Here is a 55,779-nt window from a genome sequence, read left to right as displayed (position 1 = left end):
TTGAGCCAGGGCTGGCTGAAAGGAATCTGCGACATGTTTTGCGGATTGATTACCTCGGCGACCGTGGCACTGGGCACCAGCAGCGACGCGCCTTCCAGCGAGATTTCCAGCAAATGCAGCCGAGGGCGTGATCGTGGCTTCTTCATACGTTCCCCAAACTCTGCAGATAACTGACGAAGGCCTTTGGCTCGAATACCAGCATAACCTGATTACCGGTCACCCAGGCACCGGAAAACAGATGTCCCAAATGCGTGGGAGGAAGACCGAGGGGAATGAACGGTGTTATCGTGGTCTCCGCGCTTGGCAGCAGTTGCACTTCGTCGACAACTATACCCACGGCATGTGGCAGTGCTTCCAGAAACACCGCGCGATACCAGTGATGATGACGCGTCACGCGCAGCGTCGCGTCCAGACAGTAGGCCGGGTACCGAGCGGTGCGCACTGTGCGCCAGGCGGCAACATTTCCTTCAGGAGACTTGTTGATCACAAGGTTGTCACGCTGCTCGATGTTGTAGCCGGAGGTGCCCGGGAGCAGATAACTTATGCTCCCCAGTTGCAACCGTAAGTACTGGTTATGCTCACCGACGGCCATTTTTTCCCTGAATACCGGGTCTGGCTGCACAATCAATCAAATCCACGAAGCGGTTCATCGTTCCTGGAGCCGTTCCAGGAGATTATCGATATTTTTGAACAATTCCTCTTCTTGATAGGGCTTGCTCATGTATATGTCTACACCGAGGTCGATCGCTTTTTGCCGGTGTTTGGAACCCGCTCGCGACGTAATGATGATGATGGGGATTTGCTTCAGGTTCTCGTCGGATCGCACGCGGGTCGTCAGTTCATACCCATCCATCCGCGGCATTTCAATATCGACGAGCATAAGATCAGGAATGCGGTCACGCAGTTGTTCAACGGCGTCGATGCCGTCCTTCGCCACCATCACGTCCATCCCCCGCTTTTGCAAATGCTTGCTCATAACCTTGCGCACGGTAAGCGAATCATCCACCACCATGATAACGGGTCGTTCCCGGATTTCCGCTGCCGGCTTGGCAACCGGATGGTGTTCGAAATGTATGATGTCTTCACGAAACCACAGCGCGGGTATATCCAGGATGAGCACGACGCGTCCGTCACCGAGGATGGTCGCGCCGGCGAGTCCCTTGATTTCAGAGAGCTGCGGCCCGATCGATTTGATCACCACTTCGCGGGTGCCGCCCAGACCATCGACCTGGATGGCGACTTCGCGTGTCCCAGCCCGTGCAATCATTACCGGTACTTTCTTTATGTTACGCGGCGTAGAAGTCAGGCCCAGCCGCTGCCCCAGGCTCATGTACGGATACACTTTCCCGTCGTGAGAAAGCAGCGGATTCTTGCCCACCGCAAGATTGGCGACTTTCTCAAATGGAAATTCAATGATATTCACCACGGACCCCAACGGGAGCGCGAACAGCTGGTCCCCTACATACACCATCAAGGCCTGCATGATGGACAATGTCAATGGCAGGCGAATGATAAAAGTCGTTCCCATGTCCGCTTCTCTGTCCACGGACATGCTCCCCCCCAACTGCTTGACTTCGCTGTGCACCACATCCATTCCCACGCCGCGTCCCGACAAATGGGTAATTTTCTCCGCGGTGGAAAACCCGGACATGAGAATGAACTGGATCAGTTCTTCTTCGGTCAAGTCGGCTTCGGGTGACATGAGACCGCGCTCAATCGCTTTGGCGCGAATCGCCTGAATATTGAGGCCGGCGCCGTCGTCGGACAAGCGGATAATCACTTCGGGTCCTTCCTGCGAGCAGGCTATCGTGATGCGCCCGACCGCCGGTTTATTTTTCTGCCGGCGGACGGATTCTTCTTCAATGCCATGGTCAATGCTGTTGCGGATCATGTGCTCAAACGGCCCGATCATGCGGTCGAGCACATTGCGGTCTATTTCCACCTCGGCGCCATCCAGATTGAGTTCCGCGCGCTTGCCCAATTCACGTGCCGTCTGGCGAACAATATGCCGCAAGCGCGCCGCCTGCGTCATGAAGCTCACCATGCGGGTGCGCATCAGGCCTTCCTGCAGATCGGTATTGATACGCGCCTGCTGCTGCAACACCGCTTCGGCTTCTCCGGCGAAATTTCCCAGACTGTTCTGGATGGTGCCAAGATCGTGCAGACTTTCAGCCAAGGAACGCGACAACTGCTGCAAGCGGCTGTAACGGTCAAATTCAAGCGGGTCGAAATCTTCCTCGTGATTCTCGACGCCCGCCTCCTGCTCCATGCGGTAAAGAATCTGCGACTCGGATTGAATTTCCAGCTCGCGAATCTGCTCTCGAAAACGGGTGATATTGCGTGACAGTTCCGAGAGGTTGTCGCGGAAACTGAAAATCTGCTGCTCCATGCGCGAACGCGAAATACTCACTTCGCCGGCGTAGTTGACCAAGTCGTTCAACAGGCTAGTATTGACGCGCACCTGGCCGCGGCGTTCCATCATTTCCGGCCACTGCTGCCGATCGTCGTCTTCCGGCGGCTGACGGTGTTCCTGAAAATCCGTGCCGGTGTTAAACGCTGCGGGTATTGCCGCACTCTGCTTGTTTTCGTCTGACGCCGCGGTTTCAACGACGGGTTCATCGAGCGAAACCCTATCAGCGGTATCGTCCGGAATCGCGGCGACCGGCTTTGGCTCCCTGGCCGTCACAGAAACGTCCGTGACCGGTCGGCCGGATGACAACGCCAGCACCCTGGCATTCAGGTCCGTGATGTCGGGCGCGGGCCGGTTACGGCGGGCATGGCCGAGCATAATCATCAGCAAGTCGTGGACCTCATCGAGCAGGTCGAACAGCCCAGCTCCCACATCAACCTTGCCCTCTTCGGTATTTCTAAGCAGTGTTTCAGCATTATGACTGAGCTCTCCCATGGTCATGGCGCCAGCCATGCGGGCCCCGCCTTTCAGCGTGTGCAACGAGCGTTTGAGTTCCGGCACCAAAGCCCGGTCGTCCGGACGGGTACGCCAGCGGGTCAACGCCTCTTCAATGGTGTTCAGGATGTCCGTGGCCTCTTCCTGGAAGATATCGAGCAACTCGGGATCGATCTGCTCGGGTATCGTCTCCGGTGAGGTGCTGGAAAACTGGGGGGCACGCTCGGGCGCGATTCCGGTATCGGGAGGCAGTGACGGAGGCGGAGTGATTTTCGCTGGCGCGGGTGGCGGCGTTGCGACTTCCCTTGCCGGGATGCGAACTGACGGCATAGGATTTCTGTCGAGTGAGGGATCCGGTTCATCGATATATTCAATCACCGCGTGGGTATCGCGCGAAAGCTCGGCAAACCGCTGGCGCAGTATCCCGCTTGAGGTTTCCCCGCGGTTCATCAGCTCAACGAGCTCCGTAACGGCCGATTCAAATCGTGTTACGAGCTCCTGATGAACCTCATTCAATGGAACATTTTCGGTTTTAAGCGTATGCAGGAGCTTTTCTATTACCGAGCAGGGTTCGGACATCGTCTCAAGCGTCAGTGAACGGGCGTTACCCTGAAGCGTGTGTACCGCGCGATAGAGAGTTTCCGATACAAAACAGGCGCCGCCAGTCTCACGGCAAGAAGAAATCTGCTGGCGGATGTTGGCGAGGTTATTTTGCGCTTCCGAAGTGAAAATTTCGAGCAAGGCTCCATCCAGTTTCGGGAGATCAGCGGTTTTTTTTTGAGGAGCTCTGGATTTCACATCCGGACCCGGTCCGGGCGTTGCTCTCCGTTCCGTTTCCGTCGCGGATGCTGCTGCCTTTTTTCGCGGAATCTTCGGCGGCACCGCCCCAGGCTCCGCCAGGGCGAAGGCAAATTGGCGCAATGATTCCAATTCGACACCGTGCGGCGACCGATCCGCGAGGGCATCGACCATTTTCGGAAACGTCTCCTCAGCCTGGTCCAGCAGATCGATAATCGCCGGCGAGGGTGCGATTTTGCCCTCGCGCACCTTGTTCAGAACATTTTCCACCGACCAGGCCAGCTCGGCAATTTCGGTGGCCCCCACCATCCGGCCACTGCCTTTGATGGTATGGAATCCGCGGCGGAGGTCGGCCAAGGCATTCTGGTTAGCGGTATCTTCCCGCCAAACCTCGAGCTTGTTCTTGATATTCTCAATCACATCGCGCGCGTCTTCGATGAAGATATCCATGATCTCATCATCGAATTCCTCGTCCGCGGCGGTCTGTTTTTCCGGCGCAGCAGGACGCGTGGCGGGCTTGAAGGGGGCGGATCTTGTCTTTTCCGCAGTTTCGGCATACTTCGGCGCGGGTACTTCGTCATCGAAGTCCGCCGCGGGACGATTCGGCGTGGCGCGCGAATCGCGGCGCACGATCAGCCGACGGCCGGCCAGCGCGGATACGGCGGTGAACGACTGTTTAAGGGTATCTGTGATTTCCTCCGTCACACGCGTGGGATCATCGGCCACGAGCGCAAGCAGTTTATTCATTTCGGCGCTGAACAGTTCGATCTTTCTCTGACCTTGCTCCCGGGCCAATTGCGAAAGATCTGAAAGCTGCTGGGCTAGCGTCTCCCGCGCCGGGTCGTTCTCAAGGTCATCGAGCCAGGATTCGAGGCTCATACGAATACCGTCAATCAGCAAACCCGGGTCACGTTTTAGCGTTTGCCTGGTGGCGAGTGCGTTGTCCATATCCTTGAACGCCGCATCGATCAGCATTTCCAGGTTCGGCCGGTCAGCACGCAGACCCTCGATAAATGCACCGATCGTGCCAACGCACACGGCCAACCCATCCATGACGGTGCTGTCGGCGATGAGCGTGCCACGTCGGATGTCTTCGACATATTGTCTGGTTACTTCCACCAGTTCACCGGCGCGCGATTGGCCGAGGATCTGCATCGCGCCCAGGATCTGCGATAGCAGGGCCGGAACCTGGTCCAGCGATTGCACTTGGGCAGGGTCAGCGGCGAAACCTTCGAGGGTTTCCTCGATGCGAACCAGATTATTGCTCACTTCACCGGCCACGACTCCGAGCAAATGCTTGTAATCCGATTCCGTCAGCTCTCCATCCGATACCTCGATTCCATCCGTCGCGGGCAACGATTCGCCGTCATCCGGCGAATGCAGCGTGCGCAACCGCTGGATGGCATCGGCAATCTGGTTTTTCCACTCGGCCGGGGAACGGCTCATGTCGCGCGTGCTGTTTTCGACCATGAGCAGGGCCTCCGCCATGGGCATGGAGGCCGAATTCGGATTCGCAATCTTGTTGTCGAGCAGGGCGCGGCAGGTCTGCGATAACTCATCCACCAGCGACTTGAGTATCGGTACATTCAGCATATCCAGCGTACCGGACATCTTGCGGAATGACTCCAGTAATGGCTCGAGCGAAACGCTGGCGTGATTTTCCGGGTCAAAATAGGTGGACATCAGATCCTGTGCCGATTCTATTTCCTTGCCGAGCGCCGAAGACACCGACTGCAGCGCCTCGGGCGCCGGCAGGTCAGTCACGGTCTCGGTCTCCTGGACTCCGCCAGTCAGCAGGAACGCCAGGTCGAACGCATGCTTGAGTTGCGTGATACGGGACCCTTGTGAACTCGCGTGGGCAATTTCCCACAGGATCGCACGCGTCAACGATTCGGAAGAATTACGCAGAACCGATTTTTCCGCGCCATCGATGATTTTTTTGAGCTGCTGATCCAGGCTTGCAAACAACTTCTTGCGCTCGGGCGTTACCTCAAGCCCGCCGTCGATCAATGCCTCGAATAGGCCTCCGGCTACCCAGAATAATTGTTCGAGCGCCACCAGGCTTACCTTGGCATGCAGCTTTTCGAAGACATCCGCAATTTTCCGCAGCGCCGCTTTATCTTCCGCATTCCTCAGCCACTGAAGCAATGTCGATTGGAATGTGCCGCGAAGCTGCTTGGCGAGTTCGCGGAATTCGGATTCCGATGCCTTTTCCTTCGGTGAGTCGGAAGGTGGCGGGCGGATGGAAAGATCGGGCGAGAACAACTCCAGCTCAGAAATGGTCGGGACCTGCCTCGCCACACGCAGCTCGTTGATGAGCTTGATATGCTTGAGCGGTACATCGAGCTGACCGTATTGCAACCGCGCCAGATAATCCGGGAGCGTGAGGATTCCACGCGTCAAGGCGTCAAAAACACCGGACTCGGGAGCGACCTTGTCGTTGACGACGGCTTCGGCAAGCGCCTCGGTTTCCTTGGCGAGCAAGGCCGCGCCGTCGAGTTCGACCATGAGCAGCGTGCCCACCACCTGATGCAGATGGGTGATACAAAAACGCAGCCGGGTTTTGTCGGACGGATTTTCGGCGAACGATTCCAATGCAAGACGCGCTTGTTTCAGCGTCTCATCGATCTCGGTTTTGACCCAACCCAGCGTGCTCAGGTCAACTTTGCTGTGTGTACTCATTGAAATCGCAAACTCTCCACCGTGCTCTGTCCTCACGCTGTTCCAATACGCGTGAAATCCTTGACCGAATAGCGCCGCCCGAAGGTGACGTTATGCCGGCAGCTTGAAACCCGCCACGGAGGCTTGCAGCTCGCGCGCCAGATCGGAGAGCTTGCCGATGGCTTCCGCCGTTTGCCGGCTGCCCGAGGAGGTCAACGTGGTGGTCTCCTGAATCTTGGCCATATTCCCTGATACGTCCGTCGCCGTCTGAGACTGTCGCTGCGCATCGCGCGCAATGTTCACGATCAAATTTGAAAGCTGCTCGGACACGGATTCGATCTCACCCAGCGCTTGTCCCGCCGCATCGGCCAGCCGCGTGGTCTGTACCACGCCGTTGGTAGCCTGCTCCATCGAGGCCACGGCTTCATTGGTATCCGCCTGAATGGTTTTGACCAGGTCGGCGATCTGCTTGGTCGCTTCGGCCGACCGCTCGGCGAGACGCTGCACTTCGTCCGCCACCACCGCAAAACCCCGCCCGGCTTCACCCGCCATCGCCGCCTGGATCGCGGCATTCAGCGAGAGTATGTTCGTCTGCTCGGCGATGTCGTTGATGAGCTCCACGATCTCGCCGATTTGCTGCGAGGATTCACCCAGACGCTTGATGCGTTTGGCGGTCTCCTGGATCTGCTCACGCATCTCGTCCATACCCTTGATCGTATCCTGCACGGCGACCGCGCCGCGTTTGGCGGTCGCCACGGATCCTTGCGCCACTTCGGCGGAGCGTTCGGCGCTTTTCGACATGTCTTCCATGGAACGGGCCATGGCCACCATCTTGCCCGTGGCATCGGTGATCTGCGCCGCCTGACGCAATGCGGCTTCGGTCAACTCGGTGGCGGTTTGCCGCGAGTGTTCCGAAGCGACGGCCACTTGTTGCGCGGCATTTTTGATACGCATCACCAGGTTTCTCATTTCGCGCACCGCGTAATTGATAGAGTCCGCGATTGCTCCCGTGATTTGTTCGGTCACCTCGGGCTGAATCGTCAAGTCGCCATCCGCCAGGTCGCCCATTTCGTCGAGCAGTTTCAGAATCGCGTCCTGACTCTGACGGTTCTGTTCAACGCTCATGTGCGCGCGGTCACGGGCGTCTTTGACCAGCCTGAACGCCAGCAAAAAGAGGAACAAGACCGAGGCAAATCCCGCAATAATGATGGATGTGCGAATACCTTCGCGGTGCTCGGTCAGGCCGGAGTAGGCATCGACCAATTGCCTCGACTTCTGCAACAGCGGATCGGACTGTTCAAAAACCGTCTGGCTCGACCGTTGCGAGACGAACAGTTCCGCGGCGCTGCCAAGGATACTTTCGATGTGCTTGTTGATTTTTCCGAACGCCGCAGCGGATTCGTCAATTTTCTCCCGCACGGACGGGGGCGCGTTCCGCCGCAGGAATTCGTTGGATTCCTTGTATAATTTCGCATCCTTGCCGAACTGCGCGGCCGCCACCGCCGCCTCGTTGCCGCCCTGGGCAAACAAGTTAACATCCTTCGCCATGCGCTGGGAAATCATGCCCTGGCGGGATGCCAGGTAAAGCAATTCCTGTTTCATTCCAGCCTTGGCGCCCAGCTCGGCAATCTCGTCGGAAAGCGACAGCAGCAATGGACTCATCTGGTTAATCGCCAACACCGAGTCGTGCAGGTTGAATTGCGATTTTTCCAGCGACAGAATCTGATCCACGTTCGCCCGTAAACCCTCGTTCGGTTTGGGCGTCCACATATTGAAAATTTCCTTCAGCTGGTTATTCGCGATTTCCTGCGGGCTCGGCGACACTCCCAGCTGGGAATTGCCGTCACGCAAGGAGGTTAAAATTTCGTCAAACCGGTCGCGTGATTCCCGCAGGCCTTTGAAAGCGCTTGGCTCACCCAAAACCGCCTCGCGCGCATCCTTGGCCAATCGTTGCGACAACATCAGCAACTGTGATGATTGTTCGATATACTTTGCCTCGCGCTCGGTCTGCTGGGCATTGATTACCAACAACCAGATCATGGCGATGATGGCGATCACCATTCCGCCCAGGACGAGTGGCAGACTGCCGAACAAGTTCATCAGCCCGCCGCTGAATAATGATGACGTCGGTTTCCCGACATCGACAAAATCGTCGCCCAACGTCGATCCGGCCGCCTCGTCCGTAAGATCGATGATATCTTCCGAGGGCTGGTCCAATCCTGTCTGCGTTTTACTTTTCCTAGCCATGCTGTCCACCTCGTCTCATACTGAATACTGTGAATTCATTTGTACCTGGCTATTTCACGGTGATTATACTTGCCGGTCAGGCGGCGACGTGACGGAAGGAAGGACTTTCCGCCAGAGATTTCATATCAAAAACTCCCCACAAAACATTGTCGCGCAAAAAAGCACCCGTCAACTGGCCCAGAACGGGGTCGTCCACTCCGGACAGATCCTGCCGCTCCAGATCCTCGTCAAAATGTCGCAGTCCTAAAACCTCGTTAACCAATAAGCCGGTGTTCAGTCCTGACGCATTCATGATCATCATCCGGGACTTGTCATCCTGAAAGACCGGCGGCTTGCCGAAATATTCCGAAAGATCGACGATCGTAATCAGGTTCCCGCGCACGTTGGCAATGCCCTTGAGCCAGGGTTTCACGCCCGGCACCACCGCCGCCGGCGGCGGCGGTAAAATCTCGAGCACATGATCGAGCGGCGTCACCAGCATCATGTTCCCGAGTCGAAATCCGACACCGGACCACAACTTCGTCACTTCGACTTCTTGCGGCAAGCCAGGAGCATTCTCCAGGCTTTGTTGCTGCATCTTGCGCAGGAGTTCGAAGGGGTCTTGTCGCGAGGTTTTAGCCATGCGCTAAAGCGACCTTATTTTCCCGATCAACACATTTTCGACAATTGGTTTGACGATGTAATCCTTCGCGCCTTGCCGCAGCCCCCACGCTTTGTCGGTTTCCTGACCTTTGGAAGAGCAGACAAATACCGGAATGGAAGCCGTCTCCGAGTCCTTGGAGATTACCCGCGTGGCTTCAAAGCCGCTCATACCCGGCATTACGATGTCCATCAATATGAGATCGGGCTTTTCCTTTTTTGCCTTGGCTATTCCTTCCTCACCGCTGGTGGCGGTTATTACGGAATATCCGTTTTTCTTCAGCATTTCCCCCAACATGTGGGTATCCGTCGCTGAATCGTCTACTACTAAAATTTTTTTTATAGGCATCTGACTGCTCCGTTTTGTCTGATTACTATAATTTCCCCGTCTCCTTCACGCCAAGCCGGCCGTATCAGTGGACATATCGGTTGATGACGTCAATCAACTCCTCCTGGGTAAACGGCTTGTTAACATGTTCTTCGGAACCGGCGATACGCCCCCGGGCACGGTCGAACAGGCCGTCTTTGCTCGATAACATGATCACCGGTGTATCTCTGAATTTCTTGTTGTTCTTGATCAGTTGGCAGGTTTGATAACCGTCCAAACGGGGCATCATGATGTCAACGAAAATAATGTCCGGGAGATTATCGGTAATCAGCGACATGGCCTCAAATCCGTCGGCGGCGGTGTATACCTCGTACCCAGCCTTTCTCAGCAACGCTTCGGCGGTGCGCCTTATGGTATTGCTGTCATCGATTACCATCACTTTAATACTCACGACGCTTTCCTCGCCTAAATTCTTGCTATCGGACATTTTGACGGACACGCCGAGTCAGGCCAGTCGGTTTGTGATGTAATTTGTGCGGATTTATGGCTATAATAATGATTTGGTAGCACAAATCCCGCCCAAAATCCACGCACATGATCGCTCCGGCCACTCCCTTAACAATATAGTCTATGCCAACCTTGGCGTTTGGAGCCCGGCCACGGGCCGTTCATCCCGGTCTTTCCCGGGAAATAACCGGCGGAATATCTGCATCTATCGTGCCAAACCGCCTGGGACTTACCTTTATCAGAACCAATCGATTACCATGGAGTCTGAGAACCGGCCCACAAAATCCAGCGAATCATGGGTAATGCATCTCAGCCAATCGTCCCGCATCTGACCACGGCCCTGACCGGGCCGTTGCAAGAAATCGAGGCGATCCTGCTGCGCAACCAGGCCGGCATCGAGCGCTGGTTCCGTACTCAATGGCGGGAGACACCGGCCCCGTTTTATTGCTCGGTGGATTTGCGCAACGCCGGTTTCAAACTCGCGCCGGTGGATACCAACCTGTTCCCGGCCGGGTTCAACAATCTCAATCCCGCGTTTCGTCCCTTGGCGGTGCAGGCGGTGCAAGCAGCGCTCGAACGGGTTTGCCCCAGTGCCGGGGGAGTGCTGGTCATTCCGGAAAGCCACACACGCAATGTCCATTACTTTGAAAGCCTGGCCACGCTCGTGGAAATCCTGACCATGGCCGGACTCAGGGTACGGCTCGGTTCGTTACTTCCCGACATCACCGCGCCAAAAACCATCGTATTGCCCTCCGGGCGGGAACTCCTGCTTGAGCCGCTCGTGCGCCGGGACCACCGGATTACCGTGGCGGATTTTGAGCCCTGTTTTGCGCTGCTCAACAACGACCTGTCCGGCGGATTGCCCGCCATCCTGGAAAATCTGGATCAAACCATTGCCCCGCCGTTACCGCTTGGCTGGTGGAATCGCCTGAAATCGAATCACTTCACCCACTATCATCGCGTCGCCACCGAATTCGCCGCCTTGGTCAATCTCGATCCATGGCTGATTGACCCGATTTTCCGCAAATGCGGCAAGGTAGATTTTGAAAAACGCACCGGAGAAGAATGCCTGGCCACCAATATCGCCGAGATCCTTGTTGAGATGCGGGCCAAATACCGTGAGTACGGGATCGATCAGGAGCCCTTCGTCATCGTCAAGGCCGACGCCGGCACCTATGGCATGGCCATTATGTCGGTCAAAGATGCCAAAGAGGTATACGCGCTCAATCGCAAGCAGCGGACCAAGATGGCTCGCGCCAAGGAAGGTCATGCGGTGCGCGACGTGATGGTGCAGGAAGGGGTGTACACCTTTGAAACCTGGGGACCGAAAAACGCCGTGGCGGAACCGGTTGTCTACATGATCGATCACTTTGTTGTCGGAGGATTCTACCGGGTGCATACCAGTCGCGGGATCGATGAGAACCTCAATGCGCCCGGCATGCAATTCGAACCGCTCGCCTTTGCCGAACCCTGCAGCTATCCCGATCCAAACCAGGCGCCGAACACCAACTCCAACCGTTTCTATGCCTACGGGGTGATCGCACGTCTCGCGCAAATCGCCGCGGCGCGTGAATCAGAAGAGGCAATAAGGACGCCGGCGGCATATAAATCAAACGATTTGAAGAAAGCCAACTACTGATCGTTTCCCGCACGCGAGCTCCATGACGATCCGACTCGGTGTAGTGATGGATCCCATCGGGGCCATCAATATAAAAAAAGACAGCACCTTCGCGATGCTGCTCGAAGCTCAGGCGCGCAGCTGGCAGATCCAATACTTGGAACAAAGCGATCTGTTCCTGCAAGACGGGCGATGCTTTGCGCGCCACCGTGAACTCCGGTTATTTGAAAACTCCGATCGATGGTTCGAATGGGGCCCGGAAAACACGGGTCCAGCCGAGATGCTTGATGTCATCCTGATGCGCAAGGATCCGCCGTTTGACATGGAGTACGTATACACCACCTATCTCCTGGAACGCGCGGAAGCGGCCGGCGTGCTGGTCGTGAACAAACCGCGCAGCCTGCGCGATGCCAATGAAAAACTTTTCACCGCCTGGTTTCCTCAATGCATGCCACCGACCCTGGTGACGCGTTCCGCCGCGCGGGTCCGCGATTTTCTCTCGGCTCACGGCGACATCGTACTGAAACCCCTGGGCGGCATGGGCGGCGAATCCGTTTTTCGCCTGCGCCGCGGCGACCCCAACACGAATGTTGCAATCGAAATCCTGACCGCCGATGAAACCCGCTTCGCCATGGCGCAGCGGTTCATTCCCGAAATCGCCCAGGGCGACAAGCGCATTTTGCTCATTGACGGTGAACCCATCCCTTATGCACTCGCCCGGATTCCCGCCGAAGGCGAAACCCGCGGGAACCTGGCCGCAGGCGGGACGGGCGTGGGCGCGCCATTGACCGAGCGCGACCGCTGGATTTGCGCACAGGTGGGCCCAGTGCTGCGGGAAAAGGGATTGATGTTCGTCGGACTCGACGTCATTGGCGATTACCTGACGGAAATCAACGTCACGAGCCCGACCTGCATTCGGGAACTCGACCGGATTTACGAACTCCGGATCAGCGCCAAACTCATGGACACCATCGCCGCCAGCCTCTCCCGACAGCGTGCACGCCAGCAGGATTGAGTTATAATTTTTCTATCGAATATCGACACGATTTTCTCTCGAGCATGACGGCATATACTATCACGAGTATTTCACAGAGCGACCGTTTCGGCGTGAGCATCTTCGGTTCGTTCCTGGTGCACATGGTCGTGATTCTGGGTGTGACGTTTACCTTGCCCAAGCTGAGTGATTTTCCGGGGCTGCCCAGCCTGGAGATTACGCTGGTGCAGACCGCGAGCGATAAACGGCCGCTCGACCCGGAGTTTCTGGCGCAGGCCAACCAGGATGGCGGTGGCGACAGCGATGCCGCGGAAATCGCCAAGAACCCGCTGCCGGTGCGCGAGATCAGTCCGGTGAATCGCGATTTTCCAACCTTTCAGACCATGCCCCAGAAGCGCGTGACGTCGGAACGTGAAAAGACCGCGCTGCTGTCACAGCAAGCCAGCCGTAAAATCAAGGACCAGGAAATCAAACCGGAGAAAAAGGAATTACAGCTCCAGCCGCCCCATTTGGGGCTCATGGCGCGCGCGGAAATTCAGGAGGAGCGTGCGCGCCTGAATGCCGAGATCAGCCGCACGTGGCAGGAATACCAGAAACGTCCACGGCACAAATTTCTGAATGCCCGTACGCAGGAATACAAGTACGCGGCATACATGGATGCCTGGCGTGCGAAAGTGGAGGCCATCGGAAATCTCAATTATCCCGAAGAAGCCAAACGTAGACATCTGACCGGCAACCTGTTGCTGGACGTGGCGCTGAATCCCGACGGGACCGTCAACGGGATATCGCTGCGACGCTCCTCGGGACATAAAACGCTGGACGACGCGGCGATCCGAATCGTCGAGCTGGCCGCGCCCTTCGCACCGTTTCCACCCGAAGTCCGCGCGGACATCGATGTGCTGCATATCACGCGTACCTGGAAATTCAATGAATCGGGGCTTTCCAGCGAAAACTGATTCGCCGGCTTGCCGGTTGGATTTAGTCAATCACAAATCTGTCCGGTGGCGGATTCATCCTGAAATCCGAAATTACGACCGGCTCGGACCAGACACCCTTGTATCGCGCATCCGAGTGCCGGATACTCTTTTACCATGACAGCCTTGGTCTCTCTCGCCAATCATTTCCTGATCGCCATGCCAACCCTGGCAGATACGAATTTTGCACGCAGCGTCACCCTCATCTGCGAACATTCTGACAAGGGCGCCATGGGTATCGTCGTCAACCGTATGACCGATTTGCGTTTAGGCGAAATCTTCGAACAACTCAGCATAGATCCGGCCAAGGCTTCGAACACCGAATCCGTTGTCTATCTCGGTGGGCCGGTACAGAACAATCGCGGCTTTGTGCTGCACGAGCCGCTTGGCAACTGGGAATCTACGCTTACCGTGACGGACAATCTTGGGGTGTCTACCTCGCGCGACGTCCTCGAGGCCATCGCGCACAATCGCGGCCCGGACAAATACATGGTGGCGCTCGGTTACGCCGGGTGGGGTGCCGGGCAGCTCGAACGCGAAATCTCCGAAAACTCCTGGCTCTCCGGACCCGCCAGCCGCGAGATTATCTTCAACTTACCGGTGGAACACCGCTGGAAAGCGGCGGCCCGGCTCATGGGTGTCAATCTCTCCACGCTGTCCGGAGAGGCGGGACACGCGTGAGACCAGGGTTTATCTCCAAGGATACCCGCCGGCACGGCCCCTCCTAGGCATGCCCGAGAGCACCACGGCCGAGACCTTTCTCGGGTTTGACTACGGGGCAAAATATATCGGCGTCGCCGTCGGGAGCCGCCATTCGCGTCAGGCAGAACCCTTGACCACCCTGCGTGGCTCGGCCAAAAATCCCGACTGGGTCGGTGTTTCGAAGCTTATTGCGCAGTGGCGCCCGGATGCCCTGATCGTCGGTTTGCCGCTGAATATGAATGGCAGCGGCAATCCGATGACTCGCGCCGCCCGGCAATTTGGCGAACACCTCAAGGACCGCTACAATTTGCCGGTACATATGGTGGATGAACGTCTCTCAACGCTGGCCGCCCGCGATATCCTGAACGAGGCGGGCGTTCCCATGAGACGTCACAAAAAACGGCTTGATCAGGTGGCGGCCCAGACCATCCTCCAGACCTTCCTGAACGAACTTCCCGGAGGCCCCCCGTGACATCGGCGATTGACATCGAAGCGGCGATGACGCGGATGGCCGAACAGCTTCGGCCGCTGCTCAAGCGTCGTCCGCTCATGATCGGTGTCCACACGGGTGGGGCCTGGATTGCCGAACGCCTGCACCAACAACTCGATCTGAAAGAACCGTTGGGCACACTCGACATTTCCTTTTATCGAGATGATTTTACCCGCATCGGCATGAACCCCCAGGTCCGTACTTCCCATCTTCCCGTCAATGTCGAGGACCGCCACATCATTCTGGTGGACGACGTGCTGCATACCGGACGCACCATCCGCGCCGCGCTCAACGAAATCTTCGACTACGGCCGTCCGGCCTCGGTGATGCTTGCCTGTCTCATCGAACGTGATGGACGCGAATTGCCCGTCGAAGCCCAGGTAGTGGGTGAGCACATGAAGCTCGGGAAGAAAGAGCACATCAAACTGCTGGGACCGGATAAACTCGAGTTACGCGTCCAGGAGGTCAACGGGTGAAACCAGGCCTTCAATTCGATGACGCCGGCCGGTTGCGCCATCTTCTCACCATTGAAGGTCTTTCCCGTCAAACCATTATTGAAATTCTCGACACCGCCGAGTCCTTCATCTCGATGGGTGAGCGTGAGATCAAGAAAATCCCCCTGTTGCGGGGAAAAACCGTCGTCAATCTGTTCTTCGAGTCCAGCACCCGCACCCGCACCACCTTCGAGATCGCCGCCAAGCGCCTGTCGGCGGACGTGATCAATCTGAATGTCGACGCCTCCAGCACCAGCAAGGGCGAAACCCTGCTCGATACCATCCGCAATCTCGAGGCCATGCATACCGATCTCTTTATCGTGCGCCACGCCGAATCCGGCGCGGCGCACATGATCGCGCGCCATGTACCGCCACACGTCCATATCATCAACGCCGGCGACGGCCGCCATGCGCACCCCACCCAGGGTCTGCTCGACATGTTCACCATCCGTCGCTACAAGGGTGCGTTCGAAAAACTCAAAGTGGCCATCGTGGGCGACATCCTGCACTCGCGTGTCGCGCGCTCGCAGATTCACGCGCTGGTCACGCTGGGCGTGGCGGAGTTGCGCGTGGTCGCTCCCAAGACGCTGCTGCCGACGGCGGTGGAGATGCTTGGGGTTCGTGCCTTTACCCGCATGGAGGAAGGTCTCGACGGCGTGGACGTAGTCATGATGCTGCGGCTGCAGCGCGAACGGATGCAGGGGGCTCACATTCCGAGCGAGCATGAATTCTTCAATCTCTATGGACTGACGCCTGCCAAGCTCGCGCTGGCGGCCAGGGACGCCATCGTCATGCATCCGGGCCCGATGAACCGCGGCCTGGAAATCGATTCCGCCGTGGCCGACGGCCCGCAATCCGTCATTCTCCCGCAAGTGACTTACGGCATCGCGGTACGGATGGCGGTGATGGCAATCATCATGGGTGGCGCGTCTGAATCTCCGAAGTACCGGGACACCCAGGTGTCGCGCGCGGTGAAAAACCAGCCACGATCCGGCGGGAGGCGCTGATGACGGGAGTCGTCATTCAAGGCGGTCACCTGATCGACCCGGCCCACGGCGTGGACGGCAAGAAGGACCTCTACATCGACGGCAATGGTTTCGTGGTTGGAGTCGGCAAGGCGCCGACCGGGTTCAAGGAAACGAAATCGATCAATGCACGTGGCTTGATCGTCTGCCCGGGTCTCGTCGATCTGCGGGCCCGGTTGCGCGAACCGGGATTGGAATATAAGGCCACGATCGAATCCGAAGTCCATGCCGCGGTTGCCGCCGGCATCACCACGCTTTGCTGTCCGCCCGACACGCGTCCGGTGATCGACACGCCGGCCATGGCGCAGATGATCCAGTCACGGGCCTGGCGGTTCGGGAAGGCATTCATCCATCCGCTGGGCGCACTCACGCAGGGCCTCGAAGGCAAGCTGCTGGCGGACATGGAATCCCTCGATGAAGCCGGCTGCGTGGGATTCACCAATGCCTTGGCGCCGATGACGGATACGCTGGTCATGCGGCGTGCGCTGGAATACGCCGCCACGCTCGATCTCACCGTATTCTTGCATGCAGAAGATCCCTGGTTGCGGAACGGCGGTTGCGTGCATGAAGGCGAGATCGGTACGCGCCTGGGGCTGCCCGGCATTCCGGAAGCCGCGGAAACCGTGGGCGTGGCCCGCGACCTGGCGCTGATCGAGCAGACCGGATGTCGCGCCCATTTTTGCAATCTCTCGAGCAACCGTGCCGTGGCCATGATCGCCGAGGCAATTGCGCACGGGCTTCCCGTCAGCGCCGACGTTACGGCGCACCACCTGCATCTCACCGAGCACGATATCGGCGATTTCAATACCCTGTGCCATGTGCAACCGCCGCTACGCGGTACGCACGATCGCAAGGGCTTGCGCAAGGCATTGAAGACCGGCGTCATCCGCGCGATCTGCTCGGATCACCAGCCGCACGAACCCGATGCCAAGCTCGCACCGTTCGCAAAATCCGAGCCCGGCATCTCGGCGCTTGAAACCTTACTGCCGCTGACGCTGAAACTGGTGGACGAGAAATTGCTCAGCTTGTCGGAGGCGTTGACGCTGTTGACGCACAATCCGGCGGAAATTATCGGCGTGGAGACCGGACACCTCGGCGTCGGTGCCACGGCCGATATCTGTATTTTCGACCCGGAGGCCCGCTGGATGCTGACGGAAGACAAACTCATCTCCCGCGGGCATAACACGCCGTTTCTGGGGTGGGAGTTCCGCGGGCGGGTGATATACACGTTGGTCGGCGGAAAAATTGTATTTGAAGCCGGCGAAAAATAACGATTTTTCCTTTTCGCCTTTTCGTCAGCTCGAATACCTGCGGCAACTTTCCTGGCGACATTTTTTCGGCGTTGTCCGTTCGGACTTCAGCAGTCGTTATTTTTTCAATCGTAGCGGTACACCCACCATTCGCCTTCGTGACAGGCAAAGACTGTTAGCTTTCCGCGGCGAATGCCGACGATGTGCCGTCGCCTGCACCCATACGGAACCGCCACGGAATTACTTGAAAGTCACGTTGCGCATCGACTCACCGAGCTCGCGGCTCTTCGAGTCCTTGCCCTCGAGCTTGATGCGCAGCCGCACGTCGTTGATCGAGTCGGCGTTGCGCAGGGCATCGTCGTAGGAGATGAGATCGGCCTCGTACAGATTGAACAGCGACTGGTCGAAAGTCTGCATGCCGGCTTCCGTCGACTTGCTCATGAGGTCCTTGATCTCAGGAACCTTGCCTTCCATGATCAGGTCGGCGATCAGCGGTGAGTTGATCATCACCTCGACTGCGGGCACGCGCCCCTTGCCGCTTTTCATGGGGATCAGCCGTTGTGAAATAATGGCCTTGAGATTGAGCGCCAGGTCCATCAGCAGCTGATTGCGCTTTTCTTCCGGAAAGAAGTTGATGATGCGATCCAGCGCCTGGTTGGCGTTGTTGGCGTGCAAGGTGGACAGACACAGGTGACCGGTTTCGGAGAACTGGATCGCCAAGTCCATGGTTTCGCGCGAGCGGACCTCGCCGATCAGGATCACGTCCGGGGCCTGGCGCATGGCGTTCTTGAGCGCCACCTCGTAAGAGGCGGTGTCCACGCCCACTTCGCGTTGGTTCACAATGCAGTTCTTGTGGTCGTGCACGAATTCCACCGGGTCCTCGATGGTAAGAATATGACCGTAGCTGTATTCATTGCGGTAACCGACCATGGCCGCGAGCGAGGTGGATTTGCCCGAACCGGTGCCGCCGACAAACAGGATCAGCCCGCGCTTGGTCAGCGCCAGGTCCGCCAGCACTTTCGGCAGATGCAGATCGTCGAAGCGCGGGATATCCGTATTGATGGTTCGCAGCACCATGCCGACTCGCTGCTGCTGCATAAATACGTTGACGCGGAAACGCCCGATCTCCTGCGGCGAGATGGCGAAATTGCACTCGTTGTGCGCCTCGAACTGGCGGCGTTGGTCCTCGTTCATAACGCCATAGGCGAAGGCGCGCGACTGCTCGGGGGTCAACGATTGTTTCGTCACCGGCATGATCTTGCCATCAACCTTGATGGAGGGCGGAACGCCGGCCGTGATGAACAGGTCCGACGCCTTTTTGTGCTTCATCAACTTCAGAAGGTCAACAAAATTCATCTGGCTTTACCCCCGGTGGCTGCCGCTACCGCGGCGGCGGTTGAAAACAGATCTTTATTCATGGCGACAGTGCGCGCCTCGTCAATATGCACCTGGCGTGTGCGCACCAGATCTTGCAGGCACTGATCCAGCGTCTGCATGCCGACATTCTGGCCGGTCTGGATGGAGGAGTACATTTGCGCCACCTTGTTTTCGCGAATCAGGTTGCGGATGGCCGGCGTGCCGAGCATGATCTCGTGTGCCGCCACGCGTCCGCCGCCAATTTTCTTGAGCAGCGTCTGGGAGATTACCGCGCGCAGGGATTCTGACAACATGGCGCGCACCATGTCCTTCTCCGCCGCCGGGAATACGTCGACGATGCGGTCGATCGTTTTGGCCGCGGAACTGGTATGCAGCGTGGCGTAAACCAGATGTCCCGTTTCGGCGCCGGTCAACGCCAGCCGGATCGTTTCGAGATCGCGCATTTCACCGACCAGGATCACGTCCGGGTCCTCGCGCAAGGCGCTGCGCAAGGCATTGTTGAATCCCAGCGTGTCCTTGCCCACTTCGCGCTGATTGATCAGGCAGTTCTTGCTGGTGTGCACGAATTCGATCGGATCCTCGATGGTCAGGATATGCTCGTGCCGCAATTCGTTTACGTAGTTAATCATGGCCGCGAGCGTCGTGGACTTGCCGGAACCGGTCGGACCGGTCACCAGCACCAGGCCGCGCGGCTGGTCGGAAACGTGCTTGAACACCGCCGGCGCGTTCAGTTGCTCGAGCGACAGGACCTTGGAGGGTATGGTCCGGAACACGGCCGCCGGGCCACGCAACTGGTTGAAGGCGTTGACGCGAAAGCGCGCGATGTTGGGGAGTTCGAAGGAGAAATCGGTTTCTAAAAATTCCTCGTAGTCTTTCTGCTGTTTGTCCGACATGATGTCGTAAATCATGTTGTGGACGGAGCGATCGTCCAGCGGATCGACGTTGATGCGTTTGATGTCGCCGTCCACGCGTATCAACGGCGGCAGACCTGCCGATAAATGCAGGTCCGAGGCGTTCTGTTTGAAGGCAAACGCCAGCAGTTCAGCGATATCCATCCGGGTCTCCGGGGGCCATGTGGTTGATAGAATTCATTATCGATTCGCCCCTCCCTACTTTTTTAGTCCATTCCAGCCTGATCTGCAAACGGGCTGCTCGCCGGCCGGGCGTGCAACACCGTGTAACTAAAGGGTTTCCGTATCTTCCTTACCGGATTTACCGCTTCCGTTCGTGCGAATGGGGCTTTAAACTCGCTCGGCTATGGCTAGAATCGATGCGAAAACGGCGGGGCCTCAGCTGGGGTTCATCGGCGCCGGCAACATGGCACGCAGCCTGGTCTCCGGTTTGATTAAAAACGGCTGGCAGGCGGTCCAACTCTCCCTCTCCGACCCCGAGCCCACCCAACGGGAGGCCGTTGAAACCGTACTCGGTGTAAACGCCTATGCGGACAACAACGAGGTTGCCGGGCGCGCCGATATTCTGGTGCTGGCGGTCAAACCCCAAATCCTTGCCACGGTGGCCAGAGCCCTGGCATCCACGGTCCAGAGGAAAAAACCCCTGGTCATTTCCATCGTCGCCGGAGTGCGTATCGAAGATATCGACCAGTGGCTTGGCGGTGGCCTCCCCATCGTGCGGGTCATGCCCAATACCGCCGCGCTGATCGGAAGCGGCGCCTCGGGGATGTACGCCAATAATAACGTGAACGCGGCCATGCGCAATCAGGCTGAATCCATACTGCGCGCCGTGGGCGTGACGGTGTGGCTTGAGTCCGAGGATCTCCTGGACGTCGTCACCGCGCTGTCCGGCAGCGGTCCGGCATATTTTTTCCTTGTCATGGAGGCCCTCGAGCGTGCGGCGATTGAATCGGGCCTGCAGCCCAAACAAGCGCGGTTGCTCACCATTGAAACGGCGTTTGGCGCCGCCAAAATGGCACTGGAAGGTCATGAAGAACCCGCCCAACTGCGCCGGCGAGTCACGTCACCCGGCGGGACGACGGAGCAGGCGGTGAAAGTGCTGGAAGACGGCGGTATTCGGCGCCTGTTCAAAAACGCGGTACAGGCGGCCATTGACCGCGCCCGCGAGATTGCCGACATGTTCGGGAAGAAACCGTGAACTCGTTTCTTACCGAGGCCGGCATTTTGCTGGTCGAGGTTGTCTTCGGCCTGTATCTCCTGGCGGTGCTGCTGCGCTTTTTGTTCCAGCTCGCGCGCGCCGATTTCTACAACCCGATATCCCAGTTTCTGGTCGCATTCACCAATCCCTTGTTGAAGCCCTTGAGGCGGTTGATCCCGGGACTATACGGGATTGACTTGGCTTCGCTGGTGTTGCTGCTGGCGCTCAAATGTGTCGAGTTATATCTGCTCCTGTTACTGGGGGGCGTTGCGGTTCAGTGGCTGCCGATCGTCGCCGCGGCCACGGTCGACCTGCTGCGGCTGACACTCAATGTCTATTTTTTTGCGATCCTGATTCGGGTGATTTTGAGCTGGTTCATGCCCTATGGCATTCACCAGAACCCGGCCGGCTCGCTGCTGGTCAGCCTGACGGAGCCGTTGTTGCGCCCTGCCCGACGCCTTATTCCTCCGATCGGCGGACTTGATCTCTCCCCCATCGCTGTCATCGTGGTCTTGCAGCTCATGCAACTCGCCTTGGCTCATCTGATACGTTAAACCCATAACCCATGCTTCTGGTAACGGCCCCTTCCTGGCCGGTCCCGGTCGTGGCCCGGTAGTCATCGCCGTAGCGTGTCGGTCCTGCCCCCAGAATCCGCCGGTTAATCCCCGAACAATCCCGACCCAGAGCAAGCGGACACCTTTCGACCCCGGCGGTGAGCCGCCCGAAACGACCAGGAATAATTTCTCCGCGCTCATAACCGACCACCCCTCTCCGCCCCCTACCCGGTTCAAGCCGTCCGTTGAAACGGCGCTTCCCAAGGCGGCAGATACTAGATATAGTTTTTAATTAAGTTTATATTCTAACCACCTGTATTCGCTGAATATTCAATATAATGATAAGTGCGCAACAGCTGACAGAACGGCCCCGACTCAGCATCAACGAATTCAGCCGCCGGCTGGGCGATTACAAACGTTGGCGCGACGAACTCATCGAGATCATTAACGAATACCAGACATGGGTGGAAAGCCACGGCTTGGCGAGCGGCGACGAAAATCTCCAGCTTTACGAATTGATCGACGCTCTGCGCTCGGACAAGCTCACGATTGCACTCGTGGCGGAATTTTCCCGCGGCAAAACCGAACTCATCAACGCCATTTTTTTCGCCGACTATCGCCAACGGCTCCTGCCCTCGGAAGCGGGCCGCACCACCCTGTGTCCGACGGAATTGCGTTACGATGAAAACGAACCCCCGTGTTTGAAACTGCTGCCGATCGAAACCCGGAAAACGCCCACCGCCATCGCGGAATACAGACGTACACCTTCCGCCTGGACGGTGATGCCACTCGATCTCGATTCACCCAAGAAGATGGCCGAGACGTTTCAGCAAATCACCAAGTCTAAATCCGTCAGCGCACATCAGGCGGAAGCGCTGGGTCTGTTTCACCCGCGCGCGGAAGCCACGGCCTATTTGCTCAACAGCGACGGAACGGTACAAATTCCCGTCTGGCGGCATGCCATCATTAATTATCCGCATGCATTGCTGAAGCAGGGCTTGATCGTGCTCGACACGCCCGGGCTTAATTCACTGGGGACAGAACCGGAATTGACGCTGAGCATGTTACCGAATGCCCAGGCGGTGCTTTTCGTTCTGGCGGCGGATACCGGCGTCACCAAAACCGATTTTGAAGTATGGACCAACCATGTCTGTCCCGCCAGAACCGGCAAAGACTCGGGTCGGCTGGTGGTACTCAATAAGATCGACGCCTTGTGGGACGAAATGAGCAATGAAACGGCCGTCGCCACGGCCATCGCGAAACAAATCCAGGAAACGGCCCGTATCCTGGGCACCGGCAAAAATCAGGTGCTTGCCGTCTCGGCCCAGAAAGGGTTGCTCGGTAAAATCAAAATGGATTACGCGCTGATCGAGCGCAGCGGAATACCAGCACTGGAATCCCGGTTATCCAGCGATATTCTCCCGGCACGGAAAGAATTATTGCGCGAGCGCATGATACACGATATCGGCTCCATGGTTGAGACCACCAACGCCATGATTGAGGCACGTGTCAAGGCGGTGTTGGATCAAATACAAGAACTGCAGGCGCTCGGCAGTGATAATCGTGACGCCGTGCAGGATCTGGTCAACCGCCTGCGTGACGAAAAACAACGTTATGATCAAACCCTCGTCAGCTTTCAGCAAACGCGCGCCGTGCTTTCGGATCAGGTAAAAATCCTGCTTGATTACCTGAGTGTCGAGGCCTTCGATGTCGTGGCGGGAAAAGCGCGTCAGGGGATGTCCGAATCCTGGACCACGCCGGGTCTGCGCGAAAGCATGAAATCGCTTTTCGACGGGGCGCTTGAAGTCATGGAAAAGACCAACAAACAAACCCTGCAAATCCGCAGCCTGGTCCAGTCCATCTACGGCAAATTCCACAGCGAACACGGGCTCGCCAAAATCAAGCCGGTGAATTTTTCTTTGCTGCCGTACCGCAGCCGGTTGCAAAAACTGTATGAAGAGGCCGAGTCTTTCCGTAACAGCCCGATGATGATCATCATGGAACAGCATTTTGTGGTTCAGAAATTCTTTGCTACGCTGGTCGATCAGGCGCGGGAGATTTTCAGCGAATGCAACGCTGCCGCCCGGACCTGGAGCAAGGCGATCATGGCGCCGATCCTGTCACAGGTGCGCGAGCACAAAATCCTGATGGATCAGCGTCTCGAAAATCTGAAAAAGGTTCACGAAAACTTCGATCACCTCGACGACCGCATTTCCGAACTTGAATCCAACCGCCAGAACCTGGAAAACCAGCAGCTCGTCATCCGCAATATGCTGCGCAAGATCAACCAGCCCCTGCCCACCGATTGCTAGTCACCGGCAGGCACGCGTAGCGGCGATCGCCCGTCTCACGGACCGGATGCCGCCATGAACCCCCCGCCCACCCGGTGTCTTGCCTCCGGAGCTAACCCGTTATGAACGGTCCGCATTTCTCGTGGCGTTCAGTCTGGCTCGCCCTGCGCAGCCGACGCACGGCGGCCGTCAGCCTGCTCTCTTTTTCCTCGGGACTTCCGCTCGGACTGGTGTGGATCGCCATTCCGACCTGGCTGGCGCGCGAGGGTGTGGATATTCGAATTATCGGCTTGTTCACGCTGGCACAAGCGCCATGGAGCTTCAAGTTTCTCTGGTCACCGTTGATGGACCGCTTTGCCCTGCCGCTGCCGCGGCTGGGACGGAAACTCGGCTGGACGCTGCTGTGGCAAGTGGCGCTGTTGCTCTGCATCGTGCCGCTCGGGGGGTTGTCTTTCAGCCCCGACATCCTTTGGATCATCGGCAGTCTCACCCTGGCCATCGCCTTCGCCTCCGCGAGCCAGGACATCGCCATCGACGCGTATGCCGTCGAAATTCTAGAGCCGGATGAACAGGGGGTCGCGGTCGGGGCGCGGATTGCTATCTACCGCGCGGCCATGTTTGTTGCGGGGGGATTGACGATCACGCTCGCCGGTTTATGGTCCTGGCCGGTCATGTTTGCCGTGCTCGCGCTGCTGTTCGTGCCGATGATGGCGGTCACCTTACTCGCCCCGAAACCCGACGCCGACCGCATTCACGCTCCGGCCACGCTGCGCCAAGCGGTGTGGGAACCGTTCGTGGGCTTTCTGTCAAAACGCCGCGCCCTGGAACTGTTGGCGTTCGTGGTGCTCTACAAACTGGCCGATAACCTGGCCGGTTCGTTGGTCCGCCCGTTTCTGGTGCAAGTGGGATTCAATGATTTCGATGTCGGCGTCGCCACCGCCACCATCGGTCTCGCGGCCACGCTCATCGGGACCTTCATCGGGGGCATGCTCACCACCGCCATGGGTCTGGGCCATGCCCTGTGGACTTTTGGCGCGCTGCAGATCCTGTCGAATTTCGGTTATGTGCTGATCGCCGAGATCGGCGTGAACCGGCCGCTGATGTACGGCGCCATGGGATTCGAGAGCCTCACCACCGGCATGGGCACGGGTGCCTTCAGCGTCCTGCTGCTGCGCATGACGCAAAAACAATTTTCCGCCACGCAGTATGCGCTGTTCTCGAGTTTGTTCGCGCTCCCGCGAATTCTTGCCGGTCCGGTAACCGGCGTCATGGTGGACGCCGTCGGCTGGAGTCAATTTTTCTGGTTTACCATTGCCGTCGGCATCCCCGGTCTGCTCATGTTGCACCGGTTCGCGCCGCTGGGTGCGCGTGAACCCGAAATTGAAACACCGGCCGAGATACATCCACGCCGGATGTCGCGCGGCAGGCTGTTAGTGCGGGGATTGCTCGGCGGGGTTATGGCATTCGCGATGGCGGCACTGGCGGTCGCGCTGCTGGAGGCCGTCAAGCGCCAGCGACTCGCGCCGTTGGCTGACTTCGATCTTTATGCGCCGATCATGGATTTGTTCCTGCCGGCAAATTTATCCGACTGGCTGAGCCTCTTTGGTGTCACCCTCTTCAGCCTGGTGTTTGCGCTTGCCACCGCGGCCACGGCCTTTGCCCGGTCAAAAAAATAACCGGGCCGCTCTGCTTTATCACAGCGCGCGGTCGTAATCGATAATCAACGGCGCGTGGTCGGAGAATCGTTTTTCCTTATAAATCTTTTCCTTACCTGCTTGTTTCGCCACCCCTGGCGTTGCTATCTGGTAGTCGATCCGCCAGCCGACGTTTTTGGCCCACGCCTGGCCGCGGTTCGACCACCAGGTGTACTGATCGGGCTGGTCGTTGAGGGTACGAAAGACATCCACCCAACCGAGTTCGTCGAACACCCGGGTAAGCCAGGCGCGTTCTTCCGGCAGGAAACCTGAATTTTTCTGGTTGGACTTCCAATTCTTTAGATCGATTTCCCGGTGCGCGATGTTCCAGTCGCCGCACAAGATATATTCACGCCCATCATGGCGCAGTTTCTCAAGCACCGGGAAAAAGTGATCCATGAAACGGAATTTCGATTCCTGGCGGTGGGCGCCCGCCGAACCCGAAGGCAGATAAACCGACACGATGCTCAGATCGCCAAAATCGGCCTGCAGGTAGCGCCCTTCGTCGTCGTGCTCCCTGGAACCGAAACCAACGCTTACCCGGTCGGGTTCCCGCCGGGCATACAACGCCACCCCGGCGTAGCCTTTCTTCTCGGCGCAGTAAAAGTACCCGCGTAAACCGGCCGGCGCCAGCATCCGATCGGTCAAGTCGGCATGCTGCGCCTTGACCTCTTGCAGGCACACGGCGTCGGCGTGCTGATGCCGCAGCCAGTCGTACAGACCTTTCTTGGCGGCGGAGCGGATTCCGTTGACGTTGAGCGTGATGATGCGCATGAAACGCAAGTTTCAAGTAGCAAGTGACAGGTGGCAAGTAAAACCTGGCGTGGGCCGTCCGTACCACCCTCTTGCTACTTGCTACTTGCTACTTGCTGCTTGTATCTTTTGCCTATGAAAGACTACCAGCGCGAGTTTCTGGATTTTGCCGTCGTGTGCCAGGCCTTGCGTTTCGGTGAATTCACCCTGAAGTCAGGACGCATCAGTCCTTATTTTTTCAACAGCGGTCTGTTCCATACGGGACATAAACTGATGTGCTTGGGCCGATTTTACGCCCAAGCCGTAAAGGATAGCGGCATTGCCTTCGACATGCTTTACGGACCCGCCTACAAGGGAGTGCCGTTAGCCTGCGCCACTGCAATCGCCATCGGCGAACGCGACGTGCCCTACGCCTTCAACCGCAAGGAAGCGAAAAAACACGGAGAAGGCGGGAACATCATCGGACACCCGCTGCACGGGAAAGTGCTGATCGTGGACGATGTCATCACCGCCGGTACGTCTGTCAAAGATTCCGTGGAGATCATTAACACCGCCGGCGCGGTCCCGGTGGGGGTCGTCATCGCCCTGGACCGACAGGAACGTGGCGCGGGATCGCTTTCCGCGGTGCAAGAAGTGGAACGCACCCTGGGCCTGCGCGTGATCAGCGTCGTCACACTGGAAACTATGCTCCGCTATCTGGAAGGAAAAAAAGACATGCGCCGGTATCTCGACGCCATCAACGCCTATCGCCGCACCTATGGCGCCTGAAGTGCCACGGGCCTGATTATTTTTCTTTTAGCGGTTCGCTTTCATTTGCCTCGCGGCGTTCGTGATAGCGCGTGATCTGGGTCTGCTTGGCCATGCGGATGGAACCGTCATGCGACGCGCCGCGTGCGATGGCCACCACGGGACTCGTGATTTTACCGCGGACGATCGCGGTGCGGGCGAGCTCCACCTTGCTGGTGGCGTGGATGTCCCCGTCAACGGTCCCCGCAACCACCACGCTCACGGCGCGGATGTTTCCCGTCCAGCGGCTGCCTTCACCCAGAACCAGAACACCTTCGATGTCGCATTCTCCCTGGACTTCTCCGTAAACAATATGGTTGTCATGGCCCTGGAACACGCCCTGGTAGCGTGATTGCGGTCCGAGCATGGTGGCGAAATCCTCGACCCGGTCGAGGGTGCGGCGATTTTTATTGCCGATCTTCAGGATTTCGTCGAGTTTCAAGGTGAGCCTTCTACAATCCGTTCGCGTTTCGTGGCCCTGCGGGACCATCACTAAAATAGTAGCAGACGTTGAAGCAGGCGAATTTATCCGGGAGAGCCGTTGGGGGGCATTAACATCATGATGATTTCAAACATGTGTTTTATTTGGAACCCCGGGGCCAGGGCGCGGAGGTAACGCGAATCACCGCAATAGGCCGGCGCATGTCGGTCGGCCGCCGTCTTTCGGAAGTGCGGCACCGCACGGCGGACGTGGTTGACATGACCTGCCACCAGCACCTATCTTGAGGTGATTAGGAGCCGCCCTTTATGTTGCTGAATAGATTTGTCTACGCACTTTCCCTGACCATCGGACTCATCCTGATCGTCTCCGGCTCTCAGGCCGCCGACAAGGTACATTCCATCAAGAAGTGCCAGGATGCCACCGGTCACTGGCATTACGGGGACACCGCCGCCGAAGAATGCACCAGATCCAAGATTACCGTAATCACGGAACAGGGTACGACTAAAAAGGTTATCGCGGCGCCGCCCACCCAGGAGGAACTCAATGCGCAGGAAGCGCGCCGGGGGGCCGTGGCGGAGGAAAAGAAACAGGCCGAGGAACAGGCCCGAAGAGATGCGCTGCTGCTGACGACTTACGGCGTGGAAAGCGACATCGTTTACGTGCGTGACCGGAAAATTGCGCAGATTGAATCCCTGATCAAGGCCAGCGCGGAAACGCTGAAATCCCTGCAGGGGGCGCTGACGCGCATGGAGGCACAGGCGGCGGATGAAAGCAAAGGCAGGAAGGAGGGAGCCGATAAATCCACGGCGAAAAATATTGAACAGACCCGGGCACAGATGACGCGTCATGAAGCGGCGATCGCCGCCAAGCGAAAAGAACAGGAAGAACTGCGCCAGCAATATGCCAAGGAATTGGAACGCTACCGCGAACTCAAAAAAGGCCAACTGGCCACTTCATCCTCCCCCGCGAAGAAACCGTAAATCATTCCCCCCGCTCGTAACGGGGACGGATCAAAACCACTGGTCGGCGGTTTAATGTTTCGGGCGATCACCGAAGGCAAAATGCCGGCAATTCGCGCCACGCCCGTTGATTACTTGAAATCGATGTCTTGAAACATCACCGCCATCCCTTCATCGGTTACGCGCACGACCCTGGCGGAAACCGTGGACAGTTTCTCGCCCCATAACTCGCCGGACATGCGCAGTGTTACAACTCGCCCGACGGGGAGACAGTTTTCCCGTTGCAGCAGAATGAATGCGCCGGACTTGCTGATGTTCCGGATGACGAGGTCTACTTTGCCAAGATGGGGTGGGTCGAGAATTTCAACGGAAATTGATATCCCCTGACGTTCATCAGCCCGTCTTTCCATGATACCCCCCTTGTTTTTGTAACGTTCTTGAATTTAACTTTATCATCTCAAAAAGGATTGTCTAGCGACAAACATTTAACAAGACTGGTAACGTGAGGATCGATACATTACTCCAGTTCGACGTGCCTTCCTGATTCTGCTGCTGTTGTTCGTCACGCTCGGCGTGATGATGCTGCTGCCGCCGATCGCACAGGACCCGATGTATCATGCCTTTGCGGACCGCCGCGCCCTGCTCGGGATTCCCGGTTTTCTTAATGTCGTCACCAATCTTCCCTTTCTCGTTGTCGGATCGGCTGGAATTATTCTATGTGCTCGCGGGCCTGGTTTTTCCGGGGCACGTTGGGCTTGGCTTTGCTTTTTCATCGGCGTGACGCTAATCAGCCTGGGTTCAGGTTATTACCATCTGGCGCCTGACAATAACACCCTCGTGTGGGACCGATTGCCGATGAGCATCGGATTCATGGGGCTCTTGGTTGCCGTGGTGAGCGAGCATGTCAACGTGAAACTCGAAAGGATTCTGCTTGCGCCGGCAATATTGCTGGGCGTCGCCAGCGTCATTTATTGGCATTACACGGACGATCTGCGGCTGTATGTGTGGGTGCAATTCATTCCCTTGCTGGCGATTCCCGCATTGCTGTTAATGTTTAAAAGTCCCTATCCCCATAGAGGGTTGTTGATCGCAGCCCTGGGAATCTATATCGCCGCCAAGGTCGCCGAGTATTACGATCACGCTGTTTTCGTACGGACCGGAGCACTGATCAGCGGACACTCGCTCAAGCATCTGCTGGCGGCGCTCGCGCCTTTCCTGGTGTATGTGATGCTCAAGCGACGCGCATTCAGGAAAAATTGACACTCTGTAACTCCGGGATCCACCCATGCACCGATCAATCGCAACCGGTTCATTGCGGTAAACCTGGGCTGGCCCCGGACAATAACGTCATGGATATGACGACACATCGGGTTCTTTCGCCGACCCCAACGGCGCGGTATCCTCATCTCTTAAAACACTGAGGGTGGTTGCCATGAGCGAAGCTGTGCGTATCGGTATCGTCACCGTCTCGGACCGTGCCAGCCGCGGTGAGTATCAGGACCAGGGCGGGCCGGCGATCGCGGAATGGCTGAAACTGGCGCTGGCTACCCCGTGGCAACCGGTAATACGCCTGGTCCCGGACGAGCAATCGGAAATCGCGCGCGTGCTCCGCGAACTCTGCGATGGCGAGCGGTGTTGCCTTGTCATTACCACCGGCGGCACCGGTCCGGCGCCGCGTGACGTAACCCCGGAAGCCACGCTGGCGATCGCCGACAAAGTCCTCGAAGGATTCGGCGAGCAGATGCGCGCCGTGAGCCTGAAATACGTGCCGACGGCGATACTTTCGCGCCAAGTCGGCGTCGTCCGCGGGAAAGCGCTGGTGATCAACCTGCCGGGCCAGCCCAAGGCGATCAAGGAAACACTCGATGGCATTTTCGCGGCCGTCCCGTACTGCATCGACCTGATCGGCGGGTCTTACCTCGAAACACGCGAGGAAGTGATCAAGGCCTTCCGCCCGAAGTCGGCCATACGTCCCAAAAATTAACAGCGGTTGAGAAAAAATCGTATAACACGGGATTTCACGCCAGCCGACAAACTTGACCAACCACGACAGGTACCGATTATGTCCGCTTATATCATTGTGGATGTCGAAATTACCGATCGCGCCAGATTTGACGAGTACGCGAAGTCCGTGCCGCCAACCCTCGCTGGGTACGGCGGCCGGTTCCTGGCGCGCGGCGGGAAAACCGAGAATCTCGAAGGTAAGTGGCAGCCGCAGCGCGTGGTCGTCATCGAGTTCGAATCGTACGAACGCGCGAAACAGTGGTGGGCCTCCGAGGAATACCGTGCCCCCAAGCAACTGCGACAGAGCGCCGCGATCACGAACATGATCGTGGTGGCCGGCGTTTGATCACGGACGGCAGAAATGGAAAGCGTGGGATCGAATCCGTGGTTACCGCGCCGCTGACGCGGCCGGTTGGGATTAGTGATTCCACGGCGCCAGGATGAACTTATGACGCGACGTATTCCGTGGTGGTTCTTGCTATGCGTGCTCATGGCAACGGGTGTGTCATTCGCGGACACGGCATTGCCGGTGTTTGATGCGCATATTCATTACAACGCGGACGCAGCGGACGGGACCGCGCCGGAGGCGGTGATCCGGATTTTCGACCGCGCGGGAGTCACGCGGGCGCTGGTGTCGAGTACGCCGAATGACGGAACGCGGTTGCTGCACGAGCAGTATCCGGACCGGATTGTGCCGATGCTGCGCCCCTATCGGACGGACGCCGATCGGGGCGGATGGTTCCATGATACGGCGATACTGGCCTTGGTCGAGCAGGAGCTGAAGCGCGGTATTTACCGGGGCATTGGCGAGTTTCATCTATTTTCCGGTCAAGCGCAGACTGGTGTGATTCGGCGCATCGTTGAACTCGCCGTACAACGAAACTTGCTGCTGCACGCACATTCGGACGCGGGCGCCATTCGCGAGCTGTTCGCGATCGATCCCAAGTCAAAGATTCTGTGGGCCCATGCCGGCATGGCGTCATCGCCGGCGCAGATCGCGGCCCTGCTCGACCGGCATGCGACATTATGGGTCGAGCTGTCAGGACGCAACAGTGACGTAGCCCCGGGTGATCGTCTCGATCCGGCGTGGCGCGCGCTGTTTTTGCAGCATCCCGACCGATTCCTGATCGGCACCGATACCTGGACGTCGCATCGCTGGCAGGAACTGGCGACGGACATGACCACCGTCCGGCGCTGGCTGGCCCAGCTTCCGCGCGAGATCGCCGAAAAAATCGCCACCGGCAACGCTGAACGCGTGTTCCCGCGCTGACGCAAGCATCATGGAAGACGTTGAGTCAATCCTGCACTACTGGTTCGGTGGGGCGGCGAACAACGCCGAGATCGTCCGCGAGAAATCGGCGTTGTGGTGGAAAAAGGATCCCGGGGTTGACGCGGAAATCCGGCGCCGTTTCGAGATGATGCTGGATGCCGAGATAAAGGACGAGTTTGCGTCATGGAGCAGCTCCCCTCGCGGTCAGCTGGCACGGGTACTGCTGTGCGACCAGTTTCCACGCAACATGTATCGCGACTCGCCGCGTGCGTTCGACTACGACGAGCGCGCACGGAAGCTGGCGCGTGAGGCCCTCGATGCGGGTCGCGACAAAAAGCTGCGCCCGGTGGAGCGGGTATTTCTGTTCCTGCCGTTCGAGCATTCCGAGGCCGTGGACGATCAGGTGTTGGGCTTGCGGCTGTACACGGCATTGGTTGAGGACGTTCCCGAAACCGACCGGCCGACGTACCAGAAATTCCTCGAGTTCGCCCGGAAACACAAGGAAATCATCGACCGTTTTGGCCGTTTCCCGCACCGCAATGCCATTCTGGGTCGGCAATCTACCGCTGCTGAAGCGGAGTTTCTGAAAGGGCCCGGCTCATCTTTTTGAAAAACTACTGAAAGGATAATACACATATGAAAGCGAGCGTCATGACCGCGCCCGGCGGACCGGAAGTATTAAAACTTCAGGATTTGCCCGACCCGACGTTGAACTTGGATACGGATGTGCTGGTGCGCGTGCAGGCCGCCGGGGTTAATCCCGTCGACACCAAGATGCGCGCGCAGCCGAGCGCCTACCCGGTGCCGTTGACGAATGTATTGGGCTGCGACGGCGCCGGAATTGTTGAGGCCGTGGGCAAAGCCGTTAAGGATTTCAAGCCGGGTGACGCGGTGTATTACTCCCAACCGCCGATGCACGGACGGCTGGGCAATTACGCCCAAAAGGCGGTGATCGATTACCGGTTGATCGCGAAGAAACCGGAGAAATTTTCTTTTGAGGAGGCCGCGGCAGCGCCGCTGGTGCTCATCACCGCGTGGGAATCGCTGCACGACCGGGCGCAGGTAAAACGGGGAGATAAAGTTTTGATTCACGCCGGCGCCGGCGGTGTCGGACACGTCGCGATACAACTGGCGCGGATCGCAGGCGCGGAAGTTGCCACGACCGTGGGGACACGCGAGCACGCCAAGTTCGTCACGACCCTCGGCGCCCAACGCGCGATATTTTACAAAGAGGATGACTTCGCGGCGGCGGCGCTCGAATGGACCGGAGGACGCGGGGTGGATGTCGCGTTCGACACGGTCGGCGGTAAAACCTTCACCGACAGCTTTGCCGCCGTGCGCTACGCCGGTGATCTCGTGACCCTGTTGCAACCCGGACCGGATGTCGACTGGACCGTGGCGCGGGTGCGTAACCTGCGTGTGAGTTTCGAACTGATGTTGATTCCAGTGGCCCTGGGTCTGACGGAAGAAATGGCCCATCACGGAGAAATCCTCAGGCGCTGCGCCGCGCTGATCGATCAGGGACAACTGCGGGTGCACGTCGGTAAAGTGCTGCCGCTGGCGCAGGCGGACGCGGCCCATGCTCTGCTCGCGGCCGGCAACATGACAGGCAAAATTGTTTTGGCCATCGATTGATCGCCGACCCGGGTGACGCGAAGCGCTTTTCCCGCCGGCGGCCGCTCAGTTTCGCTGCGGCAAAACCGCCTTCAGTTTTTCGCGAGCGGAACGTAGCAACTGCTCGGTGGTCTCCCAGCCGATGCAGGGGTCGGTCACGGACACGCCGTATATCAATTGCTTCAGGTCCGCCGGGATCGGCTGGTGGCCTCCGTGCAGGTGGCTTTCCAGCATCAGCGCCACGATCGAGCGGTTGCCTTCCAGGATTTGATTAACGCAGTTTTCCGCCACCAGCGGCTGGACCGCGGGATCCTTGTTGGAGTTGGCGTGCGAGCAGTCCACGGCGATGTTGAGAGGCAGTTTGGCCTTGGCCAGTTCCTTCTCGGCCAGGGCGATGGAGACCGAATCGTAGTTCGGGTGCCCGTTGCCGCCGCGCAGCACGATATGGCCGTAGCGGTTTCCGCGGGTACTAAACACGGCGCACTGGCCGTCCTGATTGATGCCGAGGAAATGATGCCCGCGCGCCGCCGACTGCAGCGCGTTGATCGCCACCGTCAAACTGCCGTCGGTGCCGTTCTTGAAACCGAGCGGCGTGGACAGTCCGCTCGCCATCTCGCGGTGCGTCTGCGACTCCGTGGTGCGCGCGCCGATGGCGGTCCAGGTGATCAGGTCGGAAAGATACTGCGGCGTGATCGGGTCGAGCGCCTCGGTCGCGGCCGGCAACCCCATCTCCGCCAGGTGCAGTAGCAGCTCGCGCGCCAGGTGCAACCCCTTCTCGATGTGGAAGGAATCGTCCATGAACGGATCGTTGATCAGGCCCTTCCAGCCGACGGTGGTGCGCGGCTTCTCGAAATACACGCGCATGACGAGATAGAGCGTGTCATTCACCTCTTCCGATAACCGCTTGAGGCGCGCGGCGTATTCCTTGGCCGCTTTGATGTCATGGATCGAACACGGGCCGATGACGAAGAACAGGCGCGGGTCCTTGCGGTCCAGGATGCGCTGCACCGTCTCGCGCCCCTGCAACACTGTCGCCTGCGCGCTTTCGGTCAGCGGCAGCGCATCCTTCACCTGCTGCGGCGTCGGCAGCAGGTCCTGCGACAGGACGTTGAGATTGTTTACCGGATCTTTGGCCATGGGAGATTTCTGGAACGGGAGTCAGATCACAATAGTCGCTTATGTTAGCGGAAACTGTGATTCGATCCCATTTCTTCGCCCCAACCCGCCGCCTTCAGGGCGGGATCAATGTGCCCGGCTCTGGTTTCGGCTTCGTTCATGAGTTTTTCAAAACATACCGACCGGTCTTATTTCCACCGACCTTCTCGACCACACCTGCGTCAAGCAGCGGACGCAATAAATCCATCGCACCCTGCCGAGACACACCCAACGCCTCCCATATTTCAGCCGGAGCCATGCCCCCGTGATCGCGGAGCAGGTGGAGAAGCTGTTCCTGACGCGGACGTAAAACCAGTTTTTCCGTGGACTTTGCCTGGAAGGTTTGAATCCGCAGCCATGCCCGATCCAAGGTTTGCCGGAGTCCCGCCGTACAGTATTCCAGCCATGCCGTCATATCTTCTCCGGCCCGCCGCACACCATCCAACGCGGCATAATATTTTAGCCGATCTTCCCAGTAATACTCATCCACCGAAAAAATATGATGCGTGTCAAAGCCGCGCCGGTAGAGTTCCCACAAAGCAAGCGTTCGGCCGGTGCGGCCATTGCCGTCGGCAAAAGGATGAATCGCCTCGAACCGGTAATGCAGAATGGCTGAACTGAGAACCGGCGAGAGTTTTTCTGCGGCCGTGTTCCACCACTCCAACAACTCGAACATCAGTCCCGAAACCGCATCCGGCGGAGGAGGAAGATACCGCCCGACCCGAACAGCGATCGTCCGGTATTTTCCCGCCTTGCCCTGATCCATCACCTCCCCGGCCAGAATCCGGTGCAGCTCCAGAATGTCCGCATGACGAATAGTTTTCTTGGCCGTATTTTTTTCCACATAGCGCAATCCGGCAAAATAATTGAGGACTTCGCGCTTGGGCCGCGCACCGGACGCGGAGAGTTCGCGCCCTTCTTCCAGGGCGCGCACCTGTTCGAGGGTCAGCGGGTTTCCCTCGATTGCCGTCGAGGCATGTCCGTTACGCGTACGGGTATCCTTCTGCAAAGCCGGCACCCAGGCAAGATCGACCACCGCGCTTTGAATGCGCTCGCGCAGCGCCGCCACCTGCTCAACTTCAGCAAGCAGGGTTGGAGTGATGGTGAATTGCGGAACATAGGTCATGGGAAAAGGCTAATTGAGTGTCAAGTATAAGTCAAGTTATGAGTCAAGTCGCCTCACAACTCCCCCCGCGAAAGCCTTATGCAGCAGCGATTTTTTCAGATCATCCAGCGCGGCGAGCTTGCGCCGGCTGGGGGATTCGAGGCGTCAGCGGTGGTGCGCGGCTTCTCGAAATACACGCGCATGATGAGATAGAGCGCATCGCCCACCTCCTCCGCCAGCCGTTTCAGGCGCGCGGCATATTCATGGGCCGCCTTGATGTCATGAATGGAACACGGGCCGATGACGAAGAACAGGCGCGGGTCCTCGCGGTCGAGGATGCGCCGCGCCGTCTCGCGCCACTGCAACACCGTCGCCTGCGCCTTCTCCGTCAGCGGCAGCGTATCCTTAACCTGCTGCGGCGTCGGCAGCAGGTCCTGCGAGAGGACGTTGAGATTGTTTACCGGATCTTTGGCCATGGGAAATGCATTAGAAAGCCAGCAAGTTTAACGCGTCGCGCGCTCGATCCAAAATCGGCCGGCCAGATGTCCGCGTCGGATCGATGCGGTTCAACTTCTGCTTGCGACGGTTACCGCGGCAGCGTCAGTACCGCCTCGAGTCCGCCGCCGGGGCGGTTGCGCAGCGTCAGCTCGCCCCGGTGGGCGTGGGCAATATCGCGCGCGACCGACAAGCCGAGCCCGACCCCGCCGGTCGCACGGCTGCGCGAACCCTCGACCCGGTAGAACGGCTCGAAGACGCGCGCGAGTTCCGCCTCGGGAATGCCGGGACCGTCATCGGCGACGATAATACGCAGTTCGCGCACGGCATCCTCGGCGCGCACCTCGACATGGGTTCCATACTTGAGCGCGTTCTCGAGCAGGTTCGTGAGGCAACGCTTGAGCGCCAGCGGCCGCGCCGGATACGGGGCCACCGCCTGATCATGCACCTTTACCGCGTGCCCCGCCTCCTCCATGTCCGCCTGCAGGCTTTCCAGCAAAGCCAAAACGTCCACCGGCTGCACCGGTTCGTCGGCGCGCACGCCGCGCAGGAAATCGAGCGCCGCCGTGGTCATGGCCTCCATCTCGGCGAGGTCCTTGGCGAATTTCGCCCGCAGCGATTCGTCCTCGATCAGCTCGGCGCGCAGCCGCAACCGCGTGATCGGCGTGCGCAGATCGTGCGACACGGCCGCGAGCGTCTGTTCGCGCGCGCGCAGATATGTCTGGAGCCGCTCCTGCATCGTGTTGAAGGCGGCCGCGGCGCGCCGCACCTCCACCGGTCCGTCCACGGCGAGCGGCGGGCGGCGGATGTCACGCCCCAGCTCGTCCGCCGCGACCGCAAGCACGTCGAGCGGGCGCGTCAACCAGCGCACCGCGAGCAGCGACAATCCGATCACCGACACCAGCAGCACCGCGAGCGTCAACAGCAGCTTGGTCGGCCAGGCGAACGGCGCTTCCGGCAGTCGCTGGGCGAAACTGACCCAATGACCGTCCCGCAGTTGCGCCTGCACCAGAAAAGAGGCGCCACGCAGCGGCAGTCCCGCCATGAGTCCCATGTGCTGCCCGCCCATGTGGCCGCCGCGCGGCGGTCCCATGGGCTCGAAATCGACTACCGCCTCACCCGGCTCAAGTACCCCGACACGCAGCGTGCGGTCGTCACTCAGCGCCCGGCGCAGGATTGCGCGCAGGCGTGTCGCGTGCATGCTTTCCGCAAACGCCGCGTTGGTCCCGGATGATTCGCCCAGGGAAACGCGCAGGCCGGTGGTGTTCACGGCCGGCAACATCAGGAGACGCTGTTCCGGCGTGAGCGTGTCGAACACGCGTATGATGCCGGCGATCCGTTGCGCGGTGGAGAGACCACTGGCTTCGTAAAGCGACGTCGCGCGGTCGCGCAACAGCAAGGCCGCGCCCAGGAGCTGCGCCAGCAGCAACCCCCCGAGCAGCACCAGCACCAGGCGGCCGAACAGCGTTGATGGAAGCCAGCGCATTATTTCCGCGCCTCGACCGCGGCGGCGAGCACGTAACCTTCGCCGCGCACAGTCTTGATCAGCACCGGTTCCTGGACGGTATCGCCCAAGCGCCGGCGCAGCCGGCCCACCTGCACGTCGATGCTGCGATCGAACGGCGTGGACTCGCGCCCGTGCGTAAGATCGAGCAGCTGGTCGCGGCTGAGCACCCGATTAGGGTGCTCGAGAAACACCGTGAGCAGACGGTACTCACCGCCGGACAGCGGAACCACAACCCCGGCCGGCGAGGTGAGCTGGCGGTGCGCGAGGTCGAGTACCCAGCCGGCGAAGCGCAGGTGGCTGATCTCGGCCGCGGCCAGCGGCTGAGGCGCCTGCGCCCGGCGCAGCACCGCCTTGATGCGCGCGAACAACTCGCGCGGGTTGAACGGTTTCGGCACGTAATCGTCGGCGCCCATTTCGAGCCCGACGATGCGGTCGGTCTCTTCGCCGCGCGCGGTCAGCATGATCACCGGCAGATTCGAGCGCGCGCGCAGATTACGGCACAGCGTGAGACCGTCCTCGCCCGGCAGCATCAGATCGAGAATCACGAGATCGAACCGCCCATTTTCGAGCGCGGCGTGCATGCCGCGGCCGTCCGCCACGGCTTGCGCGCGCATGCCCTGGCGTTCCAGATAATCGCGCAGCAGGCTGCGGATTTCGGCGTCATCGTCCACGATCAGGATGTGCTCGGGTCGGTCCATGGCGTCTTTATACCCCGGTTGCGGCGCGTCAGCGCGGGGAAATTGTAACGCAATGTAACGGTCGCGCGGCTGACGCAATGCGTTACAAAAATCCCCGCCCGCGACACATCGCGGTTACACGGGGGTGGTTTCATGCGGCTCGAAGCAGGTTCTCATCCAACTAACCAAGGAGATACGTCATGAAAACATTTTCCAAGATTGTCATCGGTACCGTCGCTGGCGTGGGCATTGCCCTGACGGCGGCCGCATTCGCCCAAGGCCCTGGATACGGTCATGGTCCCGGCGGTTACGGACATACAATGGGCATGCACGGGCCCGGCGGCGGGATGCATGGACCCCAGGGGTACGGTGGCGCGGGCATGGTCGATACGCACCTTAACGCCATCAAGAGCGAGCTGAAGCTCACGGACAATCAGACCAAAGCCTGGGAGGCCTTCGAGAAATCAGTCCGCAATCAGGTACAGTCGATGCACGAAGGCCGGACGGCCATGCGCTCCGGTGGGCAGAATCCGGATGCGCACATCGCGTTCATGGAGCAGCGGCTTGCGGGCATGAAGGCGGTGCAGAAAACACGCACCGATCTGTACGCGGTCCTGACGCCGGAGCAGAAGAGCGTTATCGACCGGTATGGGTTCCACGGCTCACGCTATTAAGCGGCAAGAAGCGGCGGGGCATCTCGCCGCTTCTCTTGTATTTAGTTTAGGTGCACCCCCCGGCAGGCCCCTCATTGAATCACGTTTCTTGACCTGTCGGGGTGCGTTACATGCGGCAGCGCGCTTTTCACCTGCTGCGGCGTCGGCAGCAGGTCCTGCGACAGGACGTTTAGGTTGTTAACCGGGTCTTTGGCCATAGGGCTTATTGCATGGAACTGGAGTCAGATCACAATAGTCGCTTATATTAATGGAAACTATGATCTGACCCCAATTATTTCATGAACGTTCGTCACACCGATGAAGCCAAGAAATCAATTGGCGTTTCAACTCTGGAGTTGCTTAAAACCATATTTGAACAATCCAGCGGCCTTCCGCCTGGAGTAGGCGCAACTCGTTTCCGCGCAAAGTATCCGAAATGGATGGACGAACTCCACAGCATGGGCCATTCCAGCATTCTACTGAAGCCGGATTTCACGAAAGATACCTACCGCGTATCAGCCTATGTCCTGCCCCTTATTGAGTCTCAGCATGCATCCGAGTTACTTGCCTGCATGGAAGCAGTGTACAAATACTTGCGTAAATACTATGACGAACATCTGCTACAGCCGATTCGTGCTAATCAATTAATTGAAACGGCTGGAATTGAATACACGCTATTACTAGAGTCACTTTGCTATATGCGTGATGTGGATGGTTGGTGGAGCGGCTTAGGTAACGATTTTCCTCTGGAAACGAGCTCAACAATAGTCGTCAACGAACGGGTATTAAAATACGATTCATTCAGCGAGTTAATCTCACGAGTTTACGAGAACACTTATGTTATTCCAGCTCGATATCCGGGAGGATTGACCTGGGTTGATCAATTTGACGAATCGCTCGTTCAGTCTAACCATCCGGAACAAGAAGTTAGAAACACAACCGATATAATTGCGATAGAAATTCTTATACATCCCTTAATTCAAAAGAGCTCGCTTAAGCTGTTCTTAGACGGGCATCTTCGAGAAGCAGTTCTTAATTCGATAGTGGCAGTATTTGACTTGATTCGTGATCGCACGGGACTTAAAGAGGATGGGGACCGTTTAATAGGTAAAGCATTCTCTCTAGACGATCCTTTCCTAGTATTGAGCGAGCTTGCTACTGAATCTGGCGCCAACGATCAAAAAGGATTCATGCAAATATTCAAGGGGGCTTATCAAGGAATCCGCAATACCAAGGCCCATAGACTGGAGCACGATCTTACAGAGCATAAGGCCGCTCAGTATCTCGTTTTTGCAAGTCTCCTTGCACGAAGGGTCGACGAGGCCTCTCTGATGAAACGAACAGATCCTTAAAAGCTCCTTGAAAGATATACATAATTCGTTGCTTCGAGCGATCAAAGAGCAGACGCGCCCGGCTCGAATCTTATCTCACGTAATCGCAAATAAATTTGCAAAACAGGGGGGCGACAGATCTAAACTTGATTTCGACAAACTTGAATCTGCTGTTCAGGATAAATTGAACAAGGAAGGATTGGCTGGTCTCAATTCACTTTCTATTGAGACTGGAGACGCTGAATTTGACGCCAAAGATATAAAAATAATCCTTGAGCCAGCAGATATTAAGGACCTCGGAGACAGAATTTCTGAGACAATAGAAAAAACACTTCCAAAGATCACGGTTGATCTGTCGAGATCATTATTGAGAGGAATAAAGCGGAATTCCAAGAAAGGTCTTCAAGATCGTCGCGTTGAACAGATTTCCTTCGAGTCTGGACTCTATGCTCATTGGGGTAAAGCACTTGATTTGCTTGCTGTTGAAGTTGCATTGGGCACAGAAATTGGTGAGCAACTGAATGAGTCACTTCGCAAGAAATTCAGAAAGAAGAACTTGTCTGTCGTTGATGCGCTTACACGATTGCACGCTCGTGCAATTCAAGTAGCGCGTGAGGTCGAGATCCTCCTATTAAGCGGGTATGCGGACGGTGCTATAGCGAGGTGGCGAACGCTTCATGAAATCTGCGTGGTTTCGTGGTTTATTCGGGAACAGGGGAACGAGGTTGCAGAACGATACTTGTCCCACGTTGCGGTAGATTCTTGGCGAGGTGCGATTCAATATAATCAGTACGCTTCGATTTTGAATTACGAGGAGATTCCCAAAAGAGAGCTGAAAGCTCTTGAGCAGGATATTCAAAAACTAAAGCGACGCTTCGGAGAAAAATTTCTAGAAGAGTATGGATGGGCTTCTGAAGCTTTGGGTAAGAAAAATCCTAGATTTTCAGATATCGAACGCTCAGTGGGCCTCAGCAAAATTCGCCCTTACTACAAACTTGCCAGCCACAATATTCATGGAGGACCAAAAGGAGCGATTTATCGAATAGGACTCCCGCCTTACTCCAAACCGATGCTTTTGGCAGGCCCAAGTAGCTCGGGATTGGAAGAGGCAGGAAGATTGGCAGCCTTTTCCTTCGCCCAAATCACAACAAATATACTGCTGTTCAGTATTTCGTTTGACTCATTAGTCTGGTCCAGAATAATGCTCGCACTTTCTCGGAATGTAGAGGCGCAGTTTATTAAATCTCAACTGCGTCTTGAGCAGGAAGGGCACAAGAAACTGCGGAGAAAGCAAAGAAAACGAATCTCAAGGTCGGCATATCTTGGACGGAAAAATATAAGGCGCGAAAACGGGGTCAGATCACAATAGTCGTTAATATTAACGAAAACTGTGATCTACCCCCAATTCTTAAGGCTTAGCCGAAGAGTTTTCCCTGCGACTGGACATCGGACCTGAGCTCTGGCCAAAGCTCGACAAACGATTCTGCGGAAACACGTGCCAACTCGTTCGGCTCGATCTTGTTCAAACCGCCGCCGTAAACCCGGCCTTCGCCGCGGAGTTCCTGGCCGGTGACTTGACCGAGCAGAGCGTGGACGGCTTTGGCACGGTCGGGATGACGGCGAAGCATCGTCGCAAGGCTGTACTGCGGGTAGAGCATAAGATAGAGATTAGTTCCAATCGCCTTCGAGCGGTTCCAGATGAAGCGGAACGGCTGCTTGTCGTCGGAGCCACGGCCCATGTATGTGCAGAGGAACGGGGCGGGTTCTCGCTGTTCCTGTTTGTACCACGGGCTGCGCTTGCCGATCAGATAGCCGTCCATGATGCCGAGTGCTTGGGCAGTTTGAAGGTAATCCCAAAGTGCCGGGTGCTTGGTTTCGACCATCGGTTCGGGCAGGTCGCAATCGATCACACACAATTGGCGGTCGATGAGTGGATAGCCGTCAGCGTCAGCGTCGATGATCGTGGTCTTAAGGTGACGCGGGCCGGGAAGGATCGGGCGGAGGTACTTGTCCGGCAGGCCGCGACTCTCCGCGTCCGCGCGGTCGAGGACAAAAAACTTATTGCAACCGGTGGCGATGCCACGCTGGACGCGGAAGAAGTTGCCAAGTGTCGGGCCGCTCCCGTCGCTCAGCGTGAGCCGGTCGTTCTTTGCGTGACTCGGGTATACGGTCCACTTGCGAGACTCGCGCAAACGTTCAAGCGAGATGAAGTCGCGAGCGTGCGGTTCGGTTAGCGTGCCACCGTAGGTAAACTCGACGGCGTGACCCACAGCGGGCGGCGTCTTGCGGAAGACCAGCACGACCGACGACACAAGGGCATCACCGAATTGAACATCGTCGGGATCGAAGCGGTGGGCGCGGAGAAGCGTCACCTTGTCCGTGAGATAGCACTTAAGGGCCGCACCGTAGTTAACATCCATGAACTCCGACGGAATGAGCCAAGCAGCAATCCCGCCATCCTCCATCCACGCCGTAGCAAGAAGCAGGAAATAGACGTACAGACCCGCAAGGCCGTTGACCTCAACACCGGTCATCTTGAACGCCAGGCGCTGGAGGCGTTCCTTGTCCTCGCGGTCCATGTGGTGATGACGGACATAGGGCGGGTTTGCCATGACAACGTTGGGCGCGGCCGGGCACGAGCTGTTGGTGACGATGCGGGTGAAGTCGCCGCGCACCACCTTGAGACCGGCATCGGCCCACAGCTCGCGGGCAGCATCGGCAAACGCAGGATCGAGTTCGACCCCCACGGCGCTCTTCATTCTCTTGGAGCCAAAGACGGCAAGCGCCGCCGAGAAGAAGCTGCCCGAGCCAATCGAAGGATCGGCGAAGCGAATTTCACTCTTGCGCCTTTCAACGATGAGCGATTCGACATACCGGGCGATATCAATGGCGAGGGTGTTTGGCGTGGCGAACTGACCGAGACGATTTCGTTCCGCTGCTGACTTACGCGTATCGATATCCGCCTGCATTGCTTGGCGGCGAATTTCAACCAGGTTGTATTGGTGCGCGATCATGTGGTTCAAAGTCCCAATTTTACAAGATCGTCGATGCGATGCTCCCACACCCAATCAATGCCCTCGGCGGCTTCGTAACCCAAGTAGTCGCTGCCAAAGTAGCCGCAGAGGAACAGCACGAACGGCACTGTTTTACCGTAGGCAGTTTGAAGCTGGTGGATCTTGGTGGCTTCTTCTTTGCGCCGCTTGTTGGTGTTGGTAAAGTCGCCGGCCGACTTGGCTTCGATCAGAATTGGTAACCGATCCTTGCGCAGCTTCTTGGGTTGAATCACCACATCAACCGGGATGTTCACCTTGAGCGCCTTACCGACCGGGAGGTTCATGCGGAACGTGTACGTCCCGGTTTCCATTTTGATCAGTGGCTTCCCGCTGGGATGGCCTTGTTTCCGGTAGCCTCGTGCGTCCAGCCAATCGCCGATGAGCTTTAGTTGCCGCTGTTCCTGAGCGTTGCGGACAATTGGGTTTGCCACGGCGCTGCATAAGCGGTCAGCGACAATGGTTGAAGCTCGGTCGCGTTCGTGTTCGGTCGGGTCTTTCGCCGCCTCCAGCCACGGGAAGATGTCGCGGTCCAGCAGTTTTGAGATGATGCGGCACAGTTTGGTCAATTCCGCATCCAATTCGACGGCGCTCAGTTTGGTCGGGAGTTTGCCGCCTTCCATGCGACCGACAAGATTCTTGCTCGCATCGGCCAAGCCAATCAAGCGGTCCACGGCCAGCGGCGGGGCCGTGCACATGCGGAGCGTTGGCAGTACGCTTGGATTACCCTTGAGCGTCGCGGTATCGATACTGCGCAGATTGCGGGTGGTAATGAGCGCAGCCTTGACGTGCCCGATGGTCTTCACGCGTGTTGAGCGGAACGCAACGGGTGCAAAGCGCATGAACCATTGGTTGAACTGGTCAACAGAAGCTGCAATGTCGGTCTTCCAGAGATGCGGTTTGTCGGCGTTGATGCGTCTGGGCATCATGAATTCGATTCGTTCAAAATTACTGGCAATCCGGTTTGATAGAGACAACCCGTCTCAGAAGCCGATTCTGGCTCTCTGAAGATTTTTTCAGCACAAGCTTGTAGACGCGTTTCTTCTCGGCGGAAGAAGCGTTGCGGATGAACTCCGAGAATGGAGTTGAGGCAACCACCTTGGATTTTCGTTTGAGCGAAAGCATTGACCGTACCCCTAAATTTCTATCCATTGTAAACTTCCGACCTGCGCTCTCCAAACTCATGCAGGACCTAACCGACCTTCTCCACCTTGATCGCCGCGCCGGATTTCACCGACTTGAGCTGTTTCACATCGCCCTTGGCCTTGCCCCAGATATTGGTCCGGGCCGCAAGGCGGATTTCATCGCCGCGGGAGATGGGCGTGCGGCCGAAACCGATCGCGATGGAATCGCCTTCCACCCAGAAGGCGAGCTCGCCCGGCTGCACCACGTCGCGGGCGTCGGGCTCGCGTTTCACCTTCACCGGCGTGGAGAAATAAACTTCCTCGCCCCAGGTGTTCGCCTTGGAGGTGAAGGGAAGCGCATTCCAGATCGCTTCCGCCGTGGGCGTGTCCAGCAGCTCGGCCTCGAGCACCACGGAACCGATGGTCATTTTGATTTGGCGCGCGGACATTCTTCTTTAAAAGTCTCCAACAAAATAAATTTCACAAGATTAACAGGATTTTTCAGGATTCACAGGATTAAGAATTTTTAGAATTTAAGAAATCTTCTTAATCCTGTCTTTTAATCCTGTAAATCCTGTCTGATTTTATTTATCTTATGCGGCCTTACGCCGCTTCCTCGCCTGATCGAGATCGTAGGTCGCCTGCAAATTCATCCAGAGTTTCGCGGAAGTTCCCAGCGCCTTGGCCAAGTCCAACGCCGCTTCGGCCGTGATGCCGCGCTTGCCCTTGATGAGTTCGTTCAGGCGCGCGCGAGTCCAGCCGATCTTCTTGGCGAACGCCATCTGGGTGATGTCCGCCGGCTTGAGAAACTCCTCAAGGAGAATCTCGCCGGGGTGGAATGGATTCTTGGGTTGTCTCATCGATAACACTCCTGCACACCGGATTCAGTGGTAATCGGTAACCTGAACATCTTTGGCATTCCCGCCTTCCCACCGGAACAAAATGCGCCACTGGTCATTGATTCGGATCGAGTAGTAACTGGCGAGTCGTCCCTTCTTTGCCTCCAGCCGGTTACCCGGTGGGGTGCGTAGGTCCACGAGTTCCGCGGCATCATGCAAATACAGTAATTTTCGCCGTGCTGCGCGCCTCAGTTCCGGTGGAAACTGGCGCACCTCTTTCGAGGTTTTGTCATAGAATAAATCTTCGGCAAGCCGATTGCCAAAGCTCTCGATCATTGTTTTGATGTTATCATATTATGATAATCTTGCAAGCCGTTGAGATATTGGCCATCGTCCCGAAATCGGAGGCAACATCATGGCTCGCACAATTCGCAAATCCGGAATGAAGGAAGTTCCCCTTTCCGAGGTCAAGGATGATCTTTCGCGTTACCTCAAGGAGGCCGAGAAGGAACAGATCGTCATTACCCGTCACGGCAAGCCCGCCGGAGTGTTAATCGGGTTTGAATCGGAGGATGAATGGTTCGATTTTCGACTAGAGAACGATCCGCGCTTTCTCAAGCGCATCGAGAGCGCTCGTGCCAGCCTTCGCGCTGGGCGAGGGATTAAGCTTGAAGATCTTTAAGCGGATTAAATGTCACTTCGGAATACCAGCCTGATTTCTGCCGCGCCTCCTGTTTATTTCCAGGAAAATCTTTAACGCTTTATTCATCATCGTTTGGTAGCCCGTTCCCGCACGCTCGGCTCGCGCACGAAACTCAGCAAGTACCGCGTTATCGATATAAATGGTGGTGCGCGTCTTGCCTTTCGACGGTATCAGGGCGCCTCGATTGCCTTCCGAGAATTCGTATTCAGTTCTCATAAACTGAGCATGTCGAGTACAGCAGTAGGTTACGTGGCATCGCTCAGATCTTGCTTAGCTGCCGCCTCTGCCCGAAGTTTCCCGAACCCTCGATGGCCCAGTTTCTTTTCCATGCCCTTTCCGAGCTTGTTCGGCTTGCACATAAGACAACCAGCCCGGGATGGTTTCGGGCGTTTGTGCTTGTGATTCATGTCACCATCCGTTAGCGCTCGTCGCCTTTCACCGGAGGAACCTTTGGCGCCCGGCGAATGTATTTCAGCATATCTTTTGGTTTGGCCGTACCGGCCCGCTGCTGCAAGAAATCACGCGCACCGCGCAGCGTACCGACCTTCTCGGCCACGGCGGCAGCGATGAACTGATTCAATGAAACCCCATCAAGCTTGGCCAGATCGGCTGCCGCGTTCTTTATGGAACTGGGCAGCTTGAGCGGGTAGGTTTTCTTGCTCATTTCTTTAACTCCTTTAGCAGCGCTGCCGGGGTCATGACTTTGTTCTAGCTTCCTCCACGGCGCAGTCATCGTAGGAAACAGAGAAATACTGGCCGGTTGGGACTTGCCAGAGAGCTGAGCCGGGAAAATGCTCTTTGATGAACTTGCAGCGCAACGATTCAAGTCGCTGCTCGATCTGCCCTTTTGTGAGTTTTTTATCACTCCACGGTTTATCTACCATGGACCGTTTGCTCGTTCAGTTGAGCGACAGGATAAATTTCGTATTTGTCATTTATCTTTTCCTGTGCGAACCAACGTGCAAACCGGGAGGGCGGCGCCTCGCGCGCCTTTACCGTCCGACCTTCGTTAAGTTTGTAGAGCTCTTCGATGGTGGGAACTATGCTTCGGAACAACTGGTCATGATCCTTGCCCCACAACCACAAACCGGGCATATCGTCACTGGATATATAGACGGTCCCGTCGCTGCGGGTTTGGATTTTGATACGTACGGTGGTTAGCGGTTTTTCAGACATAAGTGCAACCTCCTGTAATAAGCGAAGATTGCTACCCTCTTTGATATGTTTGTTTTAACGATCTTGGAGTTTTTATATCACAACACATTGTTGTATTGAAACCTGACGGATAAATGCCTTTGTCTAAAGATTCCAATACTTACAAAAGCGGCGGCGGACATGGGCAAATGTGCCGAGGGGTTATGGTCTGCATGCTCGCCACCATGGCCGGCATGCCCGCCCGGTGCCGCCAGGGTATACACGCCGAACAGCAGGATCAATACACCCGCGCCGCGGCGCACCCAGACGAGACGCACCACATTCCCCAGCCAGCGCGCGGTAGCGCCCATGGCGAACAGCATCGGTAGCGTGCCCAAACCGAAGGCCAGCATCAGCAAGGCGCCGTGGGCGGCATCGCCCGTCGCCAGCGACCAAGCGAGCGCCGAATACACCAGCCCACAGGGCAACCAGCCCCACACCAGACCGAGCGCGAGCGCCTTGGCCGGGTGATTCACCGGCAGGAAGCGCCGGCCGAGCGGCTCGATGCGCACCCAGAGTTTTCCGCCGAGACGCTCCAGCGCTGAAAGGCCCGGCCACCAACCGGCGAGATACAGGCCGAGCGCGATCATGAAGCCGCCGGTGATGATTTTCGCCGCCAGGTGCGCTTGTGCCGGCGGGAAAAGTTGCAATATCTGCGCGCTCAGGAATCCCACGATCGCGCCGGCGACGGCATAGCTGGCGATGCGTCCGGTGTTGTACGCGAGGAGATAGGGAATGAGACGCGCGGGAGAACGGCGGATGTCTTCGTGCAGGCCGAGCGTGAGCGCGCCGACGATGCCGCCGCACATGCCTAGGCAATGCACCGAGCCCAGCAGGCCCACGAGGAAGGCCGAGACGAGGGTGATTTCCGTGGGCATGGAAGATGAATGGACAGGATTTACAGGATTAACAGGATTTTTTCTCAGCACTCTTTTGGTGGATTGCTGAAAAACGCATCGTCACCCCAGCGAAGCCTGCCCCGGCATGTTGTAAGCCGGGGGCCGGGGTCCAGGAAATTAAAAATAATGAATTCATTAATATGCTGGATTCCGGCTTCCGCCGGAATGACGGGCTAGGATGTTTTTCGGACTTTTTCAGAAACTTTTAAACCTGTAAATCCTGTCTAATTTTTCTTAAGGAAGCGACGGGCGAAGGTCGAGACCGCGTTCGCCGGGCACGTGGAACGACCCGACCAGACGCCAGTCCTGCGCCGCAAGCTGCACGTTCCAGTGGCCTTGCGCCAGTTGCGGCAGCGGCGCGCGATAGCTGCCGTCGGATTGGCGCGCGAGAACCAGTATCCGGTCGATGCCGGAGCGCGTGGCGTGCAAAAATTTAAGCTCGACATTGTCCGGGATCGTGGCCTGCGCGCGGGCGGTGAGCCGGATCAGTAATTGATGCTGCGCATCATTAAGCTCGACGCGGCCTTCCAGACCACGGGCCGCCGCGGCCTGATCGCGCGCCAGCACGCGATTGATTTCCTTGCCGCGGCGGTAATAGTCATCCTCCACCAGCCCGTCGTCCGATGATATGGCCAAGCCCAGGGTGACGAAGCCCGCAATCACGGCCGTGAACGGAAACGCGATCAGCAGCCATACGAACGGCTCGCGGTACCAGCGGTTATCTTCTTTCATGCGCGCCATCATGCTCCCTTTCACGCTCTGCTTCATGCTCATCTTCATGTTCGTCTTCCTCCGGGCCGAGGAAGCGAGCTGTCTGTACCGTGCTGATGCCGTCCACGTCGCTAGATTCGAGCTGAAAATAAACCGGGACGCTGCGCTGCATCAAGTGCTCACGATCCGCCTGCAGGCTGACCGGGACCTCCGCCACTGCGCCGGCAGCGACCGCGATTTCGCGTCGGTCGGCGCGCAACCGCAACCCTTCGATCCCGCGCGCGCTGAGGGTGTAGCTATGGGCGGTGTTGTCCATGTTCATGATCTTCAGGGTGTAGGTGTTTTCGATCAAGCCCTCGACCGTTTCGCGATACAGCGCGTTGCGGTCACGCAGCACGTCGAGCTTGAGCGGCACGCGCAACAATACCGCGACGATCAAGGTCACGGCAATCGCCGTTAGCAAGCCGCCGTAGACCAGCACGCGCGGGCGCAGCAATTTCACCGGCTTGCCTTCGAGCGCGTTCTCGCTGGTGTAGCGTATCAGCCCCCTGGGATAGACCATCTTGTCCATGACCGAATCGCACACGTCCACGCACGCGGCGCAGGCGATGCAGCCGATCTGCAGGCCGTTGCGGATGTCGATGCCGGTGGGGCAGACCTGCACGCACAGGGTGCAGTCGATGCAGTCGCCCAGGCCCGTCAGTTTCGGGTCCTCCGAACGCGCGCGCGCGCCGCGCGGCTCGCCGCGCGCGGGATCGTACGAAATGATGAGCGTGTTGCGGTCGAACATCGCGCCCTGGAAGCGCGCGTACGGGCACATGTACAGGCACACCTGCTCGCGCAGCCAGCCGGCGTTGCCGTAAGTAGCGAAACCGTAGAACAGGATCCAGAAGGTTTCCCACGGACCGAGCGAGTACTGCGTGAACGACAACGCGAGCTCGCGGATGGGCGTGAAATAACCGACAAAGGTGTAGCCGGTCCACAGGGAAAACAGGATCCAGACGAAATGCTTGGCGCCCTTCTTCACCAGCTTCTCACGATGGTTCCACGGCAGGCGCGCGAGCTTCATCTGCATCGGGCGGTCGCCCTCGATGCTCCGCTCGATCCACAGGAACACCTCGGTCCACACCGTCTGCGGACAGGTGAAGCCGCACCACACGCGCCCGGCGATGGCGGTGAACAGGAACAGCGACAGCGCCGACAGCACCAGGATGGCCGTGAGATAGAACAGGTCCTGCGGCCAGAAGGTCCAGGCGAACAGGTGGAACTTGCGGTTGGGGAGATCGATCAGGAAGGCCTGTCGGCCCTCGCCCCAGTTGAACCACGGGAGAAAATAATAGAGGCTCAGGGTGAACCCGACCATGGCCACGCGCAGGTTGGCAAAGATGCCGTGCACCTCGCGCGGGTAGACGCGCTCGCGCTTGGCGTACAGCTCCTCGGTAACGGCATCGGCCGCGGCCACGGGAATGATCCGTTTCGGAGTTGTGCCCGGCTTGCGCGGTGTTTTGCTGGCACGCGGGTCGTCACCCGCGAAGGCGGTCCTGGCCTGCGGTTCGACCGATGAGACGTTGCGCTGCTGTTTTTTTTCTGCGCCGCTTTTGTCTTTTTCCTCCCGCTCCGGTGCGTCGGCTGGCGGTTTCGCTTTCAAGGTTTCTCCGCTCGGCTCTCCGGGGCGGGATGTGACAGGCTGTAGACGTAGGCGGCGAGCAAATGCACCTTGGCCTCGCCGAGGAATTCGGCATGCGCCGGCATCCGGCCGGAGCGGCCCTTGTCGATGCTCTGCATGATGGCCTGCTTCGATCCGCCGTAGAGCCAAATGTTGTCGGTCAGGTTGGGCGCCCCCAGGGCAGGGTTGCCCTTGCCGTCCGCCCCGTGGCAGGCCACGCACAGCTGCTGGTATTTGGCCTTGCCACTCTCGGCCACGGTGTCATTCACGCTGCGACCACTCAGCTGCAGCACGTATTCGGCGACATTGGCCGTGCCTTCCGGTCCCAGCACCGCGCCCCACGGCGGCATGGCGCCGCTGCGGCCGTTCATGATCGAAGTTTTGATAGTTTGCGGGTCGCCGCCGTACAACCAGTCCTCGTCGCGCAGATTGGGAATGCCCGGCACGCCGCGTGCATCGGCGCCGTGGCAGGTGGTGCAGTAATTCACGAACAGGCGCTCGCCGGTATTGAGCGCCTGGCGGTCTGCGGCGAGCACCATGAGATCCTCCCGCAAATATTTTTCATACAGGGGATTGAAGGTCTTGTCGGCTTCGGCGATCTCCCTGGCATACTGGCCCTCCTGCGTCCAGCCGAGCACCCCGGCAAAGTTTCCCAAGCCCGGATACAGCACCAGATAACCGATGCCGAACACCAACGTGATGTAGAACAGGTTCAACCACCAGCGCGGCAGCGGGTTGTTCAGCTCGTGTAGGTCCTCGTCCCACACGTGCCCCATAGTCCTGGGTTTGTGGAATTCCTTGCGCCGGGGCTCGGTCATCCAGCGGTTGAGCCAGAACATGGCGATGATGCCGACGACCACCGGGACGATGATGAACCCGTTCCAGAAACTGTTGGTGAAATCAGCCACGTTTCCTCTCTCCGGCGGAATCGCCCGGCGCCGAATCCTCGTCTTCCAGCGGCATGCGCGCCGCGGCGTCGAAGCGTTGCTTGCGCCCCGCGCTGAAGGCCCAGATGACGATGGCGATGAACAGGATCACCAGCAGTACCGTCCACAGGGAATGAAACATCGCCGGGCTCATGTCATCTCCTTTGCTTGATGCTGGTGCCGAGCCCCTGCAGGTAAGCGATGAGGGCGTCCATCTCGGTCTTGCCCTCGAGTTCGGCGGGGGCGTTTTTGATTGCTTCGTCGGTGTAGGGATGTCCGAGCGTGCGCAACACCTGCATTTTCTTCCTGATCAACGCCGGATCGAGCTTGTTCCGTGCCAGCCACGGGTAACCCGGCATGATGGATTCCGGGACCACGTCGCGCGGGTTGATCAGGTGCACGCGGTGCCACTCGTCCGAGTAACGCCCGCCGACGCGATGCAGGTCCGGCCCGGTGCGCTTGCTGCCCCACTGAAACGGCCGGTCGTAGACGAACTCGCCGGCCACCGAGTAATGGCCGTAACGCTCGGTCTCGGCGCGGAACGGACGGATCATCTGCGAGTGACACACCATGCAGGATTCGCGGATATAGATATCACGTCCCTCGAGCTGCAGCGGTGGATAGGGTTTTAATCCCGCCACCGCTTCGGTCGTGGATTTCTGGAAATACAGCGGCACGATTTCCACCACGCCGCCGATCGCGACCACGATGACCGTGATAACGATCAGGAGGCCAACGTTCCTTTCGACTTTGTCGTGACCGGTGGTCATGTCACCCTCAACGCGCGCCCGCCGGCGCCGGGATGGTCGCTGTAACCGGTTTCGCCCCGGCAACGGTCTTCCACAGGTTGTACGCCATGATCAGCATGCCGGCGAGGAAGAACACGCCGCCCAGGGTGCGCACCACGTAGAACGGATGCATCGCCTGGATCGACTCGACGAAGCTGTACGTGAGCGTGCCGTCGGCATTGACCGCGCGCCACATCAGGCCCTGCATCACGCCCGCGATCCACATGGCCGAGATGTATAGAACAATCCCGATGGTGGCAATCCAGAAGTGCGTCTCGATGAGCTTGACGCTGAAGATCGGGCGCCCGAACAGGCGCGGTATCAAAAAGTACATGGCGCCGATGGAGATCATGCCGACCCAGCCGAGCGCGCCCGAATGCACGTGGCCGATGGTCCAGTCGGTGTAATGCGACAGCGCGTTCACGGTCTTGATCGACATCATCGGGCCTTCGAAGGTGGACATGCCGTAGAACGACACCGACACGATCAGGAACTTGAGGATGGGATCGGTGCGCAGCTTCTGCCACGCGCCGGAGAGCGTCATGATGCCGTTGATCATGCCGCCCCAGGACGGCGCCAGCAGGATCAGCGAGAACACCATGCCGACCGACTGGGTCCAGTCGGGCAGCGCGGTGTAGTGCAGGTGGTGCGGCCCGGCCCAGATGTAGGTGAAGGCCAGCGCCCAGAAGTGCACCACCGACAGGCGATAGGAATACACCGGCCGTTCCGCCTGCTTGGGAATGAAGTAATACATGATGCCGAGAAATCCCGCCGTCAGGAAGAAACCGACGGCGTTGTGGCCGTACCACCATTGCACCATGGCGTCCTGCACGCCGGCGTAGGCCGAATAGGACTTCCAGAAGGAAACCGGGAGTGCGGCGCTGTTGACCACGTGCAGCACGGCGATGGTGAGAATGAACGCGGCGAAGAACCAGTTGGCCACGTAGATATGACTTACCCGGCGCTTGACGAGCGTGCCGAAATACACCACGGCGTAGGCGACCCACACCACGGTGATCAGGATATCGATCGGCCATTCGAGCTCGGCGTATTCCTTGGTGGTGGTGATGCCGAGCGGCAGCGTGACGGCCGCCGACACGATCACCAGTTGCCAGCCCCAGAAGGTGAAAGCCGCCAGTCCGTCACTGAACAGCCGCACGTGGCAGGTGCGCTGCACCACGTAATACGAGGTCGCGAACAGCGCCGAGCCGCCGAAGGCGAACACCACCGCGTTGGTGTGCAGCGCGCGCAGGCGCGAGAAGGTAAGCCAGGGAATGTCGAAGTTGAGTGCCGGCCAGGCCATTTGCGCCGCGATGAATACGCCCACCAGCATGCCGACGATGCCCCACACGACGGTCATGATGGCGAACTGCCGGACGACCCTGTAGTTGTACGTCTCCTGTTGGGCGGCCATGATTCTCCCGCTGTTCAGTGTCCGAATTCGATGCTTACGTTGAAAATTGCCGCGGCATCGCCGCACCGGCCCGGCGGTGAAACTACTATGGATGCGGCCGGTTCTCGTTGACGCAGATCAAAACCTAGCCGGCGAAAACCGGCCCGACGCCGATGTCCCAGAGAATGACCGTGGCCGCCAGCACCGCCACCAGCGTCACCAGTCCCACGGCCAGCACCGCGGTGGAGAACAGGAAGCCGCGCTCCGCGGGAATGCCCATGACGATCGGCAAGCCGGTGTACAGCAGATACACGGTATACCCGAGCACCGGCAAACCGATCAGCAGGTTCAGCCACAGCACCGGGTACAGGAGCATGATCCCCGAAAGGAACAGCGGTGTCGCGGTGTACGCTGCCAGCGTGATGCAGTGCGGCAGCGTCTGCCTGGCGCCGTAGGTCCGGCTCATCCAGTGGATCAACTTGCCGATGGTAAAGACCGCCACCAATATAGTGAGATAAGACAGGATCGCGATCCACAGCGCGCTCTCCGGCGTCAGTCTGTGCACTTCGCGCGAGACCACCTGCCAGCCAACTTGGGTGGTTCCGATATACCCGGCAACCGGGGGAATCGCCGCGAGCAGCAAAACGTGGGAGCTGTAACTCTTGCCAATCGTGCGGCTTTCTTTCCGGATGGCTTTCCACTCTTTCTCCGGATGCGCCAACAGACCCCACACGTGACTCAGAACCATGTTTCTCCCCCGCCGTCTCTTATAAATGGGTGCGGTCAAGTCTCCTGCAAACCGCTAAGATCGTCAACGACGCAAACTCGCCTTAATGGCCCAGTATTCCGCTAAACAAAAAAATTTATCGCGAATTATCTTGTGTTCTGCCGACCGTGCACCGCTATCATGGGTCGTGGCGTCGCGCGGTGAGGGCAATCATATAGAATGGCCCTTGCCCTATCTGGCAATTCCTTGACCACCCATGTCCACGCCCGTCATGCTGACGCCCACCGCCAAACACGCCGATACGGCCGCGTGTTTTCATTGCGGACTGCGGGTGCCGACGGGAACGGATTTTACCGTCGCCATTGACGGAGTAAGCCAGCCCATGTGCTGTCGGGGTTGCGCGGCGGTGGCTCAGGCCATCGTTGACGGGGGTCTGGGCGATTATTACAAGTTCCGGACCGCCGATGCGCCGACGGCGCGCGAGATTGTGCCGGAATTCCTGCGCCAGACCGCGCTGTATGACCTCCCCGAAATCCAGAAAAGCTTCGTGCGCGCCGAGGGCGGGCATGTGCGCGAGGCGGCGCTGATTCTCGAAGGCATCACCTGCCCCGCCTGCGTGTGGCTCAACGAACGCCATCTGGCGCATGTGCCCGGCGTGCTGGAGGTGCACATCAATTACGCCACGCACCGGGCGCGCGTGCGCTGGGACGAGCGCCGCGTGCACCTGAGCGACATCCTGCAGGCAGTGAGCCGCATCGGCTACCTGGCGCATCCGTTCGATCCGGGACGCTACCAGCAGCAGCTCGAAAATGACCGGCGCCAGTTGCTGCGCCGCGTGGGCGTGGCCGGCGTCTTCGGCATGCAGGTCATGACGTTCTCGGTGGCGCTGTATGTCGGCGACTGGTCGGGCGTGGAAGAGGAGTATCGGCGTTTCTTTTACTGGATCAGCCTGTTGCTGACGCTGCCGGTCCTGCTCTATTCCGCGCAACCCTTTTTCCGTTCGGCGTGGCGCGATCTGAAACATTGGCGCACCGGCATGGACGTGCCGGTGTCGCTCGGCATCGGCGCGGCGTTTCTGGCGAGCCTGTGGACCACCGTCACCGGCGAGGGCACGGTTTACTACGACTCGGTGTGCATGTTCGCGTTTTTCCTGCTGAGCGCGCGCTACTTCGAGCTGGCGGCGCACAAACGCGCTTCCGAGGCCTCGGAGGCCCTGGTGCAGGCCACGCCGGCCACGGCCACGCGTATCATCGAAGTTGCCAGTTTCTCCCCCTCATCCCTATCAGTTCCTGCCGGGGTGCGCGAACATCCTGCGCACCCGTTCGACGGCGCGGATGTCCACTGGACATCC

At 58.3% G+C, this 55,779-nt stretch carries 59 protein-coding genes and 2 pseudogenes (1 of these 61 only partly in view); 25 read left to right on the top strand and 36 right to left on the bottom strand.

Annotated features, from left to right (window positions below; all coding sequences use genetic code 11):
• The 7 genes from WD823_RS01775 to WD823_RS01745 form a co-directional block, all read right to left on the bottom strand.
• On the bottom strand, window positions 1-146 hold the 5' portion of the coding sequence (locus WD823_RS01775; protein WP_368427757.1) for a chemotaxis protein CheW. Its footprint begins 316 nt before the window's first position; only the first 146 of its 462 coding nucleotides appear in the window; its start codon is at window positions 144-146; the stop codon falls past the left edge of the window.
• Window positions 143-592: a hypothetical protein gene (locus WD823_RS01770; RefSeq protein ID WP_368427756.1), complete on the bottom strand. Its 450-nt coding sequence runs from the start codon at window positions 590-592 to the stop codon at window positions 143-145. Before WD823_RS01770 ends, WD823_RS01775 begins: the two co-directional genes overlap by 4 nt.
• A 54-nt stretch (window positions 593-646) precedes the next feature.
• A complete protein-coding gene (locus tag WD823_RS01765) occupies window positions 647-6,385 on the bottom strand; it encodes an Hpt domain-containing protein (protein ID WP_368427755.1) in 5,739 nt (1,912 codons plus the stop codon).
• Between the two features lie 90 nt (window positions 6,386-6,475).
• The gene (locus WD823_RS01760) at window positions 6,476-8,611 is read right to left on the bottom strand and encodes a methyl-accepting chemotaxis protein (protein WP_368427754.1); all 2,136 of its coding nucleotides are present in this window, start codon (window positions 8,609-8,611) and stop codon (window positions 6,476-6,478) included.
• A 76-nt stretch (window positions 8,612-8,687) separates the two neighbouring features.
• Window positions 8,688-9,188 carry a chemotaxis protein CheW gene (locus WD823_RS01755; RefSeq protein ID WP_368427835.1) on the bottom strand — a complete coding sequence of 167 codons (501 nt, stop codon included), beginning with the start codon at window positions 9,186-9,188 and terminating at the stop codon, window positions 8,688-8,690.
• Between the two features lie 48 nt (window positions 9,189-9,236).
• Window positions 9,237-9,599, bottom strand: a complete 363-nt coding sequence (locus tag WD823_RS01750; RefSeq protein WP_368427753.1) for a PleD family two-component system response regulator — start codon at window positions 9,597-9,599, stop codon at window positions 9,237-9,239.
• A 64-nt stretch (window positions 9,600-9,663) separates the two neighbouring features.
• Window positions 9,664-10,065, bottom strand: coding sequence for a PleD family two-component system response regulator (locus tag WD823_RS01745; RefSeq protein WP_368427752.1), 402 nt, complete (start codon window positions 10,063-10,065; stop codon window positions 9,664-9,666).
• 315 nt (window positions 10,066-10,380) lie between these two features.
• On the opposite strand from WD823_RS01745, the gene gshA reads away from it, so the two are divergent.
• The 8 genes from gshA (at window position 10,381) to WD823_RS01705 (ending at window position 17,653) form a co-directional block, all read left to right on the top strand.
• Window positions 10,381-11,724 (top strand): glutamate--cysteine ligase, encoded by a 1,344-nt coding sequence (gene gshA, locus WD823_RS01740; protein WP_368427751.1) that lies wholly within the window; start codon window positions 10,381-10,383, stop codon window positions 11,722-11,724.
• 22 nt (window positions 11,725-11,746) lie between these two features.
• Window positions 11,747-12,718 carry a glutathione synthase gene (gshB, locus tag WD823_RS01735; protein ID WP_368427750.1) on the top strand — a complete coding sequence of 324 codons (972 nt, stop codon included), beginning with the start codon at window positions 11,747-11,749 and terminating at the stop codon, window positions 12,716-12,718.
• Between the two features lie 44 nt (window positions 12,719-12,762).
• Window positions 12,763-13,653: an energy transducer TonB gene (locus tag WD823_RS01730; RefSeq protein WP_368427749.1), complete on the top strand. Its 891-nt coding sequence runs from the start codon at window positions 12,763-12,765 to the stop codon at window positions 13,651-13,653.
• A 135-nt stretch (window positions 13,654-13,788) separates the two neighbouring features.
• Window positions 13,789-14,352: a YqgE/AlgH family protein gene (locus WD823_RS01725; RefSeq protein WP_368427748.1), complete on the top strand. Its 564-nt coding sequence runs from the start codon at window positions 13,789-13,791 to the stop codon at window positions 14,350-14,352.
• A 49-nt stretch (window positions 14,353-14,401) separates the two neighbouring features.
• A complete protein-coding gene (ruvX, locus tag WD823_RS01720) occupies window positions 14,402-14,845 on the top strand; it encodes a Holliday junction resolvase RuvX (protein WP_368427747.1) in 444 nt (147 codons plus the stop codon).
• A gap of 14 nt (window positions 14,846-14,859) precedes the next feature.
• Window positions 14,860-15,339 carry a bifunctional pyr operon transcriptional regulator/uracil phosphoribosyltransferase PyrR gene (gene pyrR, locus WD823_RS01715; RefSeq protein ID WP_368427834.1) on the top strand — a complete coding sequence of 160 codons (480 nt, stop codon included), beginning with the start codon at window positions 14,860-14,862 and terminating at the stop codon, window positions 15,337-15,339.
• Entirely contained in the window at window positions 15,336-16,364 is a 1,029-nt protein-coding gene (locus WD823_RS01710) for an aspartate carbamoyltransferase catalytic subunit (RefSeq protein WP_368427746.1), read from the top strand. Before pyrR ends, WD823_RS01710 begins: the two co-directional genes overlap by 4 nt.
• Window positions 16,364-17,653, top strand: coding sequence for a dihydroorotase (locus WD823_RS01705; RefSeq protein WP_368427745.1), 1,290 nt, complete (start codon window positions 16,364-16,366; stop codon window positions 17,651-17,653). The genes WD823_RS01710 and WD823_RS01705 overlap by 1 nt, the downstream gene beginning before the upstream one ends.
• Window positions 17,654-17,872: 219 nt before the next feature.
• On the opposite strand, the gene WD823_RS01700 is transcribed toward WD823_RS01705, so the two are convergent.
• Both WD823_RS01700 and WD823_RS01695 read right to left on the bottom strand, forming a co-directional pair.
• Window positions 17,873-18,988, bottom strand: coding sequence for a PilT/PilU family type 4a pilus ATPase (locus WD823_RS01700; RefSeq protein ID WP_368427744.1), 1,116 nt, complete (start codon window positions 18,986-18,988; stop codon window positions 17,873-17,875).
• Window positions 18,985-20,064: a type IV pilus twitching motility protein PilT gene (locus tag WD823_RS01695; RefSeq protein WP_368427743.1), complete on the bottom strand. Its 1,080-nt coding sequence runs from the start codon at window positions 20,062-20,064 to the stop codon at window positions 18,985-18,987. Before WD823_RS01695 ends, WD823_RS01700 begins: the two co-directional genes overlap by 4 nt.
• Before the next feature lie 202 nt (window positions 20,065-20,266).
• Here WD823_RS01695 and proC point away from each other — a divergent pair, with 202 nt between their 5' ends.
• The 4 genes from proC to WD823_RS01675 all read left to right on the top strand — a co-directional run bounded on the left by proC (window position 20,267) and on the right by WD823_RS01675 (window position 25,639).
• A complete protein-coding gene (gene proC, locus WD823_RS01690) occupies window positions 20,267-21,118 on the top strand; it encodes a pyrroline-5-carboxylate reductase (RefSeq protein WP_368427742.1) in 852 nt (283 codons plus the stop codon).
• Window positions 21,115-21,672 (top strand): YggT family protein, encoded by a 558-nt coding sequence (locus WD823_RS01685; protein ID WP_368427741.1) that lies wholly within the window; start codon window positions 21,115-21,117, stop codon window positions 21,670-21,672. The genes proC and WD823_RS01685 overlap by 4 nt, the downstream gene beginning before the upstream one ends.
• A gap of 338 nt (window positions 21,673-22,010) precedes the next feature.
• Entirely contained in the window at window positions 22,011-23,984 is a 1,974-nt protein-coding gene (locus WD823_RS01680) for a dynamin family protein (protein ID WP_368427740.1), read from the top strand.
• A gap of 101 nt (window positions 23,985-24,085) precedes the next feature.
• Entirely contained in the window at window positions 24,086-25,639 is a 1,554-nt protein-coding gene (locus WD823_RS01675) for an MFS transporter (protein ID WP_368427739.1), read from the top strand.
• Window positions 25,640-25,657: 18 nt separating this feature from the next.
• On the opposite strand, the gene WD823_RS01670 is transcribed toward WD823_RS01675, so the two are convergent.
• A complete protein-coding gene (locus tag WD823_RS01670; protein ID WP_368427833.1) occupies window positions 25,658-26,431 on the bottom strand; it encodes an exodeoxyribonuclease III in 774 nt (257 codons plus the stop codon).
• Window positions 26,432-26,545: 114 nt separating this feature from the next.
• Between WD823_RS01670 and pyrE the strand changes: the two genes are divergently transcribed.
• A complete protein-coding gene (pyrE, locus tag WD823_RS01665) occupies window positions 26,546-27,178 on the top strand; it encodes an orotate phosphoribosyltransferase (protein ID WP_368427738.1) in 633 nt (210 codons plus the stop codon).
• Window positions 27,179-27,194: 16 nt separating this feature from the next.
• Here pyrE and WD823_RS01660 read toward each other — a convergent pair whose 3' ends face one another.
• Window positions 27,195-27,638 carry a polymer-forming cytoskeletal protein gene (locus WD823_RS01660; RefSeq protein ID WP_368427737.1) on the bottom strand — a complete coding sequence of 148 codons (444 nt, stop codon included), beginning with the start codon at window positions 27,636-27,638 and terminating at the stop codon, window positions 27,195-27,197.
• A 305-nt stretch (window positions 27,639-27,943) separates the two neighbouring features.
• On the opposite strand from WD823_RS01660, the gene WD823_RS01655 reads away from it, so the two are divergent.
• Window positions 27,944-28,618 (top strand): hypothetical protein, encoded by a 675-nt coding sequence (locus WD823_RS01655; protein ID WP_368427736.1) that lies wholly within the window; start codon window positions 27,944-27,946, stop codon window positions 28,616-28,618.
• Between the two features lie 110 nt (window positions 28,619-28,728).
• Here WD823_RS01655 and WD823_RS01650 read toward each other — a convergent pair whose 3' ends face one another.
• A complete protein-coding gene (locus tag WD823_RS01650) occupies window positions 28,729-29,007 on the bottom strand; it encodes a PilZ domain-containing protein (protein ID WP_368427735.1) in 279 nt (92 codons plus the stop codon).
• Between the two features lie 145 nt (window positions 29,008-29,152).
• On the opposite strand from WD823_RS01650, the gene WD823_RS01645 reads away from it, so the two are divergent.
• The 6 genes from WD823_RS01645 (at window position 29,153) to WD823_RS01620 (ending at window position 33,506) form a co-directional block, all read left to right on the top strand.
• Complete coding sequence (locus tag WD823_RS01645) at window positions 29,153-29,857, top strand: ceramidase domain-containing protein (RefSeq protein WP_368427734.1); 705 nt, start codon at window positions 29,153-29,155, stop codon at window positions 29,855-29,857.
• A gap of 172 nt (window positions 29,858-30,029) precedes the next feature.
• Window positions 30,030-30,581: a molybdopterin adenylyltransferase gene (gene mog, locus WD823_RS01640; protein ID WP_368427733.1), complete on the top strand. Its 552-nt coding sequence runs from the start codon at window positions 30,030-30,032 to the stop codon at window positions 30,579-30,581.
• A 78-nt stretch (window positions 30,582-30,659) separates the two neighbouring features.
• Window positions 30,660-30,947: a DUF1330 domain-containing protein gene (locus WD823_RS01635; protein ID WP_368427732.1), complete on the top strand. Its 288-nt coding sequence runs from the start codon at window positions 30,660-30,662 to the stop codon at window positions 30,945-30,947.
• Window positions 30,948-31,049: 102 nt separating this feature from the next.
• Window positions 31,050-31,871 (top strand): amidohydrolase family protein, encoded by an 822-nt coding sequence (locus WD823_RS01630; protein ID WP_368427731.1) that lies wholly within the window; start codon window positions 31,050-31,052, stop codon window positions 31,869-31,871.
• 10 nt (window positions 31,872-31,881) lie between these two features.
• Entirely contained in the window at window positions 31,882-32,481 is a 600-nt protein-coding gene (locus tag WD823_RS01625) for a DUF924 family protein (RefSeq protein ID WP_368427730.1), read from the top strand.
• A 26-nt stretch (window positions 32,482-32,507) separates the two neighbouring features.
• The gene (locus WD823_RS01620; protein WP_368427729.1) at window positions 32,508-33,506 is read left to right on the top strand and encodes a zinc-dependent alcohol dehydrogenase family protein; all 999 of its coding nucleotides are present in this window, start codon (window positions 32,508-32,510) and stop codon (window positions 33,504-33,506) included.
• Window positions 33,507-33,551: 45 nt separating this feature from the next.
• On the opposite strand, the gene WD823_RS01615 is transcribed toward WD823_RS01620, so the two are convergent.
• The 5 genes and pseudogenes from WD823_RS01615 to WD823_RS01595 form a co-directional block, all read right to left on the bottom strand.
• Window positions 33,552-34,622, bottom strand: a complete 1,071-nt coding sequence (locus tag WD823_RS01615) for a 3-deoxy-7-phosphoheptulonate synthase (RefSeq protein WP_368427728.1) — start codon at window positions 34,620-34,622, stop codon at window positions 33,552-33,554.
• Window positions 34,623-34,758: 136 nt separating this feature from the next.
• Window positions 34,759-35,766, bottom strand: coding sequence for a Fic family protein (locus WD823_RS01610; RefSeq protein ID WP_368427727.1), 1,008 nt, complete (start codon window positions 35,764-35,766; stop codon window positions 34,759-34,761).
• A gap of 149 nt (window positions 35,767-35,915) precedes the next feature.
• Window positions 35,916-36,221: pseudogene (locus WD823_RS01605) on the bottom strand (3-deoxy-7-phosphoheptulonate synthase); the annotation flags it as partial.
• Between the two features lie 110 nt (window positions 36,222-36,331).
• Entirely contained in the window at window positions 36,332-37,726 is a 1,395-nt protein-coding gene (locus WD823_RS01600; protein WP_368427726.1) for an ATP-binding protein, read from the bottom strand.
• Window positions 37,726-38,445: a response regulator gene (locus tag WD823_RS01595; protein WP_368427725.1), complete on the bottom strand. Its 720-nt coding sequence runs from the start codon at window positions 38,443-38,445 to the stop codon at window positions 37,726-37,728. The genes WD823_RS01600 and WD823_RS01595 overlap by 1 nt, the downstream gene beginning before the upstream one ends.
• Window positions 38,446-38,624: 179 nt before the next feature.
• On the opposite strand from WD823_RS01595, the gene WD823_RS01590 reads away from it, so the two are divergent.
• Window positions 38,625-39,098, top strand: a complete 474-nt coding sequence (locus tag WD823_RS01590) for a Spy/CpxP family protein refolding chaperone (RefSeq protein WP_368427724.1) — start codon at window positions 38,625-38,627, stop codon at window positions 39,096-39,098.
• A gap of 71 nt (window positions 39,099-39,169) precedes the next feature.
• On the opposite strand, the gene WD823_RS01585 is transcribed toward WD823_RS01590, so the two are convergent.
• Window positions 39,170-39,295 carry a hypothetical protein gene (locus WD823_RS01585; RefSeq protein WP_368427723.1) on the bottom strand — a complete coding sequence of 42 codons (126 nt, stop codon included), beginning with the start codon at window positions 39,293-39,295 and terminating at the stop codon, window positions 39,170-39,172.
• Between the two features lie 81 nt (window positions 39,296-39,376).
• Between WD823_RS01585 and WD823_RS01580 the strand changes: the two genes are divergently transcribed.
• Both WD823_RS01580 and WD823_RS01575 read left to right on the top strand, forming a co-directional pair.
• Window positions 39,377-40,429: a TIGR02391 family protein gene (locus WD823_RS01580; protein ID WP_368427722.1), complete on the top strand. Its 1,053-nt coding sequence runs from the start codon at window positions 39,377-39,379 to the stop codon at window positions 40,427-40,429.
• Window positions 40,430-40,436: 7 nt separating this feature from the next.
• The gene (locus WD823_RS01575; protein WP_368427721.1) at window positions 40,437-41,777 is read left to right on the top strand and encodes a DUF5677 domain-containing protein; all 1,341 of its coding nucleotides are present in this window, start codon (window positions 40,437-40,439) and stop codon (window positions 41,775-41,777) included.
• A gap of 46 nt (window positions 41,778-41,823) precedes the next feature.
• Here WD823_RS01575 and WD823_RS01570 read toward each other — a convergent pair whose 3' ends face one another.
• The 5 genes from WD823_RS01570 to WD823_RS01550 all read right to left on the bottom strand — a co-directional run bounded on the left by WD823_RS01570 (window position 41,824) and on the right by WD823_RS01550 (window position 45,757).
• Window positions 41,824-43,422, bottom strand: a complete 1,599-nt coding sequence (locus WD823_RS01570; RefSeq protein WP_368427720.1) for an N-6 DNA methylase — start codon at window positions 43,420-43,422, stop codon at window positions 41,824-41,826.
• 5 nt (window positions 43,423-43,427) lie between these two features.
• On the bottom strand, window positions 43,428-44,384 hold the full coding sequence (locus WD823_RS01565; protein WP_368427832.1) for a XamI family restriction endonuclease: 957 nt from the start codon (window positions 44,382-44,384) through the stop codon (window positions 43,428-43,430).
• Window positions 44,385-44,650: 266 nt separating this feature from the next.
• Window positions 44,651-45,031: a cyclophilin-like fold protein gene (locus WD823_RS01560; protein ID WP_368427719.1), complete on the bottom strand. Its 381-nt coding sequence runs from the start codon at window positions 45,029-45,031 to the stop codon at window positions 44,651-44,653.
• A 144-nt stretch (window positions 45,032-45,175) separates the two neighbouring features.
• Window positions 45,176-45,442, bottom strand: a complete 267-nt coding sequence (locus tag WD823_RS01555) for a HigA family addiction module antitoxin (RefSeq protein ID WP_368427718.1) — start codon at window positions 45,440-45,442, stop codon at window positions 45,176-45,178.
• A gap of 24 nt (window positions 45,443-45,466) precedes the next feature.
• Window positions 45,467-45,757, bottom strand: a complete 291-nt coding sequence (locus WD823_RS01550) for a type II toxin-antitoxin system RelE/ParE family toxin (protein ID WP_368427717.1) — start codon at window positions 45,755-45,757, stop codon at window positions 45,467-45,469.
• Window positions 45,758-45,863: 106 nt separating this feature from the next.
• Between WD823_RS01550 and WD823_RS01545 the strand changes: the two genes are divergently transcribed.
• Entirely contained in the window at window positions 45,864-46,103 is a 240-nt protein-coding gene (locus tag WD823_RS01545; RefSeq protein ID WP_368427831.1) for a type II toxin-antitoxin system Phd/YefM family antitoxin, read from the top strand.
• Window positions 46,104-46,115: 12 nt separating this feature from the next.
• Here the strand turns inward: WD823_RS01545 and WD823_RS01540 are convergent, their stop codons facing one another.
• The 13 genes and pseudogenes from WD823_RS01540 to WD823_RS01480 form a co-directional block, all read right to left on the bottom strand.
• Window positions 46,116-46,340: a BrnA antitoxin family protein gene (locus WD823_RS01540; protein ID WP_368427716.1), complete on the bottom strand. Its 225-nt coding sequence runs from the start codon at window positions 46,338-46,340 to the stop codon at window positions 46,116-46,118.
• Between the two features lie 29 nt (window positions 46,341-46,369).
• Complete coding sequence (locus tag WD823_RS01535; RefSeq protein ID WP_368427715.1) at window positions 46,370-46,531, bottom strand: hypothetical protein; 162 nt, start codon at window positions 46,529-46,531, stop codon at window positions 46,370-46,372.
• 11 nt (window positions 46,532-46,542) lie between these two features.
• A complete protein-coding gene (locus WD823_RS01530) occupies window positions 46,543-46,788 on the bottom strand; it encodes a pilus assembly protein HicB (RefSeq protein WP_368427714.1) in 246 nt (81 codons plus the stop codon).
• Window positions 46,789-46,819: 31 nt separating this feature from the next.
• Window positions 46,820-47,008, bottom strand: a complete 189-nt coding sequence (locus WD823_RS01525; protein WP_368427713.1) for a hypothetical protein — start codon at window positions 47,006-47,008, stop codon at window positions 46,820-46,822.
• The gene (locus WD823_RS01520; RefSeq protein ID WP_368427712.1) at window positions 46,998-47,300 is read right to left on the bottom strand and encodes a hypothetical protein; all 303 of its coding nucleotides are present in this window, start codon (window positions 47,298-47,300) and stop codon (window positions 46,998-47,000) included. Before WD823_RS01520 ends, WD823_RS01525 begins: the two co-directional genes overlap by 11 nt.
• Window positions 47,301-47,530: 230 nt before the next feature.
• Window positions 47,531-48,196, bottom strand: a pseudogene (locus WD823_RS01515) (sulfite exporter TauE/SafE family protein); the annotation flags it as partial.
• 255 nt (window positions 48,197-48,451) lie between these two features.
• Window positions 48,452-48,997: a FixH family protein gene (locus tag WD823_RS01510; protein ID WP_368427711.1), complete on the bottom strand. Its 546-nt coding sequence runs from the start codon at window positions 48,995-48,997 to the stop codon at window positions 48,452-48,454.
• Window positions 48,936-50,390, bottom strand: coding sequence for a cytochrome c oxidase accessory protein CcoG (gene ccoG, locus WD823_RS01505; RefSeq protein WP_368427830.1), 1,455 nt, complete (start codon window positions 50,388-50,390; stop codon window positions 48,936-48,938). The genes WD823_RS01510 and ccoG overlap by 62 nt, the downstream gene beginning before the upstream one ends.
• Before the next feature lie 182 nt (window positions 50,391-50,572).
• Window positions 50,573-51,502, bottom strand: coding sequence for a cytochrome-c oxidase, cbb3-type subunit III (gene ccoP / locus WD823_RS01500; RefSeq protein WP_368427710.1), 930 nt, complete (start codon window positions 51,500-51,502; stop codon window positions 50,573-50,575).
• Complete coding sequence (locus tag WD823_RS01495; RefSeq protein ID WP_368427709.1) at window positions 51,495-51,674, bottom strand: cbb3-type cytochrome oxidase subunit 3; 180 nt, start codon at window positions 51,672-51,674, stop codon at window positions 51,495-51,497. The genes ccoP and WD823_RS01495 overlap by 8 nt, the downstream gene beginning before the upstream one ends.
• A gap of 1 nt (window position 51,675) precedes the next feature.
• Window positions 51,676-52,290, bottom strand: a complete 615-nt coding sequence (gene ccoO / locus WD823_RS01490) for a cytochrome-c oxidase, cbb3-type subunit II (RefSeq protein ID WP_368427708.1) — start codon at window positions 52,288-52,290, stop codon at window positions 51,676-51,678.
• Between the two features lie 7 nt (window positions 52,291-52,297).
• Window positions 52,298-53,722: a cytochrome-c oxidase, cbb3-type subunit I gene (gene ccoN / locus WD823_RS01485; protein ID WP_368427707.1), complete on the bottom strand. Its 1,425-nt coding sequence runs from the start codon at window positions 53,720-53,722 to the stop codon at window positions 52,298-52,300.
• 124 nt (window positions 53,723-53,846) lie between these two features.
• The gene (locus WD823_RS01480) at window positions 53,847-54,449 is read right to left on the bottom strand and encodes a Yip1 family protein (RefSeq protein WP_368427706.1); all 603 of its coding nucleotides are present in this window, start codon (window positions 54,447-54,449) and stop codon (window positions 53,847-53,849) included.
• Window positions 54,450-54,684: 235 nt separating this feature from the next.
• Here WD823_RS01480 and WD823_RS01475 point away from each other — a divergent pair.
• On the top strand, window positions 54,685-55,779 hold a 1,095-nt coding region (locus WD823_RS01475), incomplete at its 3' end, for a heavy metal translocating P-type ATPase metal-binding domain-containing protein (protein ID WP_368427705.1).

The organism is Sulfuricaulis sp. (assembly GCF_040901545.1).
Lineage (GTDB): Bacteria > Pseudomonadota > Gammaproteobacteria > Acidiferrobacterales > Sulfurifustaceae > Sulfuricaulis.
Note: the sequence above shows the minus strand (reverse complement) of the source record. Positions and strands in the feature narration are given on the sequence as shown.

What these genes read in the sequence shown, in the direction of transcription:
- WD823_RS01555 (WP_368427718.1), bottom strand. Translation starts at nt 45,442, where the DNA reads ATGAGACAACCCAAGAATCCATTCCACCCCGGCGAGATTCTCCTTGAG.
- WD823_RS01650 (WP_368427735.1), bottom strand. Translation starts at nt 29,007, where the DNA reads ATGGAAAGACGGGCTGATGAACGTCAGGGGATATCAATTTCCGTTGAA.
- WD823_RS01565 (WP_368427832.1), bottom strand. Translation starts at nt 44,384, where the DNA reads ATGCCCAGACGCATCAACGCCGACAAACCGCATCTCTGGAAGACCGAC.
- WD823_RS01700 (WP_368427744.1), bottom strand. Translation starts at nt 18,988, where the DNA reads ATGAATTTTGTTGACCTTCTGAAGTTGATGAAGCACAAAAAGGCGTCG.
- WD823_RS01610 (WP_368427727.1), bottom strand. Translation starts at nt 35,766, where the DNA reads ATGACCTATGTTCCGCAATTCACCATCACTCCAACCCTGCTTGCTGAA.
- WD823_RS01560 (WP_368427719.1), bottom strand. Translation starts at nt 45,031, where the DNA reads ATGTCCGCGCGCCAAATCAAAATGACCATCGGTTCCGTGGTGCTCGAG.
- WD823_RS01670 (WP_368427833.1), bottom strand. Translation starts at nt 26,431, where the DNA reads ATGCGCATCATCACGCTCAACGTCAACGGAATCCGCTCCGCCGCCAAG.
- ccoO (WP_368427708.1), bottom strand. Translation starts at nt 52,290, where the DNA reads ATGACCACCGGTCACGACAAAGTCGAAAGGAACGTTGGCCTCCTGATC.
- WD823_RS01545 (WP_368427831.1), top strand. Translation starts at nt 45,864, where the DNA reads ATGAAGGAAGTTCCCCTTTCCGAGGTCAAGGATGATCTTTCGCGTTAC.
- WD823_RS01760 (WP_368427754.1), bottom strand. Translation starts at nt 8,611, where the DNA reads ATGGCTAGGAAAAGTAAAACGCAGACAGGATTGGACCAGCCCTCGGAA.
- WD823_RS01480 (WP_368427706.1), bottom strand. Translation starts at nt 54,449, where the DNA reads ATGGTTCTGAGTCACGTGTGGGGTCTGTTGGCGCATCCGGAGAAAGAG.
- WD823_RS01535 (WP_368427715.1), bottom strand. Translation starts at nt 46,531, where the DNA reads ATGAATCACAAGCACAAACGCCCGAAACCATCCCGGGCTGGTTGTCTT.
- WD823_RS01765 (WP_368427755.1), bottom strand. Translation starts at nt 6,385, where the DNA reads ATGAGTACACACAGCAAAGTTGACCTGAGCACGCTGGGTTGGGTCAAA.
- WD823_RS01625 (WP_368427730.1), top strand. Translation starts at nt 31,882, where the DNA reads ATGGAAGACGTTGAGTCAATCCTGCACTACTGGTTCGGTGGGGCGGCG.
- WD823_RS01585 (WP_368427723.1), bottom strand. Translation starts at nt 39,295, where the DNA reads ATGGCCAAAGACCCGGTTAACAACCTAAACGTCCTGTCGCAGGACCTG.
- WD823_RS01750 (WP_368427753.1), bottom strand. Translation starts at nt 9,599, where the DNA reads ATGCCTATAAAAAAAATTTTAGTAGTAGACGATTCAGCGACGGATACC.
- ruvX (WP_368427747.1), top strand. Translation starts at nt 14,402, where the DNA reads ATGCCCGAGAGCACCACGGCCGAGACCTTTCTCGGGTTTGACTACGGG.
- WD823_RS01600 (WP_368427726.1), bottom strand. Translation starts at nt 37,726, where the DNA reads ATGCGCTGGCTTCCATCAACGCTGTTCGGCCGCCTGGTGCTGGTGCTG.
- WD823_RS01510 (WP_368427711.1), bottom strand. Translation starts at nt 48,997, where the DNA reads ATGAAGATGAGCATGAAGCAGAGCGTGAAAGGGAGCATGATGGCGCGC.
- WD823_RS01615 (WP_368427728.1), bottom strand. Translation starts at nt 34,622, where the DNA reads ATGGCCAAAGATCCGGTAAACAATCTCAACGTCCTGTCGCAGGACCTG.
- WD823_RS01630 (WP_368427731.1), top strand. Translation starts at nt 31,050, where the DNA reads ATGACGCGACGTATTCCGTGGTGGTTCTTGCTATGCGTGCTCATGGCA.
- WD823_RS01620 (WP_368427729.1), top strand. Translation starts at nt 32,508, where the DNA reads ATGAAAGCGAGCGTCATGACCGCGCCCGGCGGACCGGAAGTATTAAAA.
- WD823_RS01525 (WP_368427713.1), bottom strand. Translation starts at nt 47,008, where the DNA reads ATGGTAGATAAACCGTGGAGTGATAAAAAACTCACAAAAGGGCAGATC.
- WD823_RS01675 (WP_368427739.1), top strand. Translation starts at nt 24,086, where the DNA reads ATGAACGGTCCGCATTTCTCGTGGCGTTCAGTCTGGCTCGCCCTGCGC.
- WD823_RS01495 (WP_368427709.1), bottom strand. Translation starts at nt 51,674, where the DNA reads ATGAGCCCGGCGATGTTTCATTCCCTGTGGACGGTACTGCTGGTGATC.
- WD823_RS01520 (WP_368427712.1), bottom strand. Translation starts at nt 47,300, where the DNA reads ATGTCTGAAAAACCGCTAACCACCGTACGTATCAAAATCCAAACCCGC.
- WD823_RS01680 (WP_368427740.1), top strand. Translation starts at nt 22,011, where the DNA reads ATGATAAGTGCGCAACAGCTGACAGAACGGCCCCGACTCAGCATCAAC.
- ccoN (WP_368427707.1), bottom strand. Translation starts at nt 53,722, where the DNA reads ATGGCCGCCCAACAGGAGACGTACAACTACAGGGTCGTCCGGCAGTTC.
- pyrE (WP_368427738.1), top strand. Translation starts at nt 26,546, where the DNA reads ATGAAAGACTACCAGCGCGAGTTTCTGGATTTTGCCGTCGTGTGCCAG.
- mog (WP_368427733.1), top strand. Translation starts at nt 30,030, where the DNA reads ATGAGCGAAGCTGTGCGTATCGGTATCGTCACCGTCTCGGACCGTGCC.
- WD823_RS01590 (WP_368427724.1), top strand. Translation starts at nt 38,625, where the DNA reads ATGAAAACATTTTCCAAGATTGTCATCGGTACCGTCGCTGGCGTGGGC.
- WD823_RS01695 (WP_368427743.1), bottom strand. Translation starts at nt 20,064, where the DNA reads ATGGATATCGCTGAACTGCTGGCGTTTGCCTTCAAACAGAACGCCTCG.
- WD823_RS01540 (WP_368427716.1), bottom strand. Translation starts at nt 46,340, where the DNA reads ATGAGAACTGAATACGAATTCTCGGAAGGCAATCGAGGCGCCCTGATA.
- proC (WP_368427742.1), top strand. Translation starts at nt 20,267, where the DNA reads ATGGCTAGAATCGATGCGAAAACGGCGGGGCCTCAGCTGGGGTTCATC.
- WD823_RS01570 (WP_368427720.1), bottom strand. Translation starts at nt 43,422, where the DNA reads ATGATCGCGCACCAATACAACCTGGTTGAAATTCGCCGCCAAGCAATG.
- gshB (WP_368427750.1), top strand. Translation starts at nt 11,747, where the DNA reads ATGACGATCCGACTCGGTGTAGTGATGGATCCCATCGGGGCCATCAAT.
- WD823_RS01770 (WP_368427756.1), bottom strand. Translation starts at nt 592, where the DNA reads ATGGCCGTCGGTGAGCATAACCAGTACTTACGGTTGCAACTGGGGAGC.
- WD823_RS01530 (WP_368427714.1), bottom strand. Translation starts at nt 46,788, where the DNA reads ATGAGCAAGAAAACCTACCCGCTCAAGCTGCCCAGTTCCATAAAGAAC.
- WD823_RS01595 (WP_368427725.1), bottom strand. Translation starts at nt 38,445, where the DNA reads ATGGACCGACCCGAGCACATCCTGATCGTGGACGATGACGCCGAAATC.
- WD823_RS01725 (WP_368427748.1), top strand. Translation starts at nt 13,789, where the DNA reads ATGACAGCCTTGGTCTCTCTCGCCAATCATTTCCTGATCGCCATGCCA.
- WD823_RS01580 (WP_368427722.1), top strand. Translation starts at nt 39,377, where the DNA reads ATGAACGTTCGTCACACCGATGAAGCCAAGAAATCAATTGGCGTTTCA.
- gshA (WP_368427751.1), top strand. Translation starts at nt 10,381, where the DNA reads ATGGGTAATGCATCTCAGCCAATCGTCCCGCATCTGACCACGGCCCTG.
- WD823_RS01755 (WP_368427835.1), bottom strand. Translation starts at nt 9,188, where the DNA reads ATGCAGCAACAAAGCCTGGAGAATGCTCCTGGCTTGCCGCAAGAAGTC.
- WD823_RS01550 (WP_368427717.1), bottom strand. Translation starts at nt 45,757, where the DNA reads ATGATCGAGAGCTTTGGCAATCGGCTTGCCGAAGATTTATTCTATGAC.
- WD823_RS01730 (WP_368427749.1), top strand. Translation starts at nt 12,763, where the DNA reads ATGACGGCATATACTATCACGAGTATTTCACAGAGCGACCGTTTCGGC.
- WD823_RS01705 (WP_368427745.1), top strand. Translation starts at nt 16,364, where the DNA reads ATGACGGGAGTCGTCATTCAAGGCGGTCACCTGATCGACCCGGCCCAC.
- WD823_RS01745 (WP_368427752.1), bottom strand. Translation starts at nt 10,065, where the DNA reads ATGTCCGATAGCAAGAATTTAGGCGAGGAAAGCGTCGTGAGTATTAAA.
- WD823_RS01655 (WP_368427736.1), top strand. Translation starts at nt 27,944, where the DNA reads ATGTTGCTGAATAGATTTGTCTACGCACTTTCCCTGACCATCGGACTC.
- WD823_RS01635 (WP_368427732.1), top strand. Translation starts at nt 30,660, where the DNA reads ATGTCCGCTTATATCATTGTGGATGTCGAAATTACCGATCGCGCCAGA.